Consider the following 44,489-nt stretch of genomic DNA (forward strand, 5'->3'; position numbering starts at 1 on the left):
AAGCCGGGCTTCTGGCCCTCAACTAACTTCCAACGAAATCAAACCCTTATCTCGCCCCCCGAGTGTAACAGAATAAACTGCCTGATGACTTCCCCCCCGATCCCTCCAAAGCCGCGCGATGTCGCGACCAGCGCGGTGCGCATTCTCAAGGTCCCGGAAGACAGGGCCGGACAGCGCGTAGACAATTTCCTGCTCGGCCAGCTCAAGGGCGCGCCGCGCAGCCTGATCTACAAGCTGATGCGCAGCGGCCAGGTGCGGGTCAATGGCGGCCGCACCAAGGCCGAGCGCAAGCTCGAGGCCGGCGACGAGGTGCGCATCCCGCCGGTGCGGCTGACCGAGGAGGGCGAGAAGAGCGCGCCACCGGATGCGTTCATGGCCCGGCTGGAGGCGGCGATCGTCTACGAGGACGCGCGGCTGCTGGCGCTGAACAAGCCATCCGGCGTCGCCAGCCACGGCGGCAGCGGGATCAGTTTCGGCGCCATCGAGACGCTGCGTGCGCTGCGTCCCAATCAGTCGCTGGAGCTGGTGCACCGGCTCGACCGCGACACCTCCGGGCTGCTGATCGTGGCCAAGAAGCGTTCGGCGCTGACCGAACTGCAGGCGCTGATGCGCGAAGACGACCGGGTCCAGGGCCGCGGCATCAGCAAGCGCTACCTGACTCTGCTGGTCGGGCGCATGCCCGACGGCACCATGAGCGTGGACGCGCCGCTGCACATCGGCCTGCGCCAGGGCGGCGAGCGCCACGTGCAGGTGAACGCGGCCGGCAAGCCGTCGCTGAGCCACTTCCGGGTGCTGGAGCGGCGTGGCGGGCACTCCTATTGCGAGGTGCGGATCGAGACCGGCCGCACCCATCAGATCCGCGTGCACGCCCAGCACCTCGGGCATCCGGTCGCCGGCGACGACAAGTACGGCGATCCCACGGTCAACAAGCGCCTGCGGGAGCAGATCGGGCTCAAGCGCCTGTTCCTGCATGCCGCCTCGCTGGAATTCAGCCTGGACGACGGCAAGACACCTTATCTATTGAACGCACCGCTGGCCGACGAACTGGCCGAGGCGCTGAACCGCCTCGGCTGAGCCAAGCCCGCGGGAGCGGCCTGCTGCCGCCGCCCCCGCGCTGCGCTCAGCTTTCGTGATGGTCGTGATCGTGGTGCCCGTCGTGGTGGGCGGGCGCCGGGCGTTGTGCCGGATGCGACTCGGCCGGCCGCGGCTCGGGCATGCGCGGCGGTGGGGAGAACCGGGCCACGCGCTGTTCCTGGTGTTGTTCCTGACGCTGCTCCTGGCGCGGTTCCGGCATTGGCGCGCGCATCGTCTCGCGCGGCATCTCCTGCGCGCGCGCCTCACGCTGGGGCGCAGGCGCATGCCAGGCCTGGGCGCGCGGCGCTTCGGCCGGCATCGCCTCTCGCGGTGGCTGCGCACGCGCCATCTCGCGAGCGAAACCGGACGACTGCATGCCCGGGTCGCCGCGCCGCGGCGGTTCGGCAAAGCGCGCTTCCGGCATGCCGCGATTGGCGATGGCCTCGCGCGGCACTTGGTTGGGTGTCAGCGCCTGCGGCACCGGCCGGCCATGGAACTGCGGGACCGGCATCGCCGGAGCCGCGCGCGACGCGTTCGGCTGCGCCATCGCCACGGTGCGTTGCGGTGCGGCGGCACGCTGGGCGAAACCGGGCAGCAGGCGCTGGTCGCGCGCGGCGGCCATGGCCGCTGGCGTGCCCGGAGTCGGCAGGCGCTGCACCGGCGGTGGCATCGCTGCCACCGGGCGGCCGGCCTGCAACATCTGGTTGGTGAAATGCGGCATGGTCTGCGGCATCGCCGGGGGTTGGGCCCGCGCGGGTCCGACCGCAGCTGCCGGCGCACGCGCCGCCATCGCCGCGGCGGCCATCGCAGCGCCCGCCATCGCAGCGCCCGCCGGCGCACGCGCGCCAGCGAAAGCCTGCTGCCCACCCGGACCGCCCATCGGCGCGGCCGGCGGCGGCGCACCGCGGTAGTCGTTGTGCACGTAGCTGCGGTTGTCGTAGTGGTTGTTGATGATGGTGGTGCGCGGCGCGTACACGCTGTTGCGGTAGACCACGTAGTTCGGCGCCGACGGCGGCGCGTTCCAGTTCACCCCCCAGTTGTTCCAGCCCCAGCTGTGCCACGGCGGCGCCGGTTCCAGCCAGCCGAACACGCTGTGGTGGTGATGTTCGAGCGCATCGCCGACCAGTACGCCGACGCCGAACGAAATGATGCCGGCGGTGACCAGGTCGCCGGTGTCGTAGTAGGGGCGCGGCGGGCGGTAACGGTACTCGCGGTAGACGTTGACCGGTGCGCCGTAGACCACGTCGGGGTCGTAGCGGGGTACGTAGACCACATCCGGCTGCGCCGGTTCGATCACGATGGTGCGGGTGGGCGGCGGCACCGCGTCGGCATAGGCCGGGGCCGGCTCCACCACGGTGCGCTGCACCACCTGCACGCGCTGCTGCGGGGTACTGCGCAGGTGGCCCTGTGCCTGCGCGCGTTGGCGCATCACCTGCACCGCGTCCAGCACCTGGTTGGGATCGTGGGCGTAGGCGTCGCCCAGCGCGCGGGTCCAGTCGCCGTTGCCGGCCAACTGGTCGACCACGTCGGGGAAAGCGGTCAGCGCCTTGACGCTGGGATCCCAAGGCTGCGCCGCGGCCGCCTGCAGGCGGTCGGTGGCGGACAGGGTACGGTTGTTGCGCAGCCAATCCTGCGCGGACACCACCTGGTCCGGGTACACCGAGGCGGCCAGGGTCTGCGCCAGCAGCTTGTCCGGGAACAGCGCGATCGGCGCGACCAGTTGATAGAGCTGGTCGGCGGTCGGGGCCACGTAGGGGGCAGGTGCGGGTGCCGCGGCCGGGGCGGGCGCATCGGCCTGGGCCGCAGGAGTGGGCGTGTCCTGCCGCTGGCAGGCGCCCAGCGCCACCACGCTCAGTGCGGTGAACAGGGCCAGCCTGGCCGGGGGCAGGGGACGGAGATCCATGCGACACCTCATCGAGCGGGGCGAAGGTGGCCGCAGCATGCGCCGCCTTGGGTGTCTGCGACCTTTCTGCGCAGCGCTGTCGCGCAGGCCAGCGAGCGCGCGTTCAGCCGGCGTCGGCCGCTGCCATCAGACCGCTGCGGACAGGCGGAACAGCACCAGGCTGAGTGCCAGCGTGGCCATGCCTGCGACCAGGCCGTACACCGTCTCGTGCCCCTGCGCGTAGCGCTTGGCGGCCGGCAGCAATTCGTCCAGGGCCAGGAACACCATCACCCCGGCGATCAGCCCGAACACCGCGCCGAACACCGCCTCGGACAGGACGCGCGCCAGCGCGACGTAGCCGATCAGCGCGCCGATCGGCTCGGCCAGGCCGGACAGCAGGCTGGCGGCGAAGGCATAGGACTTGCGCCCGGTGGCGTAATGCACCGGCACCGCGATGGCGATGCCCTCGGGGATGTTGTGCACGGCGATGGCGAAGGCCAGCGGCATGCCGACCGCCGGGCTCTCCAGCGTCGCGAAGAAAGTGGCCAGACCCTCGGGGAAGTTGTGCGCGGTGATCGCCACCGCGGTGAGCAGGCCGACGCGCTTGACGTAGGCGCGGTTGTCGTCGCGGAACAGCGGATCGCGGCTGTTGAGGCTTTCGTGCGGATTGGGCACCAATCGGTCGATGGCCACGATCAGCACCATGCCGGCCAGGAACGCCAGGGTGGCATAGGCCTGGCCCAGGCGTGGATCGAACGCCTCGCTGAAGGCGGCGATCGACTTGCCGAGGATCTCGGTCAGCGAGACGTACACCATCGCGCCGGCGGAGAACGCCAGGCCGAAGGCGAGCAGGCGCGGATTGGGCCCCTTGCTGAACAACACCAGCACGCTGCCCAGGCCGGTGGCCAGGCCGGCGCCGAGGGTCACGGCGAGCGCGACCAGGACATTGTGCAGTGGGATCTCCAGCATGCGCCGGCGGCTCCGAGGAAGAGGCGTCGATCAAACCCGGCGCAGTGCGGGTGTCGCGTGAAGGCGCGCGATGCGCGCCCGTGGCTCAGCCGGCCTTGTGCGCCTGCGCGTCCAGCGCGAAGCAACGGTCCGGGCGCGGCTGCGGCGGATTGAAGTTGACCGGTACCTGGATGGTCCACGGCACCGCCTTGCCGTTGCGGGTGGCGGGATTGAAGGTCCAGCCGCGCACGGCCTCCTGCGCCGAGGCGTCGAGCTTGGCCTGGCCGCTGCCGGTGACCACGTCCACTTCGGTGGGCTTGCCCTGCACGCCGACCACCACCTTCAGCACCACGGTGCCGCCGATGCCGGCGCAGGCCACGTCGATCGGGTAGTCCGGCGGCGGCGTCTTCACCGCGGCGACCTCGGTCGGCGGTTGGGTCACGGTGTGTTGCTGGGATTGCTGGGATTGGCCGCAGGCGCTGAGCAGCACGGCGCTCAGGCAGGCCAGGGGGAGCAGACGGCGGGCGGCAGCAGTCATGTGGGTCATTCCGGAAGAGCGGAGGCCTTGGCGGCGCAGATGAAGTCGTTCTCGCTGAGACCGCCGACATCGTGGGTGGAATAGCGCACCACCACGCGGTCGTAGTGCACGCCCAGATCGGGGTGGTGGTCCTCGCGGTGCGCGATCCAGGCCAGTGCGTTGACGAAGGCCAGGGTGCGGTAATAGTCGGGGAAGCGGAAGGTGCGGCTGATCGCGTTGCCGTTCTCGACCACTTCCCAGCCGGGCACCTGCGGCAGCAGTTCGGCCAGGCGCGCCTGGGTCAGTCTGTATTCGCTGCCCTTGCAGGGCGAGCAATGGGCCTGGGCGAGCGGGATCAGGTCGTTCATGGAAGGTCTCTGCGGTGGAACGGACAGGGCCGGTCAAGATACCGCCCGCGATGAGCGCAGGGCGTGGAAGGGTCTAGAATACCCGCATGATCCAGATCTCAGACAACGCACAGGCCCATTTCCGCAAGTTGCTCGAACGCGAGGCCGTGCCCGGCATGGGCGTGCGCCTGAGCGCGGTCGATGCCGGCACCCCGCGCGCCGATGCGCGGCTGGAGTTCGCCGAGCCGGCGGACCTGGCCGGCGACGAATGGGCGATCGACTGCGACGGCTTCACCCTGTACGTGGCGGCCGACAGCGTCGGCTGGCTCGACGGCGCCGAAATCGACTACGTCACCCAGGGCACCGGCCAGCAGCTCACCATCAAGGCGCCGAAGATCAAGGGCGAAGCCCCGGGCGAGGCGGCCTCGCTGGTGGAGCGGGTGCGCTGGGTGGTGGAGAACGAGGTCAATCCGCAGCTGGCGCAGCACGGCGGCCGCGTGGCGGTGCAAGAAGTGTCCGCCGACGGCGTGGTGCTGCTGCGCTTCGGCGGCGGCTGCCATGGCTGCGGCATGGCCGACGTGACCTTGAAGCAGGGCATCGAGAAGACGCTGATGGGCCGCGTGCCGGGGGTGACCGCGGTGCGCGACGCCACCGACCACGACAGCGGCAGCGCTCCCTACATCCCGCGCGATTCGGCCGCCTGACGTTTCGCTGCCGGTGACGCGCGCCGCCGACATCCTCGATGTGTTGTTGGCGCGCACGCCGCGCAAGCTGCTGCGCGATCGCCGCACCGGCCTGCCGTATGCATGGGCGCACTGGATCGCGGCGCAGACTGCGCTGCCGAGGCCGTTCGCGGCCCCCGAACTGATCGCGGCGATGCCGCCGGCGCAGCCGCCGGCGACCCTGCGCCTGCCGGCCTTGCCGCTGTGGCAGGCGTTCCGCCGGCTGTGGTGGCAGCACTGGGATCCGGCGCCGTACGACCAGCGCTGGTGGCGGCGCATCGCCGTGCTGCTCAGCCTGCTGCTGCATCTGCTGTTCGCCATCTTCCTGCTGTGGGTGGCGTTCGTGCGCTGGCTGCCGCCGCTGACCGATGCGGACCAGGCCGGACGCGTGCAGGTGGAATTCGTCGGCCGCGGCACGCCCGCCGAGAGCGGCGGTGGGGGGCCGGCCGAGGGGGCCGCATCCGCGGAGGCGACGTCGCCGACCCCGCCGCGGGCGCAGCGCGCCGTGTCCGCGCGGCCGCGCCCGCCGCCGCCCGCCGCTGCTGCGCCTACACAGCCTGCGGAGCCGACGCCGGCAGCGCCGGCGCCCACGCCGACCACGGCCAGTGCACCGCCGCCGCCGGCGGAGCAGCCGCTGCAGGTGACCGAAACGCCGACGCCCACCCGTGACTTCGTACTGCCGCCGCCACCGAGCGTGCGTGTAGCGGTGCCGACACCGCGCGCGGTGGTACCGCCCGACGTGCAGGTGCCGGTGCGCGAGGTCGAAGTGGTCACCGACGTGCCGACCGTGGCGCAACTGCGGTCGCGCGACATCGCGGTGCCGCGCCCAGTCGCACCGCAGGTACAGGTGCGCGAACGCGAAGTGCCGGCACCGCTGCCGCAGGTGCAGGTTCCCGCACCACAGCTGCGCACGCCGACGCCCACGCCGGTGTTGCGCAGTGCGGACGTGCCGCAGGTGCGGCAGATCGAAGTGCCGACGCCGAGCACCGCCACCGCGAGCGCACCCACGCCGGCACCGCCGGCTGCCCCGGCCGCAAGCCCGGACACGACGCCGGCGAGCGCGCAGACCCCGCAGCCGGCGCCGGCCGGCGCTGCGGCCAGTGCGACCGCCAAGCCGACCGCGCCCGCGGCCGGCACCGCGCCGCCCGGCAGCCAGGCCGCGAGCCCGGGAAGCGGTCCGGCGCCGGTCGCACGTGACGGTGGCTGGGCCACGCCGCAGCGCGGCGACGACTGGGGCGCGGCCGCACGCAACCGCCCCGGCGATGTCGGTGCCGGCGCCAGCAAGGGCGGCGGCCTGTTCAATGCCGACGGCAGCGTGCGCCTGGCCGATGGCCGCGGCAACGACCAGGCACCGGCGCGCAGCGCGCCTGGCTCGGAGACCGACACCTGGACGCGCGAGCGCATCGAAAAGGCCGGGGAATGGCTCAAACGTCCGCCCTACGACTACACGCCGACGTCGTTCGACAAGTACTGGCTGCCGAACGCGACGCTGCTGGAAGAGTGGGTGCGGCGCGGCATCAAGTCGGTGAAGATCCCGATCCCGGGCACCACCAGCAGCATTTCCTGCGTGGTCTCGATCCTGCAGGTGGGCGGCGGCTGCAGCATCACCGACCCCAATCTCAACGAGCAGCCGGCTGGCGCGCGGCCGCCGCCGAACGTGCCGTTCAAGCGCGAGTTGCAGGAAGACAACGGCAGTCGCTGAGTGGCGGGGTACCCGCCCGCTCACACATGCGGGCGCCGCACATCACCAGCTGCGGCACACGCGGACCGGGCGCGGTTTGGTCCAAGTGGATGGCTTCAGCTAGCACGGCGTTGCCTGCGAGGGCTCATCGCGACTGAAAGGCAGCATCAAACAACCCGTCGCGCACGACATGCTGTTTCGTAGGAGTGGCTGAAGCCGCTCTTGCGTGTGTGCCTCACGTCGTTGGATAGGGTCGAAGCGTCAACGGATCGCGCACCACGCGAAAGTGGCGGCGAGCTGGTCATGCGTCGACGGTGTCGCATCCGGAGCGCGCGCTGTGCGCAGTCCCGTCGCCGCTGCTCGGCGCAGCCTGGTGCAGGCGGCCACGCGCGTCACACGGCGTGCGTGGTGCCCTGCGCGCAAGGCGCTCAGTTCACGCCGTGCAAATCGCGCAACTGGCTGCTGCGCGAGCCGAAGTAGGCGGCCAGGTCGGCGATGTCCTGGTCGCTCAGCTGCGCTGCCTGCGGGCTCATCAGCGGATGCGTGCGGGTGCCGCCGCGGTAGGCCTGCAGCGCGTGCGCGAGGTAGTCGCCGTACTGGCCGCCGAGCTTGGGATAGGTCGGGTCGATCGGCGCGTTGCCGTCGGCGCCGTGGCAGTCGATGCAGCTCTGCCCGGTGGCCTTGCCCTTGGCGTGGGCCAGCTTGTCGCCGGCGTCGATGCGCCCGCCGGGCAGGCCGGCGGAGGAGCCGGAACCGTGCTCGCCGCTGGCGTGGCCAGGGTCGCCGGCGGATTTGCTGGTGGATTCCACCTGCGATTGCGAACAGGCCCCCAGGCACAGGGCGGCAAGCAGGACGAGGGCGGGACGCAAGGCGTGCGCGGCGTTCGGCATGGGAGGCCTACTTGAGGGTGGACAGGAAAGCGGCGATGTCGGCGATCTCCTGGTCGGAGAAGCTTTCCGCCTGGGCCTGCATGGTCGGATGCTTGCGCTTGCCGAGCCGGTATTCGGTCAGCGCCTGGGTCAGGTACTGCGCCGACTGCCCGCCGATCTTGGGGATGCGGTAGCTGGGATAGGCGTTCTTGTAGCCGGTGACGCCGTGGCAGCCCTGGCAGGTGTAGGTGAGCACCCGGCCGTTGGCCGCGTTGCCCTGAACAGGCGCAGGTGCCGCGGCTGCGGCAGCGGGAGCGGCGGGCGCCGGCGCGGTCTGCGCCATCGCCGGGGCGGCCCCAACAGAAACGAGTACGGCCAGAGCAAAACAAGCGGCTAGCGGCTGCGTGCGCATGGTTTCGTGGTCCGGAGGACGGATTGGGGTTCCGGCGTGGGGGAACACGGAACGGCCCGAGTATAGCCTCACCTTTCGCGGCTCCGAAACTGGCGGCGGTGGACGACCCGTGACCTTTGGGGCATTCGGCACGACGTCGATTGGTGATCTACTTATCTACAACACCATTCACGCCATCCACCAAGGACACGACGATGACGCGACCGCTCACGCGCCGCACTGCCACTTGCGCTGCCGCGCTGTTGGTCACCACCACGCTGCTGCTGAGCGCCTGCAAGCCGGCGGCGGAGGCCAAGGCCAAGGCCGCCGACAGCGAAAAGGCGCCGGAGGCGGTGCCGGTGGAGGTGGCGGCGGCCAGCCGCCGTGCGGTGGCGGCCAGCTACAGCGGCACCGCGGCGCTGGAGGCGCGCGCCGAATCGCAGGTGGTGGCCAAGACCTCCGGCGTGGCCCTGGCGGTGCTGGCCGAGGAAGGCCAGCAGGTGCGCGCCGGGCAGCCGCTGGTGCGCCTGGACCCGGACCGTGCGCGGCTGGCGTTGGCGCAGAGCGAGGCGCAGCTGCGCAAGCTGGAGAACAACTACCGCCGCTCGCAGCAGCTGGTGGGCCAGCAACTGGTCAGCGCCGCCGACGTCGACCAGATCAAGTACGACCTGGCCAACGTGCGCGCGCAACACCAGTTGGCCGCGCTGGAGCTGTCCTATGCCACGGTGGTGGCGCCGATCTCCGGGGTGATCGCCTCGCGTTCGATCAAGACCGGCAACTTCGTGCAGATCAATACGCCGATCTTCCGCATCGTCGACGACTCGCGGCTGGAGGCCACGCTCAACGTGCCCGAGCGCGAACTGGCCACGCTCAAGACCGGGCAGCCGGTGACCCTGCTGGCCGACGCGCTGCCGGGCAAGCAGTTCCGCGGCCGGGTCGACCGCATCGCGCCGGTGGTGGATGCCGGCAGCGGCACCTTCCGCGTGGTCTGCGCCTTCGACGAAGGGGCGGAGGCGCTGCAGCCGGGCATGTTCGGCCGCATCCGCATCGATTACGACCAGCGCGCCGATGCGCTGGTGGTGCCGCGGCTGGCGCTGCTCGACGACGGCGAGCCGGCGGTGTTCCGCGTGGTTGCCGGCAAGGTCGCGCGGGTGCCGGTGACCCTGGGCTATGCCGAGGGGCCGTGGGTGGAGATCCGCCAGGGCCTGCAGGCCGGCGACCAGGTGGTCACCGCCGGCAAGGTCGCGCTGCGCGACGGCAGCCGCGTGCAGGTGATCGCGCCGCAGCGCGAGGTGGCCGACGCCGCCCCGGCCGCCACCGCCGGAGCGCGCTGATGCACGGCGCCGATTCCGACGCGCACGCACCGCCTGCGCCCGCCGCCGCGCACGGTGGCGGCCTGGTCGAATTCGCCACCCGCCGCCGCGTGACCATCGCGATGATCACGCTGACCATGCTGCTGTTCGGCGCGATCGCGCTGCACGGGCTCAAGGTCAACCTGCTGCCGGACCTGAGCTATCCGACCCTGACCGTGCGCACCGAGTACGCCGGCGCTGCGCCGTCGGAGATCGAGACGCTGGTGACCGAGCCGGTCGAAGAAGCCGTCGGCGTGGTCAAGAACCTGCGCAAGCTCAAGTCGGTCTCGCGCACCGGGCAGAGCGACGTGGTGCTGGAGTTCGCCTGGGGCACCAACATGGACCAGGCCAGCCTGGAGGTGCGCGACAAGATGGAGGCGCTGTCGCTGCCGCTGGAGGCCAAGGCGCCGGTGCTGCTGCGCTTCAATCCCTCCACCCAACCGATCATGCGCCTGGTGCTGTCGAGCAAGACCGCCGCGCACAGCGACGCCGAGGCGGTGCGCGCGCTGACCCAGTTGCGTCGCTACGCCGACGAGGACCTGAAGAAGAAGCTGGAGCCGGTGGCGGGCGTGGCCGCGGTCAAGGTCGGCGGCGGGCTGGAGGACGAGATCCAGGTGGATATCGACCAGCAGCGGCTGGCGCAGCTCAACATGCCGATCGACACGGTGATCGCGCGGCTCAAGGACGAGAACGTCAATCTCTCCGGCGGACGCCTGGAGCAGGGCACGCAGCGCTACCTGGTGCGCACCGTCAACCAGTTCGCCGACCTGGACGAGATCCGCAACCTGTTGCTGACCACCCAGGGCGCCGGCGGCAACGCGGCCGACGCGGCCCTGCAGCAGATGTACGCGATCGCCGCCTTCACCGGCTCGGAAGCCGCGATCGCGGCGGCCTCGGCGGCGCAGAGCGCGACGTCCAGCACCACCACCACCGTCGCCGGCGGCATGCCGATCCGACTCAAGGACGTGGCGCAGGTGCGGCAGGGCTACAAGGAGCGCGAGGCGATCATCCGCCTGGGCGGCAAGGAGGCGGTGGAACTGGCCATCTACAAGGAGGGCGACGCCAACACCGTGGCCACCGCGGCGGCGCTGCGCAAGCGCCTGGAACAACTGCAGGCGCAGATTCCTGCCGACGCCGAACTGACCACGCTGGAAGACCAGTCGCGCTTCATCGAACACGCCATCGGCGACGTCAAGAAGGACGCGGTGATCGGCGGCCTGCTGGCGATCCTGATCATCTTCCTGTTCCTGCGCGATGGGTGGAGCACGTTCGTGATCGGCCTGTCGCTGCCGGTGTCGATCGTGACCACGTTCTTCTTCATGGACAGGCTCGGCCTGAGCCTCAACGTGATGTCGCTGGGCGGGCTGGCGCTGGCCACGGGCCTGGTGGTGGACGACTCGATCGTGGTGCTGGAAAGCATCGCCAAGGCACGCGAGCGCGGCCTGAGCGTGCTCGATGCGGCGATCGTCGGCACCCGCGAGGTGGGCATGGCGGTGGTCGCCTCGACCCTGACCACGATCGCGGTGTTCCTGCCGCTGGTGTTCGTGGAGGGCGTGGCCGGGCAACTGTTCCGCGACCAGGCGTTGACCGTGGCGATCGCCATCGCGATCTCGCTGGTGGTGTCGATGACCCTGATCCCGATGCTCAGCTCGCTGAAGGGCCGTGCGCCGCTGGCGTTCCCGGTGGAGCCGGCGCCGCCGCACTGGCAGCCGCGGCGCGGCTGGCTGAAGCCGCTGGCCTGGAGCCGGCGCGGCGCAGGTGCGGCGGTGCGCGGCGTGTTCTTCGGCGCGGCCTGGCTGTGCGTGCGGCTGTGGCGCGGTGCGGTGGCGGTGGTCGCCCCGGTGATGCGCAAGGCCAGCGCCCTGGCGATGGCGCCGTACGCGCTGGCCGAGCGCGGCTATCTGCGGCTGCTGCCGGGTGCGTTGGCGCGTCCCGGCTGGGTGCTGGGGCTGGCGGCGCTGGCCTTCGCCGCGACCCTGGCGGTGGCGCCGCTGCTGGGCGCCGACCTGATCCCGCAGTTGGCGCAGGACCGCTTCGAGATGACGGTGAAGCTGCCGGCCGGCACGCCGCTGCGGCAGACCGATGCGCTGGTGCGCGAACTGCAGGAGGTGCACGGCAAGGACGCGGGCGTGCAGGCGCTGTACGGGGTCAGCGGCAGCGGCACCCGGCTCGACGCCAACCCCACCGAAAGCGGCGAGAACATCGGCAAGCTGACCATCGCCATGGCCGGCGGCGGCAGCGCGCAGTTCGAGGCGCAGCAGAGCGAGCGCATGCGCGCGACGATGCGCAACCATCCGGGCGTGCAGGTCGGTTTCAGCCGGCCGGAGCTGTTCAGTTTCTCCACGCCGCTGGAGATCGAACTGCGCGGCCAGGACCTGCAGACCATCCAGCACGCCGGGCAGAAGCTGGCGGCGCTGCTGCGCGGCAACGGCCACTTCGCCGACGTCAAATCCACGGTGGAGGAGGGCTTCCCGGAGATCCAGATCCGCTTCGACCAGGAGCGTGCCGGCGCGTTGGGACTGACCACGCGGCAGATCGCCGACGTGGTGGTGAAGAAGGTGCGCGGCGACGTCGCCACCCGCTACAGCTTCCGCGACCGCAAGATCGACGTGCTGGTGCGCGCGCAGCAGAGCGACCGCGCCAGCGTCGACAGCATCCGCCGGCTGATCGTCAATCCGGGCAGCAGCCGGCCGGTGACCCTGGACGCGGTCGCCGACGTGGTCGCCACCACCGGCCCCAGCGAGATCCACCGCGCCGACCAGATCCGTGTGGCGATCGTCTCGGCCAATCTGCGCGACATCGACCTGGGTACGGCGGTGCGCGAGGTGGGCGAGATGGTGGCGCGCGACCCGCTCGGCGCCGGCGTCGGCATGCACATCGGCGGGCAGGGCGAGGAACTGGCGCAGTCGGCGCGCTCGCTGCTGTTCGCGTTCGGTCTGGCGGTGTTCCTGGTGTACCTGGTGATGGCCTCGCAGTTCGAGTCGCTGCTGCACCCGTTCGTCATCCTGTTCACCATCCCGCTGGCGCTGGTCGGCGCGGTGCTGGCGCTGCTGCTGACCGGCAAGCCGGTGTCGGTGGTGGTGTTCATCGGCCTGATCCTGCTGGTGGGCCTGGTGACCAAGAACGCGATCATCCTGATCGACAAGGTCAACCAGTTGCGCGAGGAGGGCGTGGCCAAGCGCGCGGCGCTGATCGAAGGCGCACGCTCGCGGTTGCGGCCGATCGTGATGACCACGCTGTGCACGCTGTTCGGCTTCCTGCCGCTGGCGATCGCCAGCGGCGAGGGCGCCGAGGTGCGCGCGCCGATGGCGATCACCGTGATCGGCGGGCTGCTGGTGTCCACGTTGCTGACCCTGCTGGTGATCCCGGTGGTCTACGACCGCCTGGACCGCCGCGCCGACGCGTACTACGCCGAACGCGGGCGACGTGCGCGGCAACGTGAAAACGGCGAGCGGCGCCTGCAGGACGGCGAGGGCGCGCCGGCATGAGCGTCGCCGAGTTCAGCATCCGCCGTCCGGTCACCACCATCATGTGCTTCGTGTCGCTGGTGGTGGTCGGGCTGATCGCCGCCTTCCGCCTGCCGCTGGAGGCCTTGCCGGACATCTCCGCGCCGTTCCTGTTCGTGCAGCTGCCGTACACCGGCTCGACCCCGGACGAGGTCGAGCGCAACCTGGTGCGGCCGACCGAGGAAGCGCTGGCGACGATGACTGGGATCAAGCGCATGCGCTCGACCGCCACCGCCGACGGCGCCAACATCTTCATCGAGTTCTCCGACTGGGACCGCGACATCGCCATCGCCGCCTCCGATGCGCGCGAGCGTATCGACGCGATCCGCGCCGACCTGCCGGCCGACCTGCGGCGCTACAACGTGTTCAAGTGGTCCAGCAGCGACCAGCCGGTACTGAAGGTGCGCCTGGCCGGCGCAGCCGACCTGACCGGCGCGTACGACATGCTCGACCGCGAGTTCAAGCGCCGCCTGGAGCGCATTCCCGGGGTGGCCAAGGTGTCGGTGTCCGGCGCGCCGCCGAACGAGGTCGAGATCGCCATCGCCCCGGACCGGCTCAGCGCGCACAACCTCAGCCTCAACCAGCTCAGCGAGCGTCTGGGCAAGCTCAACTTCTCGCTGTCGGCCGGGCAGATCGACGACAACGGCCAGCGCCTGCGGGTGCAGCCGGTCGGCGAACTGCGCGACCTGCAGGAGCTGCGCGACCTGGTCATCGACGCCAAGGGCCTGCGCCTGGGCGACATCGCCGAGGTGCGGCTGAAACCGACCCGGATGAGCTACGGGCGGCGCCTGGACGGGCGCCCGGCGGTGGGCCTGGACGTGTTCAAGGAGCGCAGCGCGAATCTGGTCGAGGTCTCGCGCGCGGTGCTGGCCGAGGTCGAGCAGATCCGCAAGCAGCCGGCGCTGAGCGACGTGCAGATCAAGGTCATCGACAACCAGGGCAAGGCGGTGACCTCGTCGCTGGCGGAGCTGGCCGAAGCCGGCGCGGTCGGCCTGCTGCTGTCGGTGACGGTGCTGTTCTTCTTCCTGCGGCACTGGCCATCGACACTGATGGTGACCCTGGCGATCCCGATCTGCTTCGCGATCACCCTGGGTTTCATGTACTTCGCCGGGGTCACCCTCAACATCCTGACCATGATGGGCCTGCTGCTGGCGGTGGGCATGCTGGTGGACAACGCGGTGGTGGTGGTGGAGAGCATCTACCAGGAGCGCGAGCGCATGCCCGACCAGCCGCAGCGCGCCTCCATCCTCGGCACCCGCAATGTCGCCATCGCGCTGTCGGCCGGCACCCTGTGCCACTGCATCGTGTTCCTGCCGAACCTGTTCGGCGAGACCAACAACATCAGCATTTTCATGTCGCAGATTGCCATCACCATCTCGGTGTCGCTGCTGGCGTCGTGGCTGGTGGCGGTGAGCCTGATCCCGATGCTGTCGGCGCGCATGCGCACCCCGGCGCTGGTGCATTCCCCGCACGGGCTGATCCCGCGCCTGCAGCGCCGCTACGCGCGGGTGCTGGCCTGGTCGCTGGCGCATCGCGGCTGGAGCGTGTGCGCGATCGTGCTGATCAGCGCGCTGAGCGTGATCCCGATGCTGCAGACCAAGAAGGACATGTTCGGCGGCGACGGCGGCGAGCAGGTCTTCATCGGCTACCAGTGGAAGGGCGCCTACACGCGCGAGCAGATGGCCGAGGAAGTGACCCGGCTGGAACGCTTCATCGACGCGCGCCGCGCGCAATACCACGTGACCCAGGTGTATTCCTGGTTCAGCGAGGAGGAGGGCAGCAGCACCACGCTGACCGTCGATCTGAAGCAGGTCCGCGACCTGCCGGCACTGATGGAACGCATCCGCAAGGAACTGCCGCGCTCGGCGCGGGTGGATTTCCACGTCGGCAACAGCAACGGCGGCGATGGCGGCAACGGCGGCGGGCAGACCGTGCAGGTGCAATTGGTCGGCGATTCCACCGAGGCGCTGCGCGCGCTCGCCGACGACGTGGTGCCGGTGCTGGCGCGGCGCAAGGAGCTGCGCGACGTGCGCGTGGACAGCGGCGATCGCAGCGCCGAACTGGCGGTGCGGGTGGACCGCGAGCGCGCCGCCGCGTTCGGCTTCAGCGCCGAGCAGGTCGCCAGCTTCGTCGGCCTGGCGCTGCGCGGCGCGTCGCTGCGCGAGTTCCGCCACGGCGACAACGAGGTGCCGGTGTGGGTGCGCTTCGCCGGTGCCGAGCAGACCTCGCCGGAAGACCTGGACAGCTTCAACGTGCGCACCCAGGACGGGCGCAGCGTGCCGCTGCTGAGCCTGGTCGAGACGCAGCCGCGCGCGGCCGCGACCCAGATCGCCCGCACCAACCGGCAGACCACGCTGACCATCACCGCCAACCTCGGTGCCAAGGTCACCGCGCCGGAAGCCAAGCAGGCGATCGAGGACACCCTCAACGCGGTCAGCTTCCCGGTCGGCTACCGTTACAGCTTCGACGGCGCGGACGGCCAGGACGACGACCAGGCCAGCAAGCAGATGCTGTTCAACCTGCTGATCGCGCTGGTGATGATCTACGTGGTCATGGCCGCGATGTTCGAATCGCTGCTGTTCCCGGTGGCGATCATGAGCGGTGTGCTGTTCTCGGTGTTCGGCGTGTTCTGGCTGTTCTGGATCACCGGCACCAGCTTCGGGATCATGGCCTTCATCGGCATCCTGGTGCTGATGGGCGTGGTGGTGAACAACGGCATCGTGATGATCGAGCACATCAACAATCTGCGCCGGCGCGGCCTGGGCCGTACCGAGGCGCTGATCGAAGGCTCGCGCGAGCGCCTGCGGCCGATCATGATGACCATGGGCACGGCGATCCTGGCGATGGTGCCGATCTCGCTGACCACCACGCAGATGTTCGGCGACGGTCCGGCCTACTACCCGATGGCGCGCGCCATCGCCGGCGGCCTGGCGTTCTCGACCGTGGTCAGCCTGCTGTTCCTGCCGACCATCTACGCGATCCTGGACGATCTGAGTAACGGCGTGGCCAACCTGGTGCGTCGCGCGCGTGGGCGTCGCGACGTGGCCGCGCAGATGGTGTCCTGATCAGGAGGCTTCAGACGACCTGTGGGAGGGGCTTCAGCCCCGACGCCGTACCGCCGAGGCGTCGGGGCTGAAGCCCCTCCCACAAAGGCGAACCCGCGCGGTGACAGTTGCCGCCGCCGCGCGGCGGGTACTCAACCCGCCAGCTTGCCGAAGATGCGGAAGCCGGCCAGCCACACGCCGAGCATGCTGCCCAGGTTGGTCAGCAGGAAGGTCAGCACCACCCGCGAGACGCGGTTGCGGTACCAGCCGCGCAGGTTCTGCGCATCGTCGCGCAGCGCCAGGAAATCGCCATAGGCCGGCTTGCGCATGTGCACTTCGACCAGGGCGCTGAACGCCCCGGCCGGCACGCCCGGGCGGAACGGCTTCAGCGGCGCGGCGATGGCGCCGGCGATCACGCTCAGCGGATGCCCGCCGGCCAGGATGCAGCCCAGCCCGGCCAGGCCGCCGGTGAACAGCACCCACTGCAGCAGCAGGTCGGTGCCCAGGGCGAAGCCGCCGTGCCAGTAGCCCCAGGCCACGCCGCCCAGCACCAGCGCGGTCAGGGTCAGGGTGATCCACGGCACCTTCTTCTTGGTTTGCACCTCTTCCAGCGCCTTGCGCAGCGTCGCCGGGTCGTCCTGGTCGCCCTGCAGGTGCCGCGCCAGGCCGGCCAGGTGGCCCGCGCCGACCACCGCCAGCACGTCGCGCACGCCGGCAACGGGGGCGCCATCCAGCGGTTCGGCATTGCCGGCCAGCGGCAGCGCGCGCTGTTGCGCCTGTTCCTCGCGCAGGCGCGTGGCCATGTAGCGGTCGCGCTCGGCGATGATGGTGTCGTACAGCGCCGGGCTCTCGCTGGCGAAATCGCCGAAGCTGGCTTCGAGCATGTCGCCCTGCTTGAGCTTCTCGATCTCCGCCTCGCCGACCTCGTCGGAGGCGAACAGACCGCCGAGCAGGCCGCTGGCCAGCTTCAGCTTGCCGAAGAAGCCGAGCCGGCTGGAGGCGCGCTTGAAGGTCAGGCCGACTTCGCGATCGACCAGGTGCACCGGCAACTGCCGTTCGCGCGCCAGCAGGACTGCGCGCTTGAGTTCGGCGCCGGGCTCGATGCCCAGTTGCTCGGCCAGGCGCCGCTGGTAGGCGGCCAGCGCCAGGTTGGCGGCGAACAGGGCCACGCGGCCCTTGCGGATCACCTGCACCAGATCCAGCTTGGTCAGCGCGTCCGGATCGGTCAGCGCCTGCAGGCGCTGCGGATCCAGTTCCACCGCCACCGCGTCGAAACGGCCGCTGCCGATCGCCCGTTCCACGGCAGCGACGCTGGCCAGGGACACGTGCGCGGTGCCGAGCAGGGTGTAGCGGATGCCATCGCGTTCGACGATGCGGTACGGCTGGCCGTCGAACAGCGCATCGTCGCCGTCGGCCTGGGAAAGTTCGTTCATTCCATCACTCATCGGAGGGCGCCTCGGCAGCGCCGGGGCTCAGCGGGCATGGGGTGTGAGGGCATCGGCCGCGATCGGCATGGGCGCCTGCGGCCGGGTCGCGCCGCGCCGCAGTCAACGGCGCTGCACAAGCAAAGACCCGGCACGGCGCTGCGGGTCAGTCGATGTAGCGCTTCAGCAGGTCGCCGTAGGCATCGATGCGGCGGTCGCGCAGGAACGGCCAGATCCGCCGCACATGCTCGCTGCGCTGCAGGTCCACGTCGCAGACCAGCACGGTCGGCTCGCCACCGGCCTCGGCGATGAACTCGCCCTGCGGCCCGAGCACATGGCTGTTGCCCCAGAACTGGATGCCCGATGTACCCAGCGGCGACGGCTCGTGGCCGACCCGGTTGCAGCTCAGCACCGGCACGCCATTGGCCACGGCATGGCCGCGATGGCTGAGGATCCAGGCATCGCGCTGGCGTTCCTGCTCGGCCTGTTCGTCGCTGGGGTCCCAGCCGATCGCAGTCGGGTACAGCAGCAGTTCGGCGCCGGCCAGGGCCATCAGCCGCGCCGCTTCCGGATACCACTGGTCCCAGCACACCAGCACGCCGAGGCGGCCGACCGAGGTCTGGATCGGGGTGAAGCCCAGATCGCCCGGGGTGAAGTAGAACTTCTCGTAAAAGCCCGGATCGTCGGGGATGTGCATCTTGCGGTACTTGCCCAGCAGGCTGCCGTCCTTTTCGAACACCACCGCGGTGTTGTGGTACAGCCCGGCGGCGCGGCGCTCGAACAGCGAGCCGACCAGGACCACGCCATGGCGCTTGGCCAGCGCGCCCAGGCGCTCGGTGCTGGGGCCGGGAATCGGCTCGGCCAGGTCGAATTCGTCCACCGACTCGTGCTGGCAGAAGTACGCGCCGTTGTGCAGTTCCTGCAGCAGCACCAGCTGCGCGCCCTGCGCGGCAGCCTCGGCCACACGCGATTCGATCGCTGCCAGGTTCGCCGCGGCGTCGCCGTGGTTGCGCTCCTGGATCAGCGCGACGGAAAGAGTGGTTCGGGTCATTGCGGAATCAAGGTTCGCGGTAAACCGGCATGGTAGCGCGGATGGCCGCGCGGCAGGTTCCGGGGAGATGAATCCCGCGCCACGCGTGGCGGCGGCGCGGGTGCTCGGTGCTGCGCCGGCGTGCGGCGCAGCGGCGGCGGCTCAGTCCGCGAGCAGGCCGGCCGGCAGCTGCATGGTGATGCAGTGCAGGCTGCCGTTCTGCCAGATCAGCGCGCGGCAGGGGATCGGCACGATCTCGTGCTGCGGGAAGGCCTGCGCCATCACCGCCTGCGCCTGCGCATCGGCCGCGTCGCCGTAGGCCGGCATCAGCACCGCGCCGTTGACGATCAGGAAGTTGGCGTAGGAGGCGGCCAGGCGCCGGCCCTCATCGATGACCGGCTGCGCCCACGGCAGCGGGAACAGCCTATAGGGCGCGCCCTCGGCGGTACGCAACGCCGCCAGTTCGGCGCCCATCGCCTGCAGTTCGGCGTAGTGCGAATCGCCGGCGTCGTCGCAGGCCTGGTAGACGATCGCATCGGTCCCGGCGAAGCGGGCGAGGGTGTCGATGTGCGCGTCGGTGTCGTCGCCTTCCAGGTAGCCGTGGTCCAGCCACAGCACGCGCTGCTGCGCCAGCCAGTCGGCCAGGTCGTGGCTGAGCGATTCGCGGCTGCGCTGCGGGTGGCGCTCGTGCAGGCACTGCCAGGTGGTCAGCAGGGTGCCGGCGCCGTCGCAGTCGATGGCGCCGCCTTCCAGGGCGAAGTCGATGCGGCGCACGTCGCTGTCGGCGAACAGGCCCTGCTCGGCCAGCACGCTCACCAACTGGTCGTCACGACTGGCCTGGAACTTGCCGCCCCAGCCGGTGAAGCGGAAGTCCAGCAGCTGGAAGCCGCCGCCGGCGCGCGCCAGGGTGATCGGGCCGGAATCGCGCAGCCAGGTGTCGTCGTACTCGGCCTCGACGAAGCGCACCCGCTGCATGTCCACCCGTGCCGAGCGCAGCCGCGCCTCGGCGTAGATCTGCAGGTCGGCGTCGGCCACGCAGATCAGCACCCGCTGGAAGCGCACGATCGCCGCGACCAGGGCGATGTAGGTTTCCTCGACCTCGGCCAGGCGCTCGGCCCAGTCGGTGCCGGCATGCGGCCAGGCGATCAGGATGGCGGACTGGGGCTCCCATTCCGCGGGAAGGCGAAGACGATCAGTCATTGCGACCACTACTCAGGTTGTGCCCGGCATCGCGCCAGGGTGTGTGTCGTTCGTATCCCGCACCGACGGGGCGCGGGAGCTTTGCGCCGCGCCGCGGCTGGGCGACCGCGACGCGGCAGTGCTGGGGTGCTCGGCCAGGCGCACGCGCGACCGGGCGCAGGGTCGGCGTCAGCGGATCGCGGGTTTCGGGCCGATCTCGTTGGCGTCGGCCTTGTTGGCGACCACGTCCACCACCTTCTGTTTCTCGAAGTACACGGTGAAGGCCGGATAGACCCAGCGGTTGATGGTCGGCCATTGCCGCTTCTGGCCGCCACGCGGCTCCAGTTTCTGCTGCGGTGCGCCGTAGCGCGCCTGCACCTGGGCCATGCTCAGGCCGCGCGTCGGCAGCGCCGCGGCGGGTTCTTCCTTGACCCGGTCGACCAGCAGGGTCTCGGCGTGGGCGCCGCCGGCCAGGCCCAACACGGCCAGCAGCGGCAGGACGGACAGACGATGCTTCATCACGTGTACTCCCCAGAGGACGAGCGCCGATTACAGCAAACTTCGATAACAAAAAACCGCCCGAAGGCGGCTTTCGTCGACGACCGGCCACCGCTGCGCGCGGTGCGGCAGGGCAGGCCGGGTCGGATCAGCGCTGACGCGCCTTGAAACGGGGGTTGGACTTGCAGATCACGAAGACCTTGCCGCGGCGGCGGACCACCTTGCAGTCGCGGTGACGGGCCTTCGCCGACTTCAGGGAGGACAGGACTTTCATGGCACACCTCGGCGTAAACTTGTGGATTCGAAGGAGGGCGGCACGGCCGAAACCATGGCGCGGGATCAGTAAGCAGGCGATTGTAGCCTGGTTTTCTTCATGGTTTCAACTGCTTGCGCCAGCCCGGCCGGCGTCGGCGCTACAATGCGCCGCCCCCCGTCCGAGGAACCGCATGAACGAGCCCGCTCCCGTCCTGACCATCGATGGCCCTTCCGGGGCCGGCAAAGGCACCGTCAGCCGCATCGTCGCCGCCCGCCTGGGCTGGCATTACCTGGATTCGGGGGCGCTGTACCGGGCGGTCGGGGTGGCGGCCAGCTGGGCCAATCTGGATATTTCCGACGCCGCCGCCCTGGTGCGCTGCACGTTCGACACCCGGGTGGATTTCGACGAGGTCGCCGATGGCGGCCTGCGGGTGCGGATCAACGGCGCCGATGCCACCGACGAGCTGCGCCTGGAGACCACCGGTGCGGTGGCCTCGGCGATCGCCGCCATCCCCGAGGTGCGTGCGGCGCTGAAACAGCGCCAGCGCGCCTTCCGCACCCCGCCGGGGCTGGTCGCCGACGGCCGCGATATGGGGACGGTGATTTTTCCGGACGCCCCGTACAAGGTGTTCCTGACCGCCAGCGCCGAGGAGCGCGCCCAGCGCCGGCATAAGCAGTTGAAGGAAAAAGGGGTTTCGGTTATATTCGACGACCTGCTGCGCGAGATCATGGCCCGCGACGCACGCGATGCGCAACGCGCGGTGGCCCCGCTGAGGCCGGCAGACGATGCCGTCCTCCTCGATACCACCGGCATGGACATCGACCAGGTGGTGGGCCGCGTCCTGCAGTTGCTGCCGGTCTGAGCGGCACGCAGGGCAGGGCAGCAGTTTGGTGGCGTCATGCACGCCACCGGTTCCTCGTTACACCCGCAACATCCATGTTCCACCGATAGCGTCAAAGGCTCCGCTGCGCAATTCCGCGCTGCGGTTTTTCCATTCCACACCCGGCCGCTGTTCGGGCCGACTAACAGGTGGACAGTCGCTGTTTTCCAGAAGAAAACGCCCTGTCCGTGTGTCCACTAGAGTAATTTCAAATGACCGAATCTTTTGCCGAACTGTTCGAAGCCAGCCAAGCCAACCTGGCCAAGCTGAAGCCCGGCGCCATCGTCACCGGTACCGTCGTGGAAGTCCGCGGCGATGTGGTGGTGATCAACGCCGGCCTGAAGTCCGAAGGCATCGTGCCGATCGAGCAGTTCCGTAACGACGCTGGCGAAATCGACGTCGCCGAAGGCGACCTGGTCAAGGTCGCGCTCGACTCGCTCGAGAACGGCTTCGGCGAGACCGTGCTGTCGCGCGAGAAGGCCAAGCGCGCCATGGTGTGGGACGAGCTGGAAGAAGCGTTGGAGAAGAACGAGACCATCACCGGCCGCATCAGCGGCAAGGTCAAGGGTGGTTTCACCGTGGACATCAAGGATGTCCGCGCGTTCCTGCCCGGTTCGCTGGTGGATGTGCGCCCGGTGCGCGACCCGGCCTACCTGGAAGGCAAGGAACTGGAGTTCAAGCTGATCAAGCTGGACCGCAAGCGCAACAACGTGGTGGTCTCGCGTCGTGCGGTGGTCGAGAGCGAGCACTCGGAAGAGCGCGAGCAGCTGATGGACAAGCTGCAGGAAGGCGCGATCCTGAAGGGCGTGGTCAAGAACCTGACCGACTACGGCGCGTTCGTGGACCTGGGCGGCATCGACGGCCTGCTGCACATCACCGACATGGCCTGGAAGCGCGTGCGCCATCCGTCCGAAGTGGTCAACGTCGGCGACGAGCTGGACGTGCGCGTGCTGAAGTTCGATCGCGAGCGTAACCGCGTCAGCCTCGGCCTGAAGCAGCTGGGCGAGGATCCGTGGGACAACATCGCGCGCCGTTACCCGGCCAACAGCCGCGTGTTCGGCAAGGTCTCCAACGTCACCGATTACGGCGCGTTCGTCGAGATCGAGCCGGGCGTGGAAGGCCTGGTGCACGTGTCCGAGATGGACTGGACCAACAAGAACGTCAACCCGTCCAAGGTCGTGCAGGTCGGCGACGAAGTCGAAGTGATGGTGCTGGACGTGGACGAAGAGCGTCGCCGCATCTCGCTGGGCATGAAGCAGGTCGCCGCCAATCCGTGGGAAACCTTCGCCGCCACCCACAAGAAGAACGACAAGGTGTCCGGCCAGATCAAGTCGATCACCGACTTCGGCATCTTCATCGGCCTGGACGGCGGCATCGACGGCCTGGTGCACCTGTCCGACATCAGCTGGAACACCACCGGCGAAGACATCGTGCGCAACTTCAAGAAGGGCGACACGCTGGAAGCCGTGGTGCTGGCGGTGGACCCGGAGCGCGAGCGCATCAGCCTGGGCGTCAAGCAGCTGGAGCAGGATCCGTTCGGCCAGTACATGGCCGCCAACCCGAAGGGCTCGAAGGTCGAGGGCGTGGTGCGTGAAGTGGACGCCAAGGGCGCCACCATCGACCTGGCCGACGGCATCGAAGGCTACGTCGCCGCGCGCGACATCGCCAACGAGCGCGTCGACGACGCCAGCCAGCACCTGAAGGTCGGCGACAAGATCGAAGCCAAGTTCGTGGGCATGGACCGCAAGGGCCGCACCCTGCAGCTGTCGATCAAGGCCAAGGACGATGCCGAAATGCGCGAAGTGCTGGAGGAATACCAGTCCGCGTCGGGCGGCACCACCCAGCTGGGCGCGCTGCTGCGTGCGCAGCTGAACGGCAACAAGTCCGAGTAATCCGCCACACGCAGCGTTACTGGCACGGCCCGGTGTTCCCGGGCCGTGCCAGGTTGCGACCCCACTGCACGCATCCGTAAATGACCAAATCCGAGCTGATCGAAATCCTGGCGCGCAAGCAGGCGCATCTGAAGTCGGACGACGTCGATCTGGCGGTGAAGTCGTTGTTGGAAATGATGGGCGGCGCCCTGTCCGGCGGCGATCGCATCGAGATCCGCGGCTTCGGCAGCTTTTCCCTGCATTACCGGCCGCCGCGCCTGGGACGCAATCCCAAGACCGGCGAGTCCGTCGCGCTTCCCGGCAAGCACGTGCCGCATTTCAAGCCCGGCAAGGAGCTGCGCGAGCGCGTCAGCGGCGTCGTCCCGGTCGAATCCGATACGCCCTGAGCCCGGCGTCCGGCGCTTGCCGGAATCCACGCCTGTTCGGCTAATCTAGTGTCTCCCGACGCTGGAGTTGCTCATGAAGATCGCACGACTGCTGATCCTGCTGGTGTTGCTGTTGGCCGGCCTGGTCATCGGGTCGCTCAATTCGCAGCCGATCCAGATCAACTTCGTGTTCTCCAGCATCGCCACCACCTCCGGCATCGCCATCATCGTCTCGCTATTCGCCGGCGTGCTGATCGGCGCCTCGCTGGTCCTGGCGGCCCTGGTGATCCCCCTGTATGCCAAGCTGCGTCGCGCCAACAAGGCCGCGAACGCCGCGACCCCGGCCGTCGCGCCGGTTTCCACCCATGCCCACCAGCCCTTGGACGGACGCTGATCTTCGATGGACTTTCTGACCGAGTGGTTCTGGTTCTTCCTGTTCCTGCCGCTGGCGGCATTGAGCGGCTGGGTGATCGGCCGCCGTGGCGGCCAGCGCCATGGCGATACCCAGGTCAGCCGGCTGTCCAGCACCTATTTCCGCGGCCTCAACTACCTGCTCAACGAGCAGCCGGACAAGGCGATCGAGCTGTTCCTGCACATCGCCGAACTGGACAAGGAAACCTTCGAGACCCAGGTCGCGCTGGGCCACCTGTTCCGTCGCCGCGGTGAGGTCGACCGCGCCATCCGCCTGCACCAGGGCCTGGTCCAGCGCGGCGACCTGAGCGACGCGCAGCGCGTGCAGGCCTTGCTGGCGCTGGGCGAGGACTACATGAAGTCGGGGCTGCTGGACCGCGCCGAAACCGTCTTCACCGAACTGGCGCAGATCGACCAGCGTGCGCCGCAGGCGCTCAAGCACCTGATCGGCATCTACCAGGCCGAGCGCGACTGGGAAAAGGCCATCGACAACGCCACCCGCTACGAAGAGGTGACCGGCGAGCCGATGGGCAAGCTGATCGCCCAGTTCGAATGCGAGCTGGCCGACCGCTACCGCGCCTCCGGCAAGAACGATCTGGCGCGGGAGGCGATCGCGCGCGCCTACCAGGCCGATGCCAAGTCGGTGCGTGCGGGCATCCTGGAAGGGCGCATCGATGTCGACGACGGCAACGACGAGGCCGCCATCCGCGCCTTCGAGCGCGCCGCGCGCCACGACCCGGACTACCTGCCGGAGATCATGCCGGCGCTGATGGAGTGCTACCGCCGCGGCAACGATCTCAGCGGCGCGCGCGCGTTCCTGTCGGAGATGACCGAGCACTACCGCGGCATCGCTCCGGTGCTGGCGCTGACCCGGCTCATGGAGTCGCAGGAAGGCATTTCCGCCGCGCGTTCCTACCTGGGCCGGCAGCTCAAGGACCGGCCGTCGGTGCGCGGCGAGTCCGCGCTGATCGACCTGACCCTGGCCGAGGGCGCCGATTCCACCGCGACTCTGCAGGATCTCAAGCACATCACCGACCAGCTGCTGGTGCGCAATCCCAGCTACCGCTGCACCCGCTGCGGCTTCGGCGCGCGCACCCACCACTGGCAATGCCCCAGCTGCAAGGAGTGGGGCACGGTCAAGCCGTTGCTCAACTACGCGGTGGTGTAGTGCCCATCGCAGGAGCCGCGCTGCTCTTGGCGCTCGGGGTGTTCAGCGCGGCCGGCACCTGGCTGTCGCGCCAGTACGCACTCAAACGCAAGCTGATGGACGCGCCGGGCGAGCGGCGCAGCCATACCGTGGCCACGCCGCGCGGCGGCGGCGTGGCGATCGTGGCGGCGGTGCTGCTGGCCTGCGGCTGGGCGGCGCTGCAATGGCCGCAGCACGGCGCGGGCATCGCCACCGTCGCCGCCGGCCTGGTGCTGGTCGCTGGCGTCGGCTGGTGGGACGACCACCGGTCGCTATCGGCGGCGCTGCGATTGCTGGTGCACGCGGTCGCCGCGACCCTGTTGGCTGCACTTGTCTACAAGGCGAGCCAGCCGCTGTGGATGGTCGCGCTGGTGTGGTTGGCGACGGTTTCGCTAATCAATATCTGGAATTTCATGGACGGCATCAATGGTCTGGCCAGCAGCCAGGCGATGCTCGCCGCCCTGGGATTCGCCTGCCTGCTGCCGGCGCCGCTGCGCTGGCCGTGCTGGGTGCTGCTGGTGGCCTGCGCGGGATTTTTGCCGTTCAACTACCCCCGGGCGCGCATTTTCCTCGGCGATGTCGGCAGTGGCGCGCTTGGTTACCTGATCGCCGCGCTGTTCGCCTGGTGCCTCGTCGCCGGCGGCCAGGCGCCCTGGCTGCCGGCATTGCCGCTGTCGGCCTTTGCCATCGACGCAGGCTTCACGCTCGTCTCGCGCATGCTCGCCGGCGAACGCTGGTGGCAACCGCACGCGCAACATTTTTACCAGCGTTGGGTACACACCGGCAGTAGCCATACTGTCGTCACGCTCGCCTACGGTCTGTTCAGCATTGTCGCGATTACAATTGCGCGGCTGGGCAGGCCCCTGGATGCGGGCACGCAGGCCGGTCTGACGATCGCCTGGTTCTGTTCGGCAGGTGTGCTTTGGCTGGCCTTGCGCAACCGGATGCGCCGAACTCTCACGGATCACTGATGCTTTCCACGCGCGACCGAGTCACCGAGCTGTTTCCCAAGGCCTCCGTGGTTGTCCACGATCTGGCCATCGTCTGGGTCTGTTGGCAATTGCTGCACGCGGCGCGTTACACCATGCTCCCCGGCGAGCACCCGCTGCCGCTGTGGAACCTCAACACCGCCATCGTGCTGGTGGCGCAAGGCCTCGTGTTCTGGAAGGTCGGCCTGTACCGCGGCCTGTGGCGCTTCGCCAGCGTTCCCGACCTGCTCAATATCTTCAAGGCCAGCTTCTATGGCCTGGTGGCGATCGTGCTGGGGCTGGCCTACAGCCGCTTCGACGCGATCCCGCTCTCTGTGCTGATGGTGTATCCGTTCGCGCTGTCGGCGCTGCTGGGCGCGCCGCGGCTGCTGTACCGCGCCTGGAAGGACTACCAAATCGCCCACTCGGACGACACCGCGCGGCGTGTGCTGATCGTCGGTGCCGGCCGTGCGGCCGAGGCCCTGGTGCGCGACCTGCGCCGTTCCGGTGCCTACCAGCCCGTGGGATTCGTCGACGACGCCGGCCATCTGCACGGCGCCAAGCTGCAGGGCCTGCCGATCCTCGGCCGCATCGACGAAGCCGGCGCGATCGCCAAGGAAACCGCCGCCAAGCTGCTGGTGATCGCGATCCCGTCGTTGGACGCGGCCGGCATGCAGCGTGTGGTGGCGATCTGCGAAAGCACCGGCCTGCCGTTCCGCACCGTGCCGCGCCTGCTCGACGTGCTCGAAGGCCATTATCTGCCGGGCGAGCTCAAGGAGGTCGCGATCGAGGACCTGCTCGGGCGCAAGCCGGTGACCCCGGACTGGAAGCTGATCAAGGGTTGGTTGTCCGGGCGGACCGTGCTGGTCACCGGCGCCGGCGGCTCGATCGGCTCGGAACTGTGCCGTCAGTGCGCGCGTCACGGCGCGCGCAAGATCGTGCTGCTGGAGATCAACGAGCTGGCGCTGATCACCATCCATGCCGACCTGCACCGCACGTTCCCCGATCTGGAGATCGACTGCGTGCTCGGCGATTGCGGCGATCCGGCGGTGATCCGCCACGCCATGCAGGTGGCCGAGCCGGACGCGGTGTTCCATGCCGCCGCCTACAAGCAGGTGCCGCTGCTGGAGCGGCAGTGCCGCGAGGCGGTACGCAACAACGTGCTGGCCACCGAGAACGTGGCGCGCGCCTGTGTCGCGGCCAAGGTCTCGACCTTCGTGTTCATTTCCACCGACAAGGCGGTCAATCCGGTCAATCTGCTCGGTGCGTCCAAGCGCTACGCCGAAATGGTGTGCCAGTCGCTGGACGACCAGGCGGTGAGCACGCGCTTCGTCACCGTGCGCTTCGGCAACGTGCTGGACTCGGCCGGCAGCGTGGTGCCGCTGTTCCGCGAGCAGATCCGCCAGGGCGGCCCGGTGACGGTCACCGATCCGCAGGTGACGCGCTACTTCATGACCATTCCCGAAGCCAGCCAGCTGATCGTGCAGGCGGCGGCCTCGGCGTCGCATGGCGCCATCTATACGCTGGACATGGGCGAGCCGGTGCCGATCCGACTGCTTGCCGAGCAGATGATCCGCCTGGCGGGCAAGCAGCCCGGGCGCGACATCGCCATCGTCTATACCGGCCTGCGTCCGGGCGAGAAGCTGCACGAGACGCTGTTCTACGCCGACGAGAACTACCGGCCCACCTCGCACCCGAAGATCCTCGAGGCCGGCGTGCGCAGCTTCTCGCGCGAGGACGTGCTGCGCGGCGTGCAGCAACTGCGCGCCGCGGTGGCCGATTACGATAGCGACACCATCGAGAAGGTGTTGCGCATGACCATGCCGGAGTTCGCGCCCTTGCGTCAGCAAGACGGTCACGACGGCTCCGCTACCATCGTTCCATTCCCCGCACGCGAGGCCAGAAGGCTCTGATGAGCAAGAGAATCCGCAAGGCAGTATTCCCGGTGGCAGGTTTGGGTACCCGCTTCCTTCCCGCCACCAAGACCGTTCCCAAGGAAATGCTGCCGATCATCGATCGGCCGCTGATCCAGTACGCCGTGGACGAGGCGATCGAAGCCGGGTGCGACACCCTGATCTTCGTCACCAACCGCTACAAGCACGCGGTCGCGGATTATTTCGACAAGGCCTACGAACTGGAGCAGAAGCTGGAGCGTGCCGGCAAGCACGAGCAGCTGGAAATGATCCGCCACGTGCTGCCGGACGGCGTGCGCGCGGTCTTCGTGACCCAGGCCGAAGCGCTGGGCCTGGGCCACGCCGTGCTGTGCGCCAAGTCGGTCATCGGCGACGAGCCGTTCGCGGTGCTGCTGCCGGACGACCTGATCTGGAACCGCGGCGACGGCGCGCTGAAGCAGATGGCCGATCTCAACGAGCGCAGCGGCGCCAGTGTGATCGCGGTGGAAGACGTGCCGCACGAGAACACCGCCAGCTACGGCATCGTGGCCACCGAGGCCTTCGACGGCCGCAAGGGCCGCATCGCGCAGATCGTAGAGAAGCCCAAGCCGGAAGACGCGCCGAGCGATCTGGCGGTTGTCGGGCGCTACGTGCTCAGCTCGAAGATCTTCGAACTGCTGGAAAGCACCGGCACCGGTGCGGGCGGCGAGATCCAGCTGACCGATGCCATCGCCGCGCTGCTGAAGAGCGAGGAAGTGGACGCCTACCGTTTCGAGGGCACCCGTTTCGACTGCGGTACCCACCTGGGCCTGGTCGAGGCGACCATCCGGTTTGCGCTGGAGAACAAGAAGCTGGCCAAGCCGGCGCGTGAGAAGCTGACCCAGATGCTCGCCGAGGAGTAAGCCTGGTGCCGTGCGCCGCTGTGGGTGGCGCACGGGTCAATGAGCTTCAGGCACTGATCCGATCCAGATAGGCGAATCAGGTGACAAACAGAAAAAGGCAGCCGTGAGGCTGCCTTTTTCTGTTTTTGCGCTGGTCTGACAACAACGCTTGGTGCCGGACCCTCACCCCAACCCCTCTCCCGGTGGGAGAGGGGCTATAGCTGTTCCCTTTTCCCATCGGGACCATGGTGTCCTTTGGGGAAAGGTGGCCCACAGAAACGGACGAGGGTAGGGGAGCGCATGCTTACAGTGCTTCGATGATCCCCGCCGCGCCCATGCCGGTGCCGATGCACATGGTGACCATGCCGTACTTCTGCTTGTGGCGACGCAGGCCGTGCACCAGGGTCGCGGTGCGGATCGCGCCGGTGGCGCCGAGCGGATGGCCCAGGGCGATGGCGCCGCCCAGCGGATTGACCTTGGACGGGTCCAGGCCGCTGTCGCGGATCACCGCCAGCGACTGCGCGGCGAAGGCTTCGTTGAGCTCGATCCAGTCCAGTTGGTCCTTGCTCAGGCCGGCCTGCTTGAGCGCCTTCGGAATCGCCTCGATCGGGCCGATGCCCATCACTTCCGGACGCACCCCGGCGACCGAGAAGCTGACGAAGCGGGCCAGCGGGGTCAGCCCGTAGTCCTTGATCGCCTGCTCGGAGGCCAGCAGCACCGCACCGGCGCCGTCGCTCATCTGCGAGGAGTTGCCGGCGGTGACGCTGCCGCCGAACTGGCCGTTGCGGAACACCGGGCGCAGCTTGGCCAGGCCTTCGATCGAGCTGTCCGGACGCGGACCTTCGTCCGTATCGACCAGCTTCTTGCGCAGGGCGATGACGTTGTCGGCCAGGTCGGGCTGGTGCGAGAGGATCTCGTAGGGGCTGATCTCGTCGCGGAACTCGCCGGCGGCGATCGCGGCGATGGCCTTCTGGTGCGAGGCGAGGGCGAAGGCATCCTGGTCCTCGCGCGACACCTTCCATTCCTCGGCCACCTTCTCGGCGGTGATGCCCATGCCGTAGGCGATGGCCACGTGGTCGTCGGCGAACACGCTCGGCGACAGCGCGACCTTGTTGCCCATCATCGGCACCATCGACATCGATTCGGTGCCGCCGGCCAGCATCAGGTCGGCGTTGCCCAGGCGGATCTGGTCGGCGGCCAGCGCCACCGCCTGGATGCCCGAGGAGCAGAAGCGGTTGATGGTCTGCCCGGCCACCGAGTTCGGCAGGCCGGCCAGCAGCACGCCGATGCGCGCCACATTCATGCCTTGCTCGCCCTCGGGCATCGCGCAGCCGATGATCGCGTCGTCGATGCGCGAGGTGTCGATGCCCGGCGCCTGCGCCACCACCGCGCGCAGCACGTGCGCCAGCATGTCGTCGGGACGGGTGTTGCGGAACATGCCCTTGGGCGCCTTGCCGACCGGCGTACGGGTGGCGGCGACGATGTAGGCTTCCTGGATCTGTTTGCTCATGGCTTTCTCCGAAAGCCGGGAATGGGGAATGGGGAGTCGGGAATCGTGAAGCGATTCGCGCGATCTGCAGCAGTCCTATTTCCGGCAGAAAATTAGGGGTAGAAGGAGGAGCCGGGAATGCGTTTCCATTCCCGATTCCCCATTCCCGATTCTCAGTTCCTAAGCGGCTTGCCCGTCTTCAGCATGTGCCCGATGCGCGCCTGGGTCTTTTCCTGCTGGGCCAGTTCGACGAAGTGCTTGCGCTCGAGCTTGAGCAGCCATTCCTCGTCCACCAGCGCGCCGCGGTCGACCTCGCCGCCGCACAGCACGGTGGCGATGCGGGTGGCGATCTCGTAGTCGTATTCGCTGATGAAGCGGCCTTCCAGCATGTTGACCAGCAGCATCTTGAAGGTGGCGATGCCGACGTCGCCGGCGACCTGGATGCGTCGCGCCGGCAGCGGCGGGCGGTAGCCGCCCTCGGCCAGGGCGCGCGCCTCGGCCTTGGCGATGTACAGCGATTCGTAGCTGTTGAACACCACCTTGTCGGTGCCGCGCAGCAGGCCCAGTTCCTTGGCGTTGACCGCCGAGGTGGAAACCTTGGCCATGGCCACGGTCTCGAAGGTCTTCTTCAGCTCGGCGAACACGTCGCCGCCCGGACCCGCGGCCTGCGCCGCGCGCACCGCGATCTCCTTGAGGCCGCCACCGGCCGGCAGCAGGCCCACGCCGGCCTCGACCAGGCCGATGTAGCTCTCCAGCGCGGCCACGCTCTTGGCGCTGTGCATCTGGAACTCGCAACCGCCGCCCAGCGCCAGCCCGCGCACCGCCGCGACCACCGGCACCAGCGAGTACTTGATGCGCTGGCTGGTGGCCTGGAAGTTGGCGACCATCGCCTCGAACGCATCGACCTTGCCGGCCTGCAGCAGGCCCAGCGCGCCGGCCAGGTCGGCGCCGGCGGAGAAGGGTTCCTTGTGCTGCCACAGCACCAGGCCCTTGAAGTCCTTCTCGGCGCGGCCCACCGCTTCCTGCAGGCCGTCCAGCACCTGGTCGGAGACGGTGTTCATCTTGGTCTTGAAGCTGACCACGGCGATGTCGTCGCCGTCGTGCCACATGCGCAGGCCGTCGTTCTCGAACACGGTCTCGCCCTGCGCGAACTTCTCGCCCAGCAGCGGATCGGGGAAGCGCTGGCGCTTGTACACCGGCAGCGCCGAGCGCGGCAGCTTGGCGTCGCGCGCCGGGCTGTACGAACCTTCGGCGGCGTGCACGCCGTCGCGGCCATCGAACACCCAGTTCGGCAGCGGCGCGCTGCTCATGCTCTTGCCGGCGGCGATGTCGTCGGCGATCCACTGCGCGACCTGCTTCCAGCCCGCCGCCTGCCAGGTCTCGAACGGACCCAGCGCCCAGCCGTAGCCCCAGCGGATCGCCAAGTCCACGTCGCGCGCGGTCTCGGCGATGTCGGCCAGGTGGTAGGCACTGTAGTGGAACAGGTCGCGGAAGGTCGCCCACAGGAACTGCGCTTGCGGATGCTGGCTCTCGCGCAGCTTGGCGAACTTCTCGGCCGGGTTCTTGATCTTCAGGATCTCGACGACTTCCGGTGCGGCGGCGCGGTCGGCCGGGCGGTAGTCCTGCTTCTGCAGGTCCAGCACCACGATGTCCTTGCCGACCTTGCGGAAGATGCCGGCGCCGGTCTTCTGGCCCAGCGCGCCCTTGCCGATCAGCGCCTCCAACCACTTCGGCGCCTTGAAGAAGGCATGCCACGGATCGTTCGGCAGGGTGTCGCCCATGGTCTTGATGACATGCGCCATGGTGTCCAGGCCGACCACGTCGGAGGTGCGGTAGGTCGCCGACTTGGGGCGGCCGACCAGCGGGCCGGTGAGACCGTCGACCTCGTCGAAGCCCAGGCCGAACTGCTCGGTGTGGTGGATGGTGGACAGGATCGAGAACACGCCGATGCGGTTGCCGATGAAGTTCGGGGTGTCCTTGGCGTAGACCACGCCCTTGCCCAGGGTGGTGACCAGGAAGCTTTCCAGGCCTTCCAGCACCGCCGGCTCGGTGTGCTTGGCCGGGATCAGCTCGGCCAGGTGCATGTAGCGCGGCGGGTTGAAGAAGTGCACGCCGCAGAAGCGGTGGCGCAGCTGTTCCGGCAGCACGTCGGACAGGGCGTTGATGCCCAGGCCGGAGGTGTTGGAGGCCAGCACCGCATGGTCGGCCACGAACGGCGCGATCTTCTTGTACAGGTCCTGTTTCCAGTCCATGCGCTCGGCGATGGCTTCGATGATCAGGTCGCAGCCGCGCAGCTGCTCCAGGCCGGAGTCGTAGTTGGCCGGGGTGATGGCTTCGGCCAGCGCGGTGCTGGCCAGCGGCGCCGGGCTGAGCTTGGTCAGGTTGGCGATCGCCTTGAGCACCACGCCATCGGCGGGGCCTTCCTTGGCGGGGAGGTCGAACAGCACGGTGTCGACGCCGGCGTTGGTCAGGTGCGCAGCGATCTGCGCACCCATCACGCCCGCGCCCAGGACGGCGGCACGGCGGACGAGCAGGGGATTGGACATAGCGATCAGCCTCTGTGGGTCAACGTTTGCGGGATCAGGGAACCGAATGGGCGAGGAAGCCGGCTTCGGCGAAACGGATGAGTTCGCGGGCGGCGTGGGCACGGTGCGCGCCCTCGCTGACGCCGGCGGGGCGCTTGATCAGGCCGAAGTCGGCCATGGCGTAGGTCAGAGCGCCGGCCAGGAAATCCAGGCGCCAGTACAGTTCCTGCTTGCTCAGCCCGGGCACGCAAGCGGCGATGGCCTTGCCGAATTCGCGCAGCACATGGCCGTAGTGGTCGGACAGGAACTGGCGCAGGCTGTCGTTGTTCTCGGCATAGGCGCGGGCGATCACCCGCACAAAGGCGCCGCCGCTCTGCCGCTCCTGGGCCATCGCCAGGGCCGGCTCGACGAAGGCGGCCAGCACCGGGCCGAGCTGGCCGGGATGCTGCCGTTGCGCGGTTTCCAGCTGCGCCATGCGCGCGGCGGTCATTTCGTCCATGCGCCGCCGGAACACCTCGTTGACCAGGTTTTCCTTGGACCCGAAGTGGTAGTTCACCGCGGCGATGTTGACGTCGGCCTGGCTGGTGACCTGGCGCAGCGAGGTGCCGGAAAAGCCGTGTTGCGCGAACAGTTCCTCGGCCGCGCTGAGGATGCGGTCCTTGGTCGAGAAGTGCGCTTGCTTTGCCATGCGGCCGCCAGAATCAATCAAACGATTGTTTGAGTCTAGGCCCGGGCGGTGGGCGCGTCATGCTGCTATGCAGCACGATTCAGCCTGGCCGTGCAAAGCCGGCGCCGATTGGATAGAATTGTCCATCGCAATTCTGGCTAAGCCCGCGTTTTGACGCGGGTTTTTTTCATGTTAACCTCGGGCCTTCAGTGGCCCGCCCAACGGAGAACTTCCCATGGCGCTGGAGCGCACCCTGTCCATCATCAAGCCCGATGCCGTCGCCAAGAACGTCATCGGCGAAATCTACTCGCGCTTCGAGAAGGCCGGCCTGAAGGTCGTGGCCGCCAAGTACAAGCAGCTGTCGCGCCGCGAGGCCGAGGGCTTCTACGCCGTGCACCGCGAGCGTCCGTTCTTCAACGCGCTGGTCGAGTTCATGATCTCCGGCCCGGTGATGATCCAGGCGCTGGAAGGCGAGAACGCCGTGGCCGCGCACCGCGACCTGCTGGGCGCCACCAACCCGAAGGACGCTGCGCCGGGCACCATCCGCGCCGACTTCGCCGATTCGATCGACGCCAACGCCGCGCACGGCTCGGATTCGGTCGAGAACGCCGCCAACGAAGTGGCGTATTTCTTCGCCGCCACTGAAGTGGTTTCGCGCTAAGCGAGGTCGTCGTGAACGAGGTCGTCCATCCTCCCTTGGCCATCGCCGATCCCGTGCGGACCGGCGCGGCGGCCAAGCAGAATCTGCTCGACCTCGATCGCGAGGGGTTGGAGCGCTTCTTCGCCGAGACCCTCGGCGAAGCGCGTTACCGCGCCCACCAGGTGATGAAGTGGATCCACCACCGCTACGTCACCGACTTCGACCAGATGACCGACCTCGGTAAGGCGCTGCGCGCCAAGCTGCAGCAGCATGCCGAGGTCGTCGTCCCCAACATCGTGTTCGACAAGCCTTCCGCCGACGGCACCCACAAGTGGCTGCTAGCGATGGGCGTGGACGGCAAGAACGCGATCGAGACCGTCTACATCCCCGACAAGACCCGCGGCACGCTGTGCGTGTCCTCGCAGGTCGGCTGCGGCCTCAACTGCACCTTCTGCTCCACCGCCACCCAGGGATTCAACCGCAACCTCTCCACCGCCGAGATCATCGGCCAGGTGTGGGTGGCGGCGCGGCATCTGGGCAACGTGCCGCACCAGATGCGCCGCCTCACCAATGTGGTGATGATGGGCATGGGCGAGCCGCTGATGAATTTCGACAACGTCGTGCGCGCCATGAGCGTGATGCGCGACGACCTGGGCTACGGCCTGGCCAACAAGCGCGTGACCCTGTCCACCTCGGGCCTGGTGCCGCAGATCGACCGCCTGTCCAGCGAGAGCGACGTGTCGCTGGCGGTGTCGCTGCATGCGCCCAACGATGCGCTGCGCGAGACCCTGGTCCCGCTCAACAAGAAGTACCCGATCGCCGAACTGATGGACGCCTGTGCGCGCTACCTGCGCGCCAACAAGCGCCGCGAGTCGGTGACGTTCGAATACACCCTGATGAAGGGGATCAACGACCAGCCCGAGCATGCACGGCAACTGGCGCGGCTGATGCGCCAGTTCGACAACGCGGTGCAGGCGTCGAACGCCGGCAAGGTCAACCTGATCCCGTTCAATCCGTTCCCGGGCACGCGCTACGAGCGCTCCGGCGAGACCGAGATCCGTGCATTCCAGAAGATCCTGCTGGACGCACAGGTGCTGACCATGGTGCGGCGCACGCGCGGCGACGACATCGATGCGGCCTGCGGGCAGCTCAAGGGGCAGGTCATGGACCGTACCCGCCGGCAGGCCGAGTTCAAGCGCGAATTGCAGACGCGGGCGGATCGGGATGCGGCGGCGTAGCCAAGGGCGTTCCATCGCAGTGGTGGCGATCGCAGTGCTGGCCTTGCCGGGCTGCAACTGGATCGCTGCCAAGACCGGCACCGTGCGCACCGCCGAACAGGTGCAGCCGCATTATTCCTTCCGCGACAGCCGCGCGGTGAAGTCGCGCGTGGCCTTGCAGGAACAACTGGGCCTGGCCGCCAACGGGCTAGCCTCCAACGACCTGGACGCAGCGCAGACGCATGCGCGCAAGGCGCTGGCAGTGGACGCCGACTCGGTCGACGCACTGACCGTGCTGGCGGTGGTCGCCGATCGCAAGGGCGATGCCGCGACCGCCGGCGGGTACTACCGCAAGGCCGCCGAGCTGGCGCCGAGCAACGGCGCGACCTTGAACAACTACGGCGCCTGGCTGTGCGCGAACGGCTCGCCGGCGGAGTCGCTGGCTTGGTTCGACCGCGCGCTCGCGCTGCAGGACTACGCCACGCCGGCCTCGGCGCTGGCCAACGCTGGCGGCTGCGCACTGCAGGTGGGCCAGCGCGAGCGTGGCGAGCGTGACCTGCGCAAGGCGCTGGAGCTGGATCCGGACAACGCGTACGCACTCGAGGCGATGGCCCGCAACGAGGTCGCGCAAGGGCGCTTTTTCGAGGCGCGGGCCTTCTCCGAGCGGCGTCTGGCGGCTGCGCCTGCCACCGCTTCCGTGTTACAACTTGCTATTCAGATTGAGCAAAGGCTGGGCGACAAGGCTGCCGCCGGCCGTTACCAACAGCGGTTGCGCAAGGAGTTTCCCGACGCCGCGACCACGACACCCGGGGCTAGTGCATTGTGATCAGTGATTCCAATCCGAACGCTTTCGATGGCGCCAAAGGCTGCGGGCAACAGCTCCGCGAAGCGCGCGAAGCGGCCGGCCTGAGCATCGACGACGTCGGCAGCCGACTGCGCATGCCGGTGCATGTGGTGCAGGCACTCGAGTCGGAGCAGTGGCAGCGCCTTGGCGCGCCGGTCTTTGTCCGCGGGCAGCTGCGCAGCTACGCGCGCCTGCTCGGCGTCGACCTGGAGCCGTTGCTGCAGACCGCGCAGATCGCGCCGGTGCAGCCGGTCGAATTGATCAGCCACACGCACACGCCGCCGCTGCGGCGCATGCTCGAGAGCGCCACGCGGCGCATGGTCTACGTGGTGATCACCGCCGGATTGGCGGTACCGGTGTGGTACGCCACCCGCAGCCATTTCGCCGACGACGGCGGCCCCAGCACCGCCTCGCTGGACGTGGTGCCGGGCACGCCGGGCACGACCGCTGCCGCGACGGCGACGCCGGCCAACGGTGCCGCTGCGCCGGTGCCGACCACGCCGGCGGCCACGCGTCCGGCGCCAAGCGCCGCGGCGCCGTACATCGCTTCGCTGACGCCGATGCCGCGTCCGGCGGCAGAGCCGGAGAAGAACAGTCTGAGCCTGTCGTTCCAGGGCGACAGCTGGGTGCAGATCCTCGCGCCCGACGGCACGCCGGTGGAGAAGGCACTGCTGAAGGCCGGCGAGACCCGCACGTACGCGCCGGGGCAGGTCGGACGTGTGGTGCTGGGCAATGCCTCCGCGGTCCAGGTTCAGCAATCCGGGAGTACCGTGGATCTGACCCCGTTCAGGCGCGCGAACGTGGCGCGCTTTGCGGTATCCTCTGACGGTTCCGTGGTGCCCGCCTCCGAGTGACGGCGGCGCGGTTCCTCATCTTCAACTTTTTCATGTCCCGTCGCAGCGGCGGGGCGAGAGTACGCATGGCGATTGACGACCTGCTCGACGAGCACGAACAAAGCGAACGCGTCCGCACTTGGCTCAGGAAGAACGGCGCCGGCCTGATCGGCGGCATCGTCCTGGGCCTTGGCGCGATCATCGGCTGGCAGTGGTGGACCAAGCAGCGGTCCAACGATCTGGCCCAGGCCAACGCCCGCTACGAAGCGGTGCTCAAGAGCATCCAGGCCAATCAGCTGGACAAGGCGGCCAAGGACATGGCCGAACTGCAGCAGGGCTCGACCAACATCTACGCCGAACTGGCAGCGCTGCGTCTGGCCAAGGCGCAGGTCGATGCCGGCAAGTCCGATGCCGCGTTGACCACGCTGCGCGCGCTCAAGGCCGACGGCGAAATGAAGGTGCTGGTCGACCATCGCGTGGCGCGGTTGCTGATTTCCGGCGGCAAGCCGCAGGACGCGCTGGCGCTGGTGGCCTCGGCCACCGATTCGCAGGGTCTGGAGATTCGCGGCGATGCGCTGATCGCGCAGGGCAAGCGCGACGCGGCGCGCGATGCGTACGCCAAGGCGCTGACCAGCCTGGACGTGGCCTCGCCGCAGCGGCGCGTGGTCGAAACGAAATTGATGGATGCGGGCGGCAGCGTGCCGAATGCCGCGGAGCCGATCTGATGAAGGTAGTCATGTTCAAGCGTGTCGCCACCGTGGCCCTGCTGGGTCTGGCCTTGTCGGGCTGCACCACCGTCAAGGGCTGGTTCGCCGGCAAGGATGCGGCCGCCAAGAAAGCCGCCGAGCCGGCCGAACTGGTGAAGTTCACCCCGTCGGTGAAGGTGGTGAAGCTGTGGTCCACCGACGCCGGCAAGGGTGAGCGCCAGATCGGCGTGCGTCAGCGCCCGGTAGTCGCCGATGGCAAGGTGTATGCGGCCGCGACCTCCGGCACGGTGTACGCGCTGGATCTGCAGACCGGCAAGACCATTTGGGAATACGACGCCAAGCAGGCGCGCAAGCAGCAGCTGTCGCAGGCCGAGGACCAGCCGAAGAGCCAGGTCGAGAGCGAGTCCGGCAAGAACCTGTCCAAGGACGAGCGCGCCGCCTACAAGCAGCGCCTGCGCAACGAGAAGCAGCAGGCCAAGGAGCGCAAGCGGCTCGAGAAGAAGCGTCCGCTGCCGCGTTTCGCCGGTGGCCCGGGCGTGGGCGACGGCCTGGTGGTCGTCGGTGCGCTGGACGGCGCCGTGATCGCGCTCGATGCCGCCAACGGCACCGAGAAGTGGCGCGCCAAGGTGCCCAACGAAGTGATCGCCGCGCCGGTGATCGCGCAGAACATGGTGTTCGTGCGCAGCAACGACGGCCGCACCACCGCCTTCGATGCGGCGACCGGACAGCAGCGCTGGTTCAATGCGCAGGAACTGCCGAGTCTGACCGTGCGCGGCAATGCGCCGGTGGTGGCGGGTCCGGGCGTGCTGTTCATCGGCAACGACGACGGCACGCTGGCCGCGCTGGCGATGCAGGACGGTCGCGTGCTGTGGGAGCAGACCATCGGCGTGCCGGAAGGCCGCACCGAGCTGGAGCGCATGGCCGACGTCGACGGCGCTCCGGTGCTCGACGGCACCACGCTGTATGCGACCAGCTTCAAGAACGAGACCGTGGCGCTGGAAGGCCCGAGCGGCCGCCCGCTGTGGAACCGCGATCATGGCGGCGCCGGCGGTGTCGGCGTGAGTTCCGGCAACGTGGTGGTGGCCGACAACGCCGGCACCGTGTGGGCGCTGGACAAGGCCTCCGGATCGGCGATGTGGTCGCAGCCGGGGCTGGCGCGCCGGTCGCTGACCGGCGTGGCGATCCAGGGCGATTACGCCGTGGTAGGCGACTACAAGGGCTATCTGCACTGGCTCCGGCTCGACAACGGCGAGTTCGCCGCGCGCGAGCGGGTCGGCCGCAAGCCGCTGGTGGCGCAGCCGGTGGTCGCGGACGGGATCCTGCTGATGCAGAACACGAAAGGCGACCTGACCGCGTTCCGGTTGGGTCAATAACAAGAGAAGGATGTCGCGATGCTGCCGCTGGTCGCCCTGGTTGGACGGCCGAATGTCGGCAAGTCCACGCTGTTCAATGCGCTGACGCGCAGCCGTGACGCGCTGGTCCACGACCAGCCCGGCGTCACCCGCGACCGCCACTACGGGGTATGCCGGCTGCAGCCGGACACCCCGTTCGTGATCGTCGACACCGGCGGCATCTCCGGCGAAGAGGAAGGCCTGGCCGGCGCCACTGCCGAGCAGGCGCGCGCCGCCGCCGGCGAGGCCGACCTGATCCTGTTCGTGGTCGACGGTCGCGAGGGATCGTCCGCGCTCGACGACGAGATCCTGGCCTGGCTGCGCAAGCTGGCGCGGCCGACCCTGCTGCTGATCAACAAGATCGACGGCACCGACGAGGACCAGGTGCGCGCCGAATTCGCGCGCTACGGCCTCGGCGACGCCATCGCGGTCTCCGCCGCGCATCGCCACGGCATCGACGACCTGCTCGACGAGGTCCTGGGGCGGCTGCCGGAAGAGGGCGCCGGCGAGACCCTGGACACCGATCCGGCGCGCATGCGCATCGCCTTCGTCGGCCGCCCGAACGTGGGCAAGTCGACCCTGGTCAATCGCCTGCTGGGCGAGGAGCGCATGATCGCCTCCGAGGTGCCCGGCACCACCCGCGACTCGATCGCGGTGGACCTGGAGCGCGACGGCCGCCTGTACCGGCTGATCGACACCGCCGGCCTGCGTCGCCGCGGCCGCGTCGAGGAGGCGGTGGAGAAGTTCAGCGCGTTCAAGACGCTGCAGGCCATCGAGCAATGCCAGGTCGCAGTGCTGATGCTCGATGCCGGCGAGGGCGTGACCGATCAGGACGCGACCGTGCTCGGCGCGATCCTCGATGCCGGCCGTGCCCTGGTGGTGGCGATCAACAAGTGGGACGGGCAGAGCGACTACCAGCGTGCGCAGGCCGAAGACCTGCTGTCGCGCAAGCTCGGCTTCGTGGCCTGGGCCGAGGCGGTGCGCATTTCGGCCAAGCACGGTTCGGGCATGCGCGAACTGTTCCAGGCGATCCATCGCGCGCACGCCTCGGCGGTGCGCGAGTTCAGCACCAGCGAAGTCAACCAGGCGCTGGAAATCGCCTACGAGAGCAATCCGCCGCCGAGCATCCGCGGCCACGTCTCCAAGCTGCGCTACGTGCATCCGGGCGGCAGCAATCCGCCGACCTTCATCGTCCACGGCACGCGCCTGAAGGTGCTGCCGGAGTCGTACAAGCGCTACCTGGAGAACTTCTTCCGCAAGCGCTTCAAGCTGGTCGGCACGCCGGTGCGCTTCATGTTCCGGGAAGGCGCCAACCCGTACGAAGGCAAGAAGAACGTGCTGACCGAGCGCCAGATCGCCAAGAAGCGGCGCCTGATGAAGCACGTCCGCGGCAAGTAGCCGCACGATGGATACGCGGCGCGCGATCACCCTCGGCATTCTCGCCGGCGGCCGCGCGCAACGCCTGGGCGGATGCGACAAGGCCTGGCTGCAGCGCGACGGGCAGGTGCAGGTGCAATGGCTGGTGCAGGCGCTGGCGCCTCAGGTCGCCCAAGTGGTGGTCAGCGCCAACCGCAGCTTGCCGCACTATGCCGCCATCGGGCTGCAGGCAGTGCCGGACCGCGTCGCACCACTGGCCGGGGCGGAACGTTCCTTGGGACCGATCGCCGGGCTGGACGCGCTTGCCGCCGCCTGTGCCACGCCCTGGCTGCTGACCGTGCCGGTCGATATCTGCGTGTTGCCGCGTGATCTGCCTGCGGTGCTGGCCGCAGCCGCTGACGAGTGCGATGGCGCCTGGGTCGAGGATGCCGCCGGCGCGCAGCCGTTGGTGGCGCTGTACCGATTGGCCGCGCTGCGCCCGGCGCTGGAGGAGGCGCTGGCAGCCGCCCGCTACGCGCCACGCTCATTGCAGCAGCGCCTGCGGATGCGGCCGGTGCCGCTGCCGGAAATCGTGCTGGGCAATCTGAACACGCCGCAGGATCTGGCTGCAGCGGGTATCCTGCCGCCACCATGACCGACTATCCCTCCCGGATCGCCTACACCGACGCGCTGGCGATCGTCGCTGCCGCTGCGCGTGCCCGTCCCGTCAACAGCGAGCGCCTGGCAGCGTCGCGTGCCGATGGCCGCATCCTGCTGGAGCCGCTGGATGCGCCGATCGACCTACCGCCGTTCGCCAACAGCGCGATGGATGGCTTCGCGCTGCGCCATGCCGATCTGACCCCGGGGGCGGCGACCGACTTGCGGCTGGCCGGCGAGCAGTTCGCCGGCGCCGATCGGCACCAGGCGCTCGCGCCCGGCGAATGCCTGCGGGTCACGACCGGCGCGCCACTGCCGGCCGGGGCCGATACGGTGGTGATCAAGGAGAACGTGCACGAGCATGACGGCGTAGTGCAGATCCCCGCCGACGTCGCCGTCGGCGCACACGTGCGGGCGCGCGGCGAAGACGTGCGCGCCGGCGAGCGCGTGCTCGAGGCCGGCATGTTGTTGACGCCTTCGCGCATCGGCCTGGCCGCGGCCTTGGGCGTGGACCAGTTGATGGTGGCGGCGCGGCCGACCGTGGCGGTGTTCGCCACCGGCGACGAACTGGTCGAGCCGGGCCTGCCGTTGCAGCCGGGGCAGATCTACAACAGCAACCGCGACATGTTGATGGCGCAACTGCGCCTGCTCGGCCTGGCGCCGACCGCGTGGCCGACCCTGCCGGACGATCCGCAGCGCATCCAGGCCATGCTCGCCGACGCCGCCTCGGCGTTCGACGTGGTGCTGACCTGCGGCGGCGTCTCTGCCGGCGAGAAAGACTACCTGCCGCGGCTGCTGGCCGAGCACGGCCGCATCCTGTTCTGGAAGGTGCGCATGCGCCCGGGCATGCCGTTGCTGTTCGGTGAGTGGGACCGCGCCCTGTTCCTGGGTCTCCCGGGCAATCCGGTGTCGGTGCTGGCGACCTTCCTGGCGATCGGGCGGCCGTTGCTGGATGCGCTGCAGCGGCGCAGCGAGCCGCATCGGGCCTGGCGCGCCCGGCTGGCGGCCGGCTGGGACAAACGCCACGACCGGCTGGAGTTTCTGCGCGGGCGCATGCGCTGCGACGCCCACGGTCAGCTGTGGGCAGAGCCGAATCCCGCGGACGGCTCGCATCGCCTGCGCGGCGCCGCCGACAGCGACGTGCTGCTGCGGCTGGAGGAGGGCGCACGCCAGTTCCAGGCCGGCGACGTGGTCGAGGTGGTGCCGTACTGAGGGCACCCCCTAAGCACCTGCATCCAACATCATCAAGCCGGATACAGGATGCCTGTGGGAATGGTTTCAGCGGGACGGGGCGTTCCCGGGCAAGCGCGTCGCGAGGTTCCTTCAGCCGCGCCGTCGACAGCGGACGCGGAACCGGTTTGCGCCGATAATGCGCGCATGGGCATTCGAGAACTGACCCCGGCACAGGCGCAGGCGCGGCAGGCGCAGGGCGCGCGCCTGATCGACATCCGCGAGGAGCACGAGCGCGTCACCGGCATGGCCGAGGGCGCGCAGGGCGTGGCCCGCGCGCAGTTGCAGGCCGACCCGGCTGCCTATCTTGGCGCCGACACCGAGGTGCTGCTGATCTGCCAGAGCGGCAAGCGTTCGCACGACATCGCATTGTTCCTGGCGCAGGCCGGTTACACCCAGGTCGCTTCCGTGCTGGGCGGCACCACGCGCTGGCAGCGCGAAGGCTTGCCGTTGCAGCGACCGACGCTGGAACCGGCGCAGGAAGACTTCTTCGACCGCTATTCGCGGCATCTGCGCCTGCCCGAAGTCGGGGTCGAGGGCCAGCGCCGGCTGCAGGCCGCGCGCGTGCTGCTGGTCGGTGCCGGCGGCCTGGGCTCGCCGGCCGGTTTCTACCTGGCCGCGGCCGGGGTGGGGCACTTGCGTATCGCCGACGACGACGTGGTCGAGCGCAGCAATTTGCAGCGGCAGATCCTGCACGGCGACGCGCGGATCGGCCAGGCCAAGGTGGAGTCGGCCGCGGCGAGCCTGGGCGCGTTGAACCCGGGCGTGCGGGTGGAGGCGGTGCGCGAGCGGGTCACCGCGGACAACGTCGAGCGGCTGCTGCAGGACGTGGACGTGGTGCTGGACGGCTCCGACAACTTTCCCGCGCGCTACCTGCTCAACGATGCCTGCGTGAAGCTGGGCAAGCCGCTGGTGTACGGCGCGGTGCAGCGCTTCGAGGGCCAGGTCAGCGTGTTCGATGCCGGTCGCCGGCGCGGGCAGGCGCCATGCTACCGCTGCCTGTTCCCGGAGCCGCCGCCGCCGGAGTTCGCACCGAACTGTGCCGACGCCGGCGTGCTCGGCGTGCTGCCCGGCATCGTCGGCCTGCTGCAGGCCAACGAGGTCTTGAAGCTGCTGCTCGACATCGGCGAACCCCTGCGCGGCCGCCTGCTGCACTTCGATGCCCTGGCGATGCGCTTCCGCGAAACCCGCCTGTCCGCCGATCCGCAGTGCCCGCTGTGCGCGCCGGACCGGCCATTTCCTGGTTATATCGACTATGCGCGGTTCTGTGGGGCTGAGGGTTAGCTGCTACTAGCTTTCGTTGTACGCAGCGGCACCCGTACCCTCATCCGCCCCTTCGGGGCACCTTCTCCCGGTGGGAGAAGGGAGGCGGGTCTCGATGGCTGAAGCAACGTCGCGCACGCTCAAGCTCAAGACCCTCTCCCTGCGGGAGAGGGGTTGGGGTGAGGGTGCGGCGCACAGCGCGCGACCGCTTGCATGTCGCACAAAAGGTTCCTTGCGCGCAGCACGCAGTGCGCCGCGTCTCATGGGCCCCTCTAAAAACCCCGCCTTTGGCATCATTGGTCTGGAGAACACGCCGAGGACGCCACGATGATCAGCCTGTTTGCCGGCCACGAACGCGAAGCCAAGCGGCAGCAGATCGGCGATCCTCTGGCTCTGCTGTCACGGCATATCGACTTTGCCGGGATTGCTCACGCCGTAGACGCGAAGCTGTCCTTGGGTACTGGCAAGCGCGGTG

At 69.1% G+C, this 44,489-nt stretch carries 38 protein-coding genes; 24 read left to right on the forward strand and 14 right to left on the reverse strand.

What is annotated here, in order from left to right; translation table 11 throughout:
* Positions 1-84: 84 nt before the first annotated feature.
* Complete coding sequence (locus tag CEK68_RS08200) at positions 85-1,074, forward strand: RluA family pseudouridine synthase (RefSeq protein ID WP_152239105.1); 990 nt, start codon at positions 85-87, stop codon at positions 1,072-1,074.
* Between the two features lie 46 nt (positions 1,075-1,120).
* Here the strand turns inward: CEK68_RS08200 and CEK68_RS08205 are convergent, their stop codons facing one another.
* From CEK68_RS08205 to CEK68_RS08220, 4 genes are all read right to left on the reverse strand, one after another.
* Positions 1,121-2,977, reverse strand: coding sequence for a DUF3300 domain-containing protein (locus tag CEK68_RS08205; protein WP_152239106.1), 1,857 nt, complete (start codon positions 2,975-2,977; stop codon positions 1,121-1,123).
* 126 nt (positions 2,978-3,103) lie between these two features.
* Complete coding sequence (gene zupT / locus CEK68_RS08210) at positions 3,104-3,925, reverse strand: zinc transporter ZupT (RefSeq protein WP_152239107.1); 822 nt, start codon at positions 3,923-3,925, stop codon at positions 3,104-3,106.
* 85 nt (positions 3,926-4,010) lie between these two features.
* A complete protein-coding gene (locus tag CEK68_RS08215; RefSeq protein ID WP_152239108.1) occupies positions 4,011-4,442 on the reverse strand; it encodes an energy transducer TonB in 432 nt (143 codons plus the stop codon).
* 5 nt (positions 4,443-4,447) lie between these two features.
* Entirely contained in the window at positions 4,448-4,789 is a 342-nt protein-coding gene (locus CEK68_RS08220) for a 4a-hydroxytetrahydrobiopterin dehydratase (RefSeq protein ID WP_017910810.1), read from the reverse strand.
* Between the two features lie 86 nt (positions 4,790-4,875).
* Between CEK68_RS08220 and CEK68_RS08225 the strand changes: the two genes are divergently transcribed.
* Positions 4,876-5,472, forward strand: a complete 597-nt coding sequence (locus CEK68_RS08225) for an NfuA family Fe-S biogenesis protein (RefSeq protein ID WP_017915596.1) — start codon at positions 4,876-4,878, stop codon at positions 5,470-5,472.
* A gap of 13 nt (positions 5,473-5,485) precedes the next feature.
* The gene (locus CEK68_RS08230; RefSeq protein WP_152239109.1) at positions 5,486-7,192 is read left to right on the forward strand and encodes a transmembrane repetitive protein; all 1,707 of its coding nucleotides are present in this window, start codon (positions 5,486-5,488) and stop codon (positions 7,190-7,192) included.
* Between the two features lie 407 nt (positions 7,193-7,599).
* Here the strand turns inward: CEK68_RS08230 and CEK68_RS08235 are convergent, their stop codons facing one another.
* Both CEK68_RS08235 and CEK68_RS08240 read right to left on the reverse strand, forming a co-directional pair.
* Positions 7,600-8,061 (reverse strand): cytochrome c, encoded by a 462-nt coding sequence (locus CEK68_RS08235; RefSeq protein WP_017911097.1) that lies wholly within the window; start codon positions 8,059-8,061, stop codon positions 7,600-7,602.
* Positions 8,062-8,068: 7 nt separating this feature from the next.
* Entirely contained in the window at positions 8,069-8,452 is a 384-nt protein-coding gene (locus CEK68_RS08240) for a cytochrome c (protein ID WP_026143839.1), read from the reverse strand.
* Between the two features lie 194 nt (positions 8,453-8,646).
* Here CEK68_RS08240 and CEK68_RS08245 point away from each other — a divergent pair, with 194 nt between their 5' ends.
* Genes CEK68_RS08245 through CEK68_RS08255 form a run of 3 tightly spaced genes read left to right on the forward strand, consistent with a single transcriptional unit; the run spans position 8,647 to position 16,354 of the window.
* Positions 8,647-9,765: an efflux RND transporter periplasmic adaptor subunit gene (locus CEK68_RS08245; protein WP_152239110.1), complete on the forward strand. Its 1,119-nt coding sequence runs from the start codon at positions 8,647-8,649 to the stop codon at positions 9,763-9,765.
* Positions 9,765-13,271 (forward strand): efflux RND transporter permease subunit, encoded by a 3,507-nt coding sequence (locus tag CEK68_RS08250; protein WP_152239111.1) that lies wholly within the window; start codon positions 9,765-9,767, stop codon positions 13,269-13,271. Before CEK68_RS08245 ends, CEK68_RS08250 begins: the two co-directional genes overlap by 1 nt.
* The gene (locus CEK68_RS08255) at positions 13,268-16,354 is read left to right on the forward strand and encodes an efflux RND transporter permease subunit (protein WP_152239112.1); all 3,087 of its coding nucleotides are present in this window, start codon (positions 13,268-13,270) and stop codon (positions 16,352-16,354) included. Before CEK68_RS08250 ends, CEK68_RS08255 begins: the two co-directional genes overlap by 4 nt.
* Before the next feature lie 131 nt (positions 16,355-16,485).
* Here CEK68_RS08255 and CEK68_RS08260 read toward each other — a convergent pair whose 3' ends face one another.
* The 5 genes from CEK68_RS08260 to ykgO form a co-directional block, all read right to left on the reverse strand.
* On the reverse strand, positions 16,486-17,766 hold the full coding sequence (locus CEK68_RS08260; RefSeq protein ID WP_193314139.1) for a TraB/GumN family protein: 1,281 nt from the start codon (positions 17,764-17,766) through the stop codon (positions 16,486-16,488).
* Positions 17,767-17,923: 157 nt separating this feature from the next.
* A complete protein-coding gene (locus CEK68_RS08265; RefSeq protein WP_152239114.1) occupies positions 17,924-18,808 on the reverse strand; it encodes a carbon-nitrogen hydrolase in 885 nt (294 codons plus the stop codon).
* Between the two features lie 141 nt (positions 18,809-18,949).
* The gene (locus CEK68_RS08270) at positions 18,950-19,987 is read right to left on the reverse strand and encodes an agmatine deiminase family protein (RefSeq protein WP_017910697.1); all 1,038 of its coding nucleotides are present in this window, start codon (positions 19,985-19,987) and stop codon (positions 18,950-18,952) included.
* Positions 19,988-20,155: 168 nt separating this feature from the next.
* Positions 20,156-20,485 carry a hypothetical protein gene (locus tag CEK68_RS08275; protein WP_017913727.1) on the reverse strand — a complete coding sequence of 110 codons (330 nt, stop codon included), beginning with the start codon at positions 20,483-20,485 and terminating at the stop codon, positions 20,156-20,158.
* A 127-nt stretch (positions 20,486-20,612) separates the two neighbouring features.
* Positions 20,613-20,738: a type B 50S ribosomal protein L36 gene (ykgO, locus tag CEK68_RS08280; RefSeq protein ID WP_010342887.1), complete on the reverse strand. Its 126-nt coding sequence runs from the start codon at positions 20,736-20,738 to the stop codon at positions 20,613-20,615.
* 172 nt (positions 20,739-20,910) lie between these two features.
* Here ykgO and cmk point away from each other — a divergent pair, with 172 nt between their 5' ends.
* The 8 genes from cmk (at position 20,911) to galU (ending at position 29,216) form a co-directional block, all read left to right on the forward strand.
* Positions 20,911-21,582, forward strand: coding sequence for a (d)CMP kinase (cmk, locus tag CEK68_RS08285; protein ID WP_017910699.1), 672 nt, complete (start codon positions 20,911-20,913; stop codon positions 21,580-21,582).
* Between the two features lie 230 nt (positions 21,583-21,812).
* Positions 21,813-23,492, forward strand: a complete 1,680-nt coding sequence (gene rpsA / locus CEK68_RS08290) for a 30S ribosomal protein S1 (protein ID WP_010342889.1) — start codon at positions 21,813-21,815, stop codon at positions 23,490-23,492.
* An 80-nt stretch (positions 23,493-23,572) separates the two neighbouring features.
* Entirely contained in the window at positions 23,573-23,878 is a 306-nt protein-coding gene (locus CEK68_RS08295) for an integration host factor subunit beta (RefSeq protein ID WP_010342890.1), read from the forward strand.
* A gap of 73 nt (positions 23,879-23,951) precedes the next feature.
* Positions 23,952-24,251, forward strand: a complete 300-nt coding sequence (locus CEK68_RS08300) for a LapA family protein (RefSeq protein WP_043092107.1) — start codon at positions 23,952-23,954, stop codon at positions 24,249-24,251.
* Positions 24,252-24,257: 6 nt separating this feature from the next.
* Positions 24,258-25,436 carry a lipopolysaccharide assembly protein LapB gene (gene lapB, locus CEK68_RS08305; RefSeq protein ID WP_017910701.1) on the forward strand — a complete coding sequence of 393 codons (1,179 nt, stop codon included), beginning with the start codon at positions 24,258-24,260 and terminating at the stop codon, positions 25,434-25,436.
* A complete protein-coding gene (locus tag CEK68_RS08310) occupies positions 25,436-26,425 on the forward strand; it encodes a glycosyltransferase family 4 protein (protein ID WP_152239115.1) in 990 nt (329 codons plus the stop codon). The genes lapB and CEK68_RS08310 overlap by 1 nt, the downstream gene beginning before the upstream one ends.
* On the forward strand, positions 26,425-28,335 hold the full coding sequence (locus tag CEK68_RS08315; protein ID WP_152239116.1) for a nucleoside-diphosphate sugar epimerase/dehydratase: 1,911 nt from the start codon (positions 26,425-26,427) through the stop codon (positions 28,333-28,335). The genes CEK68_RS08310 and CEK68_RS08315 overlap by 1 nt, the downstream gene beginning before the upstream one ends.
* Positions 28,335-29,216 (forward strand): UTP--glucose-1-phosphate uridylyltransferase GalU, encoded by an 882-nt coding sequence (gene galU, locus CEK68_RS08320; protein ID WP_043092104.1) that lies wholly within the window; start codon positions 28,335-28,337, stop codon positions 29,214-29,216. Before CEK68_RS08315 ends, galU begins: the two co-directional genes overlap by 1 nt.
* Before the next feature lie 283 nt (positions 29,217-29,499).
* Here galU and CEK68_RS08325 read toward each other — a convergent pair whose 3' ends face one another.
* The 3 genes from CEK68_RS08325 to CEK68_RS08335 form a co-directional block, all read right to left on the reverse strand.
* Positions 29,500-30,705 carry an acetyl-CoA C-acyltransferase gene (locus tag CEK68_RS08325; RefSeq protein ID WP_017916931.1) on the reverse strand — a complete coding sequence of 402 codons (1,206 nt, stop codon included), beginning with the start codon at positions 30,703-30,705 and terminating at the stop codon, positions 29,500-29,502.
* A gap of 152 nt (positions 30,706-30,857) precedes the next feature.
* Positions 30,858-33,230 (reverse strand): 3-hydroxyacyl-CoA dehydrogenase/enoyl-CoA hydratase family protein, encoded by a 2,373-nt coding sequence (locus tag CEK68_RS08330; protein WP_152239117.1) that lies wholly within the window; start codon positions 33,228-33,230, stop codon positions 30,858-30,860.
* Between the two features lie 34 nt (positions 33,231-33,264).
* Positions 33,265-33,897: a TetR family transcriptional regulator gene (locus tag CEK68_RS08335; RefSeq protein ID WP_017910707.1), complete on the reverse strand. Its 633-nt coding sequence runs from the start codon at positions 33,895-33,897 to the stop codon at positions 33,265-33,267.
* Between the two features lie 214 nt (positions 33,898-34,111).
* Here CEK68_RS08335 and ndk point away from each other — a divergent pair, with 214 nt between their 5' ends.
* From ndk to moeB, 10 genes are all read left to right on the forward strand, one after another.
* Complete coding sequence (gene ndk / locus CEK68_RS08340) at positions 34,112-34,537, forward strand: nucleoside-diphosphate kinase (protein ID WP_002812972.1); 426 nt, start codon at positions 34,112-34,114, stop codon at positions 34,535-34,537.
* Between the two features lie 35 nt (positions 34,538-34,572).
* Positions 34,573-35,754 carry a 23S rRNA (adenine(2503)-C(2))-methyltransferase RlmN gene (gene rlmN, locus CEK68_RS08345; RefSeq protein WP_017910708.1) on the forward strand — a complete coding sequence of 394 codons (1,182 nt, stop codon included), beginning with the start codon at positions 34,573-34,575 and terminating at the stop codon, positions 35,752-35,754.
* Between the two features lie 13 nt (positions 35,755-35,767).
* The gene (gene pilW / locus CEK68_RS08350; protein ID WP_026143845.1) at positions 35,768-36,559 is read left to right on the forward strand and encodes a type IV pilus biogenesis/stability protein PilW; all 792 of its coding nucleotides are present in this window, start codon (positions 35,768-35,770) and stop codon (positions 36,557-36,559) included.
* On the forward strand, positions 36,556-37,431 hold the full coding sequence (locus CEK68_RS08355) for a RodZ domain-containing protein (protein ID WP_152239118.1): 876 nt from the start codon (positions 36,556-36,558) through the stop codon (positions 37,429-37,431). The genes pilW and CEK68_RS08355 overlap by 4 nt, the downstream gene beginning before the upstream one ends.
* 65 nt (positions 37,432-37,496) lie before the next feature.
* Positions 37,497-38,135 carry a tetratricopeptide repeat protein gene (locus tag CEK68_RS08360; RefSeq protein ID WP_152239119.1) on the forward strand — a complete coding sequence of 213 codons (639 nt, stop codon included), beginning with the start codon at positions 37,497-37,499 and terminating at the stop codon, positions 38,133-38,135.
* Complete coding sequence (bamB, locus tag CEK68_RS08365) at positions 38,135-39,490, forward strand: outer membrane protein assembly factor BamB (RefSeq protein WP_017910712.1); 1,356 nt, start codon at positions 38,135-38,137, stop codon at positions 39,488-39,490. Before CEK68_RS08360 ends, bamB begins: the two co-directional genes overlap by 1 nt.
* A gap of 18 nt (positions 39,491-39,508) precedes the next feature.
* On the forward strand, positions 39,509-40,906 hold the full coding sequence (der, locus tag CEK68_RS08370; RefSeq protein WP_150409378.1) for a ribosome biogenesis GTPase Der: 1,398 nt from the start codon (positions 39,509-39,511) through the stop codon (positions 40,904-40,906).
* 7 nt (positions 40,907-40,913) lie between these two features.
* A complete protein-coding gene (locus tag CEK68_RS08375; RefSeq protein WP_150409377.1) occupies positions 40,914-41,519 on the forward strand; it encodes a molybdenum cofactor guanylyltransferase in 606 nt (201 codons plus the stop codon).
* On the forward strand, positions 41,516-42,733 hold the full coding sequence (gene glp / locus CEK68_RS08380) for a gephyrin-like molybdotransferase Glp (protein WP_152239120.1): 1,218 nt from the start codon (positions 41,516-41,518) through the stop codon (positions 42,731-42,733). The genes CEK68_RS08375 and glp overlap by 4 nt, the downstream gene beginning before the upstream one ends.
* Before the next feature lie 165 nt (positions 42,734-42,898).
* A complete protein-coding gene (gene moeB / locus CEK68_RS08385; protein ID WP_152239121.1) occupies positions 42,899-44,035 on the forward strand; it encodes a molybdopterin-synthase adenylyltransferase MoeB in 1,137 nt (378 codons plus the stop codon).
* Positions 44,036-44,489: the final 454 nt, after the last annotated feature.

Origin of the sequence: Xanthomonas sp. LMG 12461 (assembly GCF_009192935.1) — a bacterium.
In the GTDB taxonomy this organism is placed as follows: Bacteria; Pseudomonadota; Gammaproteobacteria; order Xanthomonadales; family Xanthomonadaceae; genus Xanthomonas_A; species Xanthomonas_A sontii.

Excerpts from the sequence above, each read along its gene's own strand:
- CEK68_RS08200 (WP_152239105.1), top strand. The coding sequence starts at position 85 with ATGACTTCCCCCCCGATCCCTCCAAAGCCGCGCGATGTCGCGACCAGC.
- CEK68_RS08205 (WP_152239106.1), bottom strand. The coding sequence starts at position 2,977 with ATGGATCTCCGTCCCCTGCCCCCGGCCAGGCTGGCCCTGTTCACCGCA.
- zupT (WP_152239107.1), bottom strand. The coding sequence starts at position 3,925 with ATGCTGGAGATCCCACTGCACAATGTCCTGGTCGCGCTCGCCGTGACC.
- CEK68_RS08215 (WP_152239108.1), bottom strand. The coding sequence starts at position 4,442 with ATGACTGCTGCCGCCCGCCGTCTGCTCCCCCTGGCCTGCCTGAGCGCC.
- CEK68_RS08220 (WP_017910810.1), bottom strand. The coding sequence starts at position 4,789 with ATGAACGACCTGATCCCGCTCGCCCAGGCCCATTGCTCGCCCTGCAAG.
- CEK68_RS08225 (WP_017915596.1), top strand. The coding sequence starts at position 4,876 with ATGATCCAGATCTCAGACAACGCACAGGCCCATTTCCGCAAGTTGCTC.
- CEK68_RS08235 (WP_017911097.1), bottom strand. The coding sequence starts at position 8,061 with ATGCCGAACGCCGCGCACGCCTTGCGTCCCGCCCTCGTCCTGCTTGCC.
- CEK68_RS08240 (WP_026143839.1), bottom strand. The coding sequence starts at position 8,452 with ATGCGCACGCAGCCGCTAGCCGCTTGTTTTGCTCTGGCCGTACTCGTT.
- CEK68_RS08245 (WP_152239110.1), top strand. The coding sequence starts at position 8,647 with ATGACGCGACCGCTCACGCGCCGCACTGCCACTTGCGCTGCCGCGCTG.
- CEK68_RS08250 (WP_152239111.1), top strand. The coding sequence starts at position 9,765 with ATGCACGGCGCCGATTCCGACGCGCACGCACCGCCTGCGCCCGCCGCC.
- CEK68_RS08255 (WP_152239112.1), top strand. The coding sequence starts at position 13,268 with ATGAGCGTCGCCGAGTTCAGCATCCGCCGTCCGGTCACCACCATCATG.
- CEK68_RS08260 (WP_193314139.1), bottom strand. The coding sequence starts at position 17,766 with ATGAACGAACTTTCCCAGGCCGACGGCGACGATGCGCTGTTCGACGGC.
- CEK68_RS08265 (WP_152239114.1), bottom strand. The coding sequence starts at position 18,808 with ATGACCCGAACCACTCTTTCCGTCGCGCTGATCCAGGAGCGCAACCAC.
- CEK68_RS08270 (WP_017910697.1), bottom strand. The coding sequence starts at position 19,987 with ATGACTGATCGTCTTCGCCTTCCCGCGGAATGGGAGCCCCAGTCCGCC.
- CEK68_RS08275 (WP_017913727.1), bottom strand. The coding sequence starts at position 20,485 with ATGAAGCATCGTCTGTCCGTCCTGCCGCTGCTGGCCGTGTTGGGCCTG.
- ykgO (WP_010342887.1), bottom strand. The coding sequence starts at position 20,738 with ATGAAAGTCCTGTCCTCCCTGAAGTCGGCGAAGGCCCGTCACCGCGAC.
- cmk (WP_017910699.1), top strand. The coding sequence starts at position 20,911 with ATGAACGAGCCCGCTCCCGTCCTGACCATCGATGGCCCTTCCGGGGCC.
- rpsA (WP_010342889.1), top strand. The coding sequence starts at position 21,813 with ATGACCGAATCTTTTGCCGAACTGTTCGAAGCCAGCCAAGCCAACCTG.
- CEK68_RS08295 (WP_010342890.1), top strand. The coding sequence starts at position 23,573 with ATGACCAAATCCGAGCTGATCGAAATCCTGGCGCGCAAGCAGGCGCAT.
- CEK68_RS08300 (WP_043092107.1), top strand. The coding sequence starts at position 23,952 with ATGAAGATCGCACGACTGCTGATCCTGCTGGTGTTGCTGTTGGCCGGC.
- lapB (WP_017910701.1), top strand. The coding sequence starts at position 24,258 with ATGGACTTTCTGACCGAGTGGTTCTGGTTCTTCCTGTTCCTGCCGCTG.
- CEK68_RS08315 (WP_152239116.1), top strand. The coding sequence starts at position 26,425 with ATGCTTTCCACGCGCGACCGAGTCACCGAGCTGTTTCCCAAGGCCTCC.
- galU (WP_043092104.1), top strand. The coding sequence starts at position 28,335 with ATGAGCAAGAGAATCCGCAAGGCAGTATTCCCGGTGGCAGGTTTGGGT.
- CEK68_RS08325 (WP_017916931.1), bottom strand. The coding sequence starts at position 30,705 with ATGAGCAAACAGATCCAGGAAGCCTACATCGTCGCCGCCACCCGTACG.
- CEK68_RS08330 (WP_152239117.1), bottom strand. The coding sequence starts at position 33,230 with ATGTCCAATCCCCTGCTCGTCCGCCGTGCCGCCGTCCTGGGCGCGGGC.
- CEK68_RS08335 (WP_017910707.1), bottom strand. The coding sequence starts at position 33,897 with ATGGCAAAGCAAGCGCACTTCTCGACCAAGGACCGCATCCTCAGCGCG.
- ndk (WP_002812972.1), top strand. The coding sequence starts at position 34,112 with ATGGCGCTGGAGCGCACCCTGTCCATCATCAAGCCCGATGCCGTCGCC.
- CEK68_RS08360 (WP_152239119.1), top strand. The coding sequence starts at position 37,497 with ATGGCGATTGACGACCTGCTCGACGAGCACGAACAAAGCGAACGCGTC.
- bamB (WP_017910712.1), top strand. The coding sequence starts at position 38,135 with ATGAAGGTAGTCATGTTCAAGCGTGTCGCCACCGTGGCCCTGCTGGGT.
- der (WP_150409378.1), top strand. The coding sequence starts at position 39,509 with ATGCTGCCGCTGGTCGCCCTGGTTGGACGGCCGAATGTCGGCAAGTCC.
- CEK68_RS08375 (WP_150409377.1), top strand. The coding sequence starts at position 40,914 with ATGGATACGCGGCGCGCGATCACCCTCGGCATTCTCGCCGGCGGCCGC.
- glp (WP_152239120.1), top strand. The coding sequence starts at position 41,516 with ATGACCGACTATCCCTCCCGGATCGCCTACACCGACGCGCTGGCGATC.
- moeB (WP_152239121.1), top strand. The coding sequence starts at position 42,899 with ATGGGCATTCGAGAACTGACCCCGGCACAGGCGCAGGCGCGGCAGGCG.